This is a genomic window from Alteromonas sp. G5_S2_22_S1, from assembly GCF_054968525.1.
The window spans coordinates 115,343-173,013 of the sequence record NZ_JBQKUJ010000007.1; the positions used below are offsets into that span (position 1 = coordinate 115,343).

At 45.1% G+C, this 57,671-nt stretch carries 53 protein-coding genes and 2 pseudogenes (2 of these 55 running past the window's edge); 26 read left to right on the forward strand and 29 right to left on the reverse strand.

From position 1 onward, the window contains the following. Together ACTRWF_RS09795 and ACTRWF_RS09800 are read left to right on the forward strand one after the other, a co-directional pair. Positions 1-36, forward strand: partial view of a BamA/TamA family outer membrane protein gene (locus tag ACTRWF_RS09795; RefSeq protein WP_462835479.1) — the end only. Its footprint begins 1,803 nt before the window's first position; only the last 36 of its 1,839 coding nucleotides appear in the window; its start codon lies off the left edge, out of view; its stop codon occupies positions 34-36. After that, positions 33-3,932: a translocation/assembly module TamB domain-containing protein gene (locus ACTRWF_RS09800; RefSeq protein ID WP_462835480.1), complete on the forward strand. Its 3,900-nt coding sequence runs from the start codon at positions 33-35 to the stop codon at positions 3,930-3,932. The genes ACTRWF_RS09795 and ACTRWF_RS09800 overlap by 4 nt, the downstream gene beginning before the upstream one ends. A 26-nt stretch (positions 3,933-3,958) precedes the next feature. Here ACTRWF_RS09800 and ACTRWF_RS09805 read toward each other — a convergent pair whose 3' ends face one another. Both ACTRWF_RS09805 and ACTRWF_RS09810 read right to left on the reverse strand, forming a co-directional pair. Beyond that, entirely contained in the window at positions 3,959-4,579 is a 621-nt protein-coding gene (locus ACTRWF_RS09805; RefSeq protein WP_462835481.1) for a hypothetical protein, read from the reverse strand. Next, the gene (locus tag ACTRWF_RS09810; RefSeq protein ID WP_015068501.1) at positions 4,572-5,078 is read right to left on the reverse strand and encodes an RNA polymerase sigma factor; all 507 of its coding nucleotides are present in this window, start codon (positions 5,076-5,078) and stop codon (positions 4,572-4,574) included. The genes ACTRWF_RS09805 and ACTRWF_RS09810 overlap by 8 nt, the downstream gene beginning before the upstream one ends. 266 nt (positions 5,079-5,344) lie before the next feature. Here ACTRWF_RS09810 and ACTRWF_RS09815 point away from each other — a divergent pair, with 266 nt between their 5' ends. Further along, a complete protein-coding gene (locus ACTRWF_RS09815) occupies positions 5,345-5,620 on the forward strand; it encodes a hypothetical protein (protein ID WP_462835482.1) in 276 nt (91 codons plus the stop codon). A gap of 46 nt (positions 5,621-5,666) precedes the next feature. Here ACTRWF_RS09815 and ACTRWF_RS09820 read toward each other — a convergent pair whose 3' ends face one another. The 4 genes from ACTRWF_RS09820 to proB all read right to left on the reverse strand — a co-directional run bounded on the left by ACTRWF_RS09820 (position 5,667) and on the right by proB (position 9,286). Then, positions 5,667-6,569, reverse strand: a complete 903-nt coding sequence (locus ACTRWF_RS09820) for a DMT family transporter (protein ID WP_012518715.1) — start codon at positions 6,567-6,569, stop codon at positions 5,667-5,669. A 7-nt stretch (positions 6,570-6,576) separates the two neighbouring features. Further along, a complete protein-coding gene (locus ACTRWF_RS09825) occupies positions 6,577-7,509 on the reverse strand; it encodes an NAD(P)-dependent oxidoreductase (protein ID WP_462835483.1) in 933 nt (310 codons plus the stop codon). A gap of 108 nt (positions 7,510-7,617) precedes the next feature. Continuing rightward, entirely contained in the window at positions 7,618-8,055 is a 438-nt protein-coding gene (locus tag ACTRWF_RS09830) for an acyl-CoA thioesterase (protein ID WP_012520190.1), read from the reverse strand. 133 nt (positions 8,056-8,188) lie between these two features. After that, entirely contained in the window at positions 8,189-9,286 is a 1,098-nt protein-coding gene (gene proB / locus ACTRWF_RS09835) for a glutamate 5-kinase (RefSeq protein ID WP_020744556.1), read from the reverse strand. 194 nt (positions 9,287-9,480) lie between these two features. Here proB and ACTRWF_RS09840 point away from each other — a divergent pair, with 194 nt between their 5' ends. The 4 genes from ACTRWF_RS09840 to ACTRWF_RS09855 all read left to right on the forward strand — a co-directional run bounded on the left by ACTRWF_RS09840 (position 9,481) and on the right by ACTRWF_RS09855 (position 14,743). After that, positions 9,481-11,946, forward strand: a complete 2,466-nt coding sequence (locus ACTRWF_RS09840; protein ID WP_462835484.1) for a M1 family aminopeptidase — start codon at positions 9,481-9,483, stop codon at positions 11,944-11,946. After that, a complete protein-coding gene (locus ACTRWF_RS09845) occupies positions 11,936-12,520 on the forward strand; it encodes a DUF6702 family protein (RefSeq protein WP_020744558.1) in 585 nt (194 codons plus the stop codon). The genes ACTRWF_RS09840 and ACTRWF_RS09845 overlap by 11 nt, the downstream gene beginning before the upstream one ends. 189 nt (positions 12,521-12,709) lie before the next feature. Beyond that, complete coding sequence (locus ACTRWF_RS09850) at positions 12,710-13,117, forward strand: hypothetical protein (protein ID WP_020744559.1); 408 nt, start codon at positions 12,710-12,712, stop codon at positions 13,115-13,117. 258 nt (positions 13,118-13,375) lie between these two features. Then, complete coding sequence (locus ACTRWF_RS09855) at positions 13,376-14,743, forward strand: AarF/UbiB family protein (RefSeq protein ID WP_462835485.1); 1,368 nt, start codon at positions 13,376-13,378, stop codon at positions 14,741-14,743. 14 nt (positions 14,744-14,757) lie between these two features. Here the strand turns inward: ACTRWF_RS09855 and ACTRWF_RS09860 are convergent, their stop codons facing one another. Together ACTRWF_RS09860 and ACTRWF_RS09865 are read right to left on the reverse strand one after the other, a co-directional pair. Then, positions 14,758-15,066, reverse strand: a complete 309-nt coding sequence (locus ACTRWF_RS09860) for a DUF6482 family protein (protein ID WP_020744561.1) — start codon at positions 15,064-15,066, stop codon at positions 14,758-14,760. A gap of 122 nt (positions 15,067-15,188) precedes the next feature. Further along, positions 15,189-15,581, reverse strand: a complete 393-nt coding sequence (locus tag ACTRWF_RS09865) for a hypothetical protein (protein ID WP_024017262.1) — start codon at positions 15,579-15,581, stop codon at positions 15,189-15,191. A gap of 384 nt (positions 15,582-15,965) precedes the next feature. Between ACTRWF_RS09865 and ACTRWF_RS09870 the strand changes: the two genes are divergently transcribed. From ACTRWF_RS09870 to ACTRWF_RS09900, 7 genes are all read left to right on the forward strand, one after another. Further along, a complete protein-coding gene (locus tag ACTRWF_RS09870; RefSeq protein ID WP_024017263.1) occupies positions 15,966-16,826 on the forward strand; it encodes a DUF3014 domain-containing protein in 861 nt (286 codons plus the stop codon). Then, complete coding sequence (locus tag ACTRWF_RS09875) at positions 16,813-17,397, forward strand: DUF1285 domain-containing protein (protein ID WP_024017264.1); 585 nt, start codon at positions 16,813-16,815, stop codon at positions 17,395-17,397. The genes ACTRWF_RS09870 and ACTRWF_RS09875 overlap by 14 nt, the downstream gene beginning before the upstream one ends. A 153-nt stretch (positions 17,398-17,550) precedes the next feature. Further along, positions 17,551-18,843, forward strand: a complete 1,293-nt coding sequence (locus ACTRWF_RS09880; protein ID WP_024017265.1) for an amidohydrolase family protein — start codon at positions 17,551-17,553, stop codon at positions 18,841-18,843. Positions 18,844-18,869: 26 nt separating this feature from the next. Continuing rightward, positions 18,870-19,457 carry a YqaA family protein gene (locus ACTRWF_RS09885; RefSeq protein WP_012518702.1) on the forward strand — a complete coding sequence of 196 codons (588 nt, stop codon included), beginning with the start codon at positions 18,870-18,872 and terminating at the stop codon, positions 19,455-19,457. Between the two features lie 155 nt (positions 19,458-19,612). Continuing rightward, positions 19,613-20,074 carry a hypothetical protein gene (locus tag ACTRWF_RS09890; RefSeq protein WP_462835486.1) on the forward strand — a complete coding sequence of 154 codons (462 nt, stop codon included), beginning with the start codon at positions 19,613-19,615 and terminating at the stop codon, positions 20,072-20,074. Between the two features lie 24 nt (positions 20,075-20,098). Then, positions 20,099-20,284 (forward strand): hypothetical protein, encoded by a 186-nt coding sequence (locus ACTRWF_RS09895; protein ID WP_020744567.1) that lies wholly within the window; start codon positions 20,099-20,101, stop codon positions 20,282-20,284. 111 nt (positions 20,285-20,395) lie between these two features. Then, entirely contained in the window at positions 20,396-21,199 is an 804-nt protein-coding gene (locus ACTRWF_RS09900; protein ID WP_020746906.1) for a DUF1206 domain-containing protein, read from the forward strand. 21 nt (positions 21,200-21,220) lie between these two features. On the opposite strand, the gene tusA is transcribed toward ACTRWF_RS09900, so the two are convergent. From tusA to rph, 3 genes are read right to left on the reverse strand one after another with little or no spacing between them, the layout of a single operon-like run. Further along, positions 21,221-21,481 carry a sulfurtransferase TusA gene (gene tusA / locus ACTRWF_RS09905; RefSeq protein WP_020744569.1) on the reverse strand — a complete coding sequence of 87 codons (261 nt, stop codon included), beginning with the start codon at positions 21,479-21,481 and terminating at the stop codon, positions 21,221-21,223. Then, positions 21,471-22,112 (reverse strand): orotate phosphoribosyltransferase, encoded by a 642-nt coding sequence (gene pyrE / locus ACTRWF_RS09910; protein WP_462835487.1) that lies wholly within the window; start codon positions 22,110-22,112, stop codon positions 21,471-21,473. Before pyrE ends, tusA begins: the two co-directional genes overlap by 11 nt. A gap of 21 nt (positions 22,113-22,133) precedes the next feature. Then, positions 22,134-22,847, reverse strand: coding sequence for a ribonuclease PH (rph, locus tag ACTRWF_RS09915; RefSeq protein WP_012518696.1), 714 nt, complete (start codon positions 22,845-22,847; stop codon positions 22,134-22,136). A 300-nt stretch (positions 22,848-23,147) separates the two neighbouring features. Between rph and ACTRWF_RS09920 the strand changes: the two genes are divergently transcribed. After that, positions 23,148-24,011 (forward strand): YicC/YloC family endoribonuclease, encoded by an 864-nt coding sequence (locus tag ACTRWF_RS09920; RefSeq protein WP_012518694.1) that lies wholly within the window; start codon positions 23,148-23,150, stop codon positions 24,009-24,011. Between the two features lie 215 nt (positions 24,012-24,226). Beyond that, a complete protein-coding gene (locus ACTRWF_RS09925; protein ID WP_462835488.1) occupies positions 24,227-24,910 on the forward strand; it encodes a tyrosine-type recombinase/integrase in 684 nt (227 codons plus the stop codon). A 131-nt stretch (positions 24,911-25,041) separates the two neighbouring features. Here the strand turns inward: ACTRWF_RS09925 and ACTRWF_RS09930 are convergent, their stop codons facing one another. Together ACTRWF_RS09930 and ACTRWF_RS09935 are read right to left on the reverse strand one after the other, a co-directional pair. Then, positions 25,042-26,271 carry a HipA domain-containing protein gene (locus ACTRWF_RS09930; protein WP_462835489.1) on the reverse strand — a complete coding sequence of 410 codons (1,230 nt, stop codon included), beginning with the start codon at positions 26,269-26,271 and terminating at the stop codon, positions 25,042-25,044. Beyond that, complete coding sequence (locus ACTRWF_RS09935) at positions 26,264-26,584, reverse strand: helix-turn-helix domain-containing protein (RefSeq protein ID WP_092593979.1); 321 nt, start codon at positions 26,582-26,584, stop codon at positions 26,264-26,266. The genes ACTRWF_RS09930 and ACTRWF_RS09935 overlap by 8 nt, the downstream gene beginning before the upstream one ends. Positions 26,585-26,908: 324 nt before the next feature. Here ACTRWF_RS09935 and ACTRWF_RS09940 point away from each other — a divergent pair, with 324 nt between their 5' ends. From ACTRWF_RS09940 to ACTRWF_RS09950, 3 genes and pseudogenes are all read left to right on the forward strand, one after another. Beyond that, positions 26,909-27,211 carry a type II toxin-antitoxin system HigB family toxin gene (locus tag ACTRWF_RS09940; protein WP_001926661.1) on the forward strand — a complete coding sequence of 101 codons (303 nt, stop codon included), beginning with the start codon at positions 26,909-26,911 and terminating at the stop codon, positions 27,209-27,211. Between the two features lie 31 nt (positions 27,212-27,242). Next, positions 27,243-27,614 carry a helix-turn-helix domain-containing protein gene (locus ACTRWF_RS09945; protein WP_000354815.1) on the forward strand — a complete coding sequence of 124 codons (372 nt, stop codon included), beginning with the start codon at positions 27,243-27,245 and terminating at the stop codon, positions 27,612-27,614. 25 nt (positions 27,615-27,639) lie between these two features. Then, positions 27,640-30,053, forward strand: a pseudogene (locus ACTRWF_RS09950) (TOTE conflict system archaeo-eukaryotic primase domain-containing protein). A gap of 306 nt (positions 30,054-30,359) precedes the next feature. Here ACTRWF_RS09950 and ACTRWF_RS09955 read toward each other — a convergent pair. Beyond that, a complete protein-coding gene (locus ACTRWF_RS09955; protein WP_462835490.1) occupies positions 30,360-31,610 on the reverse strand; it encodes a HipA domain-containing protein in 1,251 nt (416 codons plus the stop codon). Beyond that, positions 31,607-31,912: a helix-turn-helix domain-containing protein gene (locus ACTRWF_RS09960; RefSeq protein WP_041453222.1), complete on the reverse strand. Its 306-nt coding sequence runs from the start codon at positions 31,910-31,912 to the stop codon at positions 31,607-31,609. The genes ACTRWF_RS09955 and ACTRWF_RS09960 overlap by 4 nt, the downstream gene beginning before the upstream one ends. A gap of 317 nt (positions 31,913-32,229) precedes the next feature. On the opposite strand from ACTRWF_RS09960, the gene ACTRWF_RS09965 reads away from it, so the two are divergent. Further along, positions 32,230-33,543, forward strand: coding sequence for an ATP-binding protein (locus ACTRWF_RS09965; protein ID WP_086585839.1), 1,314 nt, complete (start codon positions 32,230-32,232; stop codon positions 33,541-33,543). A 143-nt stretch (positions 33,544-33,686) separates the two neighbouring features. Here the strand turns inward: ACTRWF_RS09965 and ACTRWF_RS09970 are convergent, their stop codons facing one another. The 3 genes from ACTRWF_RS09970 to ACTRWF_RS09980 are packed head-to-tail and all read right to left on the reverse strand — an operon-like array spanning position 33,687 to position 36,489. Beyond that, positions 33,687-34,805 (reverse strand): hypothetical protein, encoded by a 1,119-nt coding sequence (locus tag ACTRWF_RS09970; RefSeq protein ID WP_462835491.1) that lies wholly within the window; start codon positions 34,803-34,805, stop codon positions 33,687-33,689. A gap of 54 nt (positions 34,806-34,859) precedes the next feature. Continuing rightward, on the reverse strand, positions 34,860-36,209 hold the full coding sequence (locus ACTRWF_RS09975) for a HipA domain-containing protein (protein WP_462835492.1): 1,350 nt from the start codon (positions 36,207-36,209) through the stop codon (positions 34,860-34,862). Then, the gene (locus ACTRWF_RS09980; protein ID WP_012520203.1) at positions 36,199-36,489 is read right to left on the reverse strand and encodes a helix-turn-helix domain-containing protein; all 291 of its coding nucleotides are present in this window, start codon (positions 36,487-36,489) and stop codon (positions 36,199-36,201) included. The genes ACTRWF_RS09975 and ACTRWF_RS09980 overlap by 11 nt, the downstream gene beginning before the upstream one ends. Positions 36,490-37,391: 902 nt before the next feature. On the opposite strand from ACTRWF_RS09980, the gene fic reads away from it, so the two are divergent. Continuing rightward, the gene (gene fic, locus ACTRWF_RS09985; protein ID WP_141153042.1) at positions 37,392-38,483 is read left to right on the forward strand and encodes a protein adenylyltransferase Fic; all 1,092 of its coding nucleotides are present in this window, start codon (positions 37,392-37,394) and stop codon (positions 38,481-38,483) included. Between the two features lie 25 nt (positions 38,484-38,508). Here the strand turns inward: fic and ACTRWF_RS09990 are convergent, their stop codons facing one another. From ACTRWF_RS09990 to ACTRWF_RS10000, 3 genes are all read right to left on the reverse strand, one after another. Then, complete coding sequence (locus tag ACTRWF_RS09990) at positions 38,509-40,014, reverse strand: tryptophan halogenase family protein (protein WP_278382955.1); 1,506 nt, start codon at positions 40,012-40,014, stop codon at positions 38,509-38,511. Next, positions 39,992-41,701 carry a tryptophan halogenase family protein gene (locus ACTRWF_RS09995; protein ID WP_278382957.1) on the reverse strand — a complete coding sequence of 570 codons (1,710 nt, stop codon included), beginning with the start codon at positions 41,699-41,701 and terminating at the stop codon, positions 39,992-39,994. Before ACTRWF_RS09995 ends, ACTRWF_RS09990 begins: the two co-directional genes overlap by 23 nt. Positions 41,702-41,838: 137 nt before the next feature. Beyond that, the gene (locus tag ACTRWF_RS10000) at positions 41,839-44,772 is read right to left on the reverse strand and encodes a TonB-dependent receptor (RefSeq protein WP_231129280.1); all 2,934 of its coding nucleotides are present in this window, start codon (positions 44,770-44,772) and stop codon (positions 41,839-41,841) included. A gap of 522 nt (positions 44,773-45,294) precedes the next feature. Here ACTRWF_RS10000 and ACTRWF_RS10005 point away from each other — a divergent pair. From ACTRWF_RS10005 to ACTRWF_RS10020, 4 genes and pseudogenes are all read left to right on the forward strand, one after another. After that, positions 45,295-46,632, forward strand: coding sequence for a GH1 family beta-glucosidase (locus tag ACTRWF_RS10005; protein WP_141154869.1), 1,338 nt, complete (start codon positions 45,295-45,297; stop codon positions 46,630-46,632). Positions 46,633-46,656: 24 nt separating this feature from the next. Further along, a pseudogene (locus tag ACTRWF_RS10010) lies at positions 46,657-48,234 on the forward strand (MFS transporter). A 43-nt stretch (positions 48,235-48,277) separates the two neighbouring features. Further along, positions 48,278-49,279, forward strand: coding sequence for a LacI family DNA-binding transcriptional regulator (locus tag ACTRWF_RS10015; RefSeq protein WP_287151063.1), 1,002 nt, complete (start codon positions 48,278-48,280; stop codon positions 49,277-49,279). A 398-nt stretch (positions 49,280-49,677) separates the two neighbouring features. Further along, complete coding sequence (locus ACTRWF_RS10020) at positions 49,678-50,145, forward strand: nuclear transport factor 2 family protein (RefSeq protein WP_462835493.1); 468 nt, start codon at positions 49,678-49,680, stop codon at positions 50,143-50,145. 56 nt (positions 50,146-50,201) lie between these two features. On the opposite strand, the gene ACTRWF_RS10025 is transcribed toward ACTRWF_RS10020, so the two are convergent. The 3 genes from ACTRWF_RS10025 to ACTRWF_RS10035 form a co-directional block, all read right to left on the reverse strand. Further along, a complete protein-coding gene (locus ACTRWF_RS10025; protein ID WP_020746930.1) occupies positions 50,202-50,843 on the reverse strand; it encodes a YiaD family glycine zipper/OmpA-like lipoprotein in 642 nt (213 codons plus the stop codon). Between the two features lie 365 nt (positions 50,844-51,208). After that, a complete protein-coding gene (locus ACTRWF_RS10030; RefSeq protein ID WP_462835494.1) occupies positions 51,209-52,405 on the reverse strand; it encodes an HD domain-containing phosphohydrolase in 1,197 nt (398 codons plus the stop codon). Between the two features lie 52 nt (positions 52,406-52,457). Continuing rightward, positions 52,458-52,796 (reverse strand): MGMT family protein, encoded by a 339-nt coding sequence (locus ACTRWF_RS10035; RefSeq protein ID WP_462835495.1) that lies wholly within the window; start codon positions 52,794-52,796, stop codon positions 52,458-52,460. A gap of 78 nt (positions 52,797-52,874) precedes the next feature. On the opposite strand from ACTRWF_RS10035, the gene ACTRWF_RS10040 reads away from it, so the two are divergent. Then, positions 52,875-53,459: a DTW domain-containing protein gene (locus ACTRWF_RS10040; RefSeq protein ID WP_462835496.1), complete on the forward strand. Its 585-nt coding sequence runs from the start codon at positions 52,875-52,877 to the stop codon at positions 53,457-53,459. Positions 53,460-53,477: 18 nt separating this feature from the next. On the opposite strand, the gene ACTRWF_RS10045 is transcribed toward ACTRWF_RS10040, so the two are convergent. From ACTRWF_RS10045 to atpG, 5 genes are all read right to left on the reverse strand, one after another. Then, complete coding sequence (locus ACTRWF_RS10045) at positions 53,478-54,077, reverse strand: glutathione S-transferase family protein (protein ID WP_020746933.1); 600 nt, start codon at positions 54,075-54,077, stop codon at positions 53,478-53,480. Between the two features lie 92 nt (positions 54,078-54,169). Continuing rightward, positions 54,170-55,156, reverse strand: a complete 987-nt coding sequence (locus ACTRWF_RS10050; protein ID WP_012520214.1) for a hypothetical protein — start codon at positions 55,154-55,156, stop codon at positions 54,170-54,172. A gap of 200 nt (positions 55,157-55,356) precedes the next feature. Continuing rightward, entirely contained in the window at positions 55,357-55,770 is a 414-nt protein-coding gene (locus tag ACTRWF_RS10055; RefSeq protein WP_012520215.1) for a F0F1 ATP synthase subunit epsilon, read from the reverse strand. Between the two features lie 60 nt (positions 55,771-55,830). After that, positions 55,831-57,216, reverse strand: a complete 1,386-nt coding sequence (gene atpD, locus ACTRWF_RS10060; RefSeq protein ID WP_012520216.1) for a F0F1 ATP synthase subunit beta — start codon at positions 57,214-57,216, stop codon at positions 55,831-55,833. Between the two features lie 33 nt (positions 57,217-57,249). Further along, positions 57,250-57,671: the end of a F0F1 ATP synthase subunit gamma gene (gene atpG, locus ACTRWF_RS10065; RefSeq protein WP_012520217.1), read on the reverse strand. The gene runs 439 nt beyond the window's last position; only the last 422 of its 861 coding nucleotides appear in the window; its start codon lies off the right edge, out of view — the gene reads right to left on this strand; its stop codon occupies positions 57,250-57,252.

A 57,671-nucleotide genomic window follows, 5' to 3' on the forward strand; every position in this document is an offset into this window, starting at 1 on the left:
TGGCAGTTACATATCATGCTGGGGCCTGAGCTATGAGAAAACGCACTATTTCGGCCATTTTACTCTCACCTATTCTTTTGCTGGTAGCTGTATATGCGCTGCTAATTAGCCCATTAGGCGGACCAACCGTTAAGCTTGTAGCCAACACTTTTGTAGATAACTTGTCTATCGATGCGATAGACGGCGGCTTTGCCGACACGCTTGAAGTACACAACGTACAGTGGGAGAACCCGCAATGGAAAGTGTCAGCCCAATACGCCTATATCGATATAACATGGCGCTGCCTGTTTGAACCTAAAGTGTGCGTTAATGAACTCACGCTTGAAAATGCGACGTTAACCCAACTTGCCTTAGCTCCAGAAGCGCCAGACGAAACCGATGCTAACGATGAGTTTGCTTTGCCACTTCCCATCGAAGTCGAGTACTTAGCGTTAAGCAATATTAAGCTTGCGCTACTCACCACTATCGTCGAAATTGATGAACTAGAACTCGTCGACTTTAACGGTAATGAGGCACTTTCACTTGATAGTTTAGCGACGAAAGGGGTAAAGGTAGCGCTTGTTGAGCAAGGCACAGATTCACCATCGACATCACCGGCTAACGCCCCTAATACGCCACCTAAGAATCAGAAAAACGCAGAGCCAGAAAAGGTAAAAGACAGCCCTTTGCCTACGTCGTACTCATTGACCTACGATGTACCACAGTTACCTACAATTACATCACCGATTCCTTTTTCCCTCGGCACCTTATTAGTTGAAGACTTACAAGTTATACAGGGTGAAAGTATCGAACGAGTGGCGCTTATCTCGCTTTTGCAAACCCGTTTTAAAGGCAGCGAAATAGCGGTTGAAGAAATGACAGTGGTGCATGAAAAAGGGGAGCTTAGAGGGAGCGCAAGTGCCACACTTGAAGACAATTTCCCGCTCAATGCCAAAATTAAGGTTAACACTCAATTTGACGATGCGCCGCAAACACTCGTTATGGATGCATCCGGTGCTGCAGACGACCTCACGCTATCGGTTAGTGCCACAGGAGCGATTAGCGCTGATGCCAATTTAAAAATCAATATTCTCGACGAAAATTTACCTATTGAGTTCACCGCAAATTGGCAAGAGCAGGCTATACCAACCATGGAAAATGCCCTGTTAAAAGAGGGGCAATTATCCCTTTTTGGCACCATGGGTGATTACCAGCTTCAAGGTGATGGCGCGGCAACGCTGCCCGACCTTGGCAATATCCCCGTATCGTTAGATGTGGTACTTAAAAAGAATAATATTTATGTTAACCAGGCCAATATCAGCGCACTGGAAGGAAGCTTAGCGAATACGGGAACGCTGTATTTAAATGAGACTATCGCCTGGGAAGGCAAAACCACCTTAACTGATGTGTCAGCGCAACAATTCAGCACTTATGCCCCTCAACAGCTAAACGGCGAAATTGACAGTATTTTGCAATATTCCGAGCGCGGCGGCCTGCACATGAGCTTAAGAGACTTGAACATTTCAGGTGTACTGCAGGGTAAGCCGCTTCAAGTAAAAGGCAATGCAGTATATGCAGGCCCGAGCGACTTATTCGTTACCAACGTCAATATCATCCAAGAAAACGAGCAAGAAAAAAATACCATTCGTGCTATCGCTCAGGTTTTAAATAAGCGTCATTTAAATGCAGATATTGATATTAGCGTTAATGCCATCAATAGCCTTTACCCTGAAGTAACCGGGGCCGTGAATGGCAATATCAAAGCATCGGGGCCTTGGCAAAACCCTCGCGCAAACGGCGCGTTAGCGCTTTCTGATATCACCGTATCTCCTAACTTAAATGCTTCAGCCGCTCAGCAAGGGCCGTTAAACGGGAACGTTGCCATAGACGGCACCTATAAAGATCATCACGCTGAAATTGACCTTGCCGTACCTGATAACAACATAGCCCTTAGCCTCAAAGGGGCGTGGAGTAATAACCACTGGATTGGCGAAATTAGTGATACCACGTTAAAGCTTGCCAATATGCAGTGGACATTATCAAGCCCGTTCAGTCTAGATATCGGCACAGCCCCCGTCACGGCAAAGATAGGCAAGCACTGCTGGACCTCCCGCAGAGAAGGCGAATTGTGCGTATCAAACGTTAACTATCAAGAAAGTAAGGCCAACTGGGACATTAGTGCCTCATCCTTACCAGTAGGTCTCTGGGCCAATGAGCTGGCACCCACCATGGTTTCAAGCCCCTCCAAAGCTACCCTTAGTATAAAAACAAAAGGGAGTTACTCACAGCAAGACCCTATAGACGCCACGTTTACGGCGTCAATGAGTAAAGCCCCTTGGCAGCTGGGTGAAACCAGACCGCTAACCCTTACCATTAACTCAATCGAGACAACCGGTAAGATTAAACAAGGGCAATTAGCGTCAACCTCACTGATTTCGAGTCAAGACATTGGTGATGCTACGCTAACCCTAAATACGCGACCATTCGACGAGCAAATCCCCCTTGATGGAAAGCTGGTCATGGAAGGGCTAAATGTAGCACCGTTTAAGCCACTTTCTCCTGCTATCAGGACGCTTACAGGCCTACTCAACGGCAACATTACACTTAGTGGCTATGTTGACGACCCATCGCTGAACGGTGAGCTTACTGTTTCAAACGGCGCTATCGATATACAAGATACCCCAGTCACCCTCGCTGACTGGAACCAAAAAGTGGTGCTTAACGACCAAACCGCCTCGCTAGACGGAACCTTTGTATTGGGCGGCGGAAAAGGTACGCTAAAAGGGGAACTGGATTGGTCGTCTACCCCTAGCGCCACCTTCAATTTAAAAGGCAACGGCTTTGAAATTAGACAGCCCGACATTCGTCTTAAAGTGTCGCCAAATATTGACATTGCCGCGACGCAAGAAAAGGTCGATGTGAACGGCGAGGTCAACATACCGTGGGCGCGAATTGAAATTGAGTCGCTTCCAGAAAGCGCAGTGTCGCCGTCTAAAGATGTCCACCTGCGGGGGGAACCGGATAGAGAAGAACCGCTAGATATCGTACATGCGTCGGTGCTTGTAAACATCGATAAAAACAAAACCGAACAAGTAAAACTTGAGGCCTTTGGTCTTACCGCCAGCTTATTCGGCGGCATACGAGTGAATACGCAACCAGCGTTAGTTGGCTATGGCGACCTGCAAATAATAAACGGTCGCTATAGCGCCTATGGTCAGCAGTTGATTATTCAAACCGGCGAAGTTCAGTTTAACGGCCCTATCGACCAACCGTTGCTACTGGTAGAGGCCATACGCGACCCAGCTAAAACTGACGACGATGTCATAGCCGGTATTCGTATAGACGGCGCGGCTGACGCCCCCAGTATAAATTTGTTTTCTGAGCCCGCAATGGACCAGCAGGGCGTATTGTCATACTTATTGACCGGCTCGGGCCCTAATTCGGGCACCCAAGACCCTAACTATGCTGCACTGCTATTGGGCTTTGGGCTTTCTAATACAGAAACTCTGACAGGGCAGGTAGGAAGTGCGTTGGGCATTGATGAATTCAGCTTAAGTACCAATGAGAATATGCTCTCGGTCACAGGGCAAATTAACGACCGTTTATCAGTAGAATATAACGTAGATGTAGGCTTAAGTAATAATGATGCTAACAGCACCCTACGACGCAGGCAGTTACCGCCAGACTTAGCGCTTAAATACCAGCTGCTTCCAAGCCTTTACTTAGAGGCGATTCAAACCACATTAGAAGATCAGTCGGAGTTTGCTTTAGATCTCTACTATGAGTTCTTCTTAGGCGATAACAGAACCGATAGCTCCCGTAATGACGATGAAGACGACAATGGCGCTGATGAGGCTGATAAGGAGAATGAGCCCGTAGAGCAAAGCCAAAAGAGCAACGCTACCTCGGATGGCAACACCCCTAACGCAAGCCCAAAAGACTCATTGTTTTAAGCTGAAACAGCGCCTCGGCGCTGCCTTTAGTGCTGCTGCGCCATAGCTTCCAGCGTTTTGAGTTGTCGCTCAAAGCGTTTTTGTCTTTTGTGTGCCCATACATACCAAATTAGCATACCAATACTCATTGATGATATTACGATGATTAGTTTGATCACCTTTTCTGGCGCAAGGTCTCCCAAAAAGTAGCGTTCCAATATGAAAGCGAACCCAAAAACTACAGCTACCCATGTTGAATGTTTGGTCATGAACGCTATCTTTACATTGTTCTTAACTTGCTTTGTTAGCTGCATTAAATGATCAGCAGTTTGGCTATCTTTGTAAAACGCTGCCACTCTTCTTAACCATAATTGATAAACAAGCAATGGAAGCGATGTAGCCAGCATAAAGACAAACATCAGTTGTGCTACCAGCGACATATTGCCCCAATATTTCGCAAGGATATAAATAGCCGGAAAAACCATCAATGAATCCATCACCATATAACAACGCTGTTTTTTTCTTTCGCTGCTAAGGTTGGCTTTTACTTTCTCTAGGTTAATAGCGGTAACTGGCTGAGCTTGCCAAAGGGCTGAAAGACTATCGTCTTGCTTTTCGTCGGTTCTATCTGACGGTGTCTTTTGGTTCTCTTTATCTGGGTTATGCATGAGGTTGCTCCTGCATGATACTTTGTTTGGCGCGCTTTAAAATAACGCCAACATGGTTTTTGGTAAGGCCGCACACGTCTGCAATTTCATCGTAACTTAAGCCCTCAAGGGAAAGCGTAAGCACTTGCCGTGGCTGCAAAGGTAACGCCCGTACAGCACGGAGTAAGCGCTCTAATGACTGGTGCTGGCTCGATACTTCCTCGGGAGAGCGAACCTGGCTTACAAACCCATCCGAGCCCTTATCGTCTTGATCGTATTGATGGGTATCGAGGCGCTTCACCTGATTTGCCACGTGGGTTACCGCGCGGTTGTGCGCTATCTTTAATATGTAGGTTTTTACGCTGCTGTCGCCCTTAAAGCGAGACAAGCCTTGCCATACGGCAATCGCAATTTCTTGCAAGAGCTCTTGCTGCATTGCCTCGTTTGCCTCATAGCTATTGGCTACGCGACTTAGCAGTGCGCCGTGCTTTGCAAAAATATCGTCAAAACCCTGCCCCAACGTCATATCCCTAATCAAAAAAACTGTTGTTATTTTATTATGTTACTTCTATCAGTCTGCGTTCTCTGGCTTTTATTACAAACTTTTTTCTTAAACGCTGTAATTTTTTTGCGCACCTCATGACTACGGGTAATAGAGCGTGCTTTAACGTGAAGCTATAGAAAGTGGTAAAATAGCAAGAAACACAACGCATGCTCTTTACGTTAAACCGTTTGGCACTAGCGGGCCTTTACAAAGGGCCTTAAAAATTCGATGGGAAAAACACTATGTCTACATTAAGTTTAGTTTTGATAATTGGCAGCATCACGTCACTTGTACTCTTGGCCAGCTACCTAGATGCAAAATTTCAGTGGCGATTAAACGATTGGATGAATGGAGAGTGTAGTAACCCGTTCGTAAAAAGCATGACCGACAAACAGCAACAGCGTTTAGAAGAGAAAGACGCACAAATTGAAGCCCTCATGGCACGGATTGAAACCCTTGAAACCATAGTGACCGAGCCCGCGTACGAGTTAAATAAAAAAATAAATGCGTTAAAGTAAGCCGAGTTAAATGCCGCTTTACGGCTTTATCATTGCGGACGTCGCGCTAACTGGTCACAGGAGGGCGACGCATAAAGCGTGGTACTTTTCCCATGGCAATCGCATTACCTATAAGCACGATAATCACGCCGGTAACAGACAACACGCTCCACGTGTAACCTTCAAAGAACGTTGAAATAACCAGCGCAACCATAGGGTATACCAATACCACATAGGCCGCCTTGTCCGCGCCCATTTGCTTTAAAAGCTTCATATACGCACCGAAGGCGAACACAGAGCCAAATACAGCTAAGTAAAAAAGCGATAAATAAAACTCTACGCTGCTGGGAATAATCAGCTCCCCTGGCATGGCCAAAGACGTCACAAATAGCAACACCATGGCGTAACTCATGGCATAGAAGTTCATTTGAATAACGGGTGTACCGGATGTCAGTATGCGTTCCGAAATAACATTGCCCGTCGAGGCACAAAAGAAACTGACAAAGGCAATAGCGAGACCGGTAACAAGAGCAGCATCCATCGACACCTTGGAAAACTCAGGCACAAATAAACACACAATGCCGAGCAAGCCAAAAGTAGCACCAATCACTACTTCCTTTCTAATCGGCTCTTTTAACCACCAGCGACGAAGCACAACGTTTATATATATTATGCAAGAACTCATCAGCGCTAAAAGAGCGCTAATAATGTGCGCCTGCGCCATGTACAGTAACGTGTAATTGAGGCTGTAGAGAAATAGTCCGACGGCGGCCATTTTTATGTGAACATGCAGCGGTAGCTTCAAAGGTAAGCGTTTTATTACGCAATAAGCGCCCAAACACGCCGACGCCAATAAGTACCTCAGGGCAATAGCAAAGGTTTCAGAGGTGTGGCCGATTTGGTAAGTAATAGCAATCCAGGTAGAACCCCAAATTAAGCAACACAATGCAAACAGCGTAGCGTTATTCATATCGCCATTACTGCCCTAAAAATGTCGCTAAATGTGCAAGGGCTTTATCAAGCAGTTTTTGTCTTGCTCCGTTGCCAATCCACGCGTTGTGAGGGGTTACCAGCAAGTTTGGTAACGATTCGTTAAGCAACACATGGTCAGCTGGCGGTGGCTCCACACTTAATACATCAAGCCCAGCGCCACCTAATTTGTTGTGTTTAAGCGCATGGTATAGCGCCTGTTCATCAATAAGCCCACCCCGGGCGGTATTGATAAGAAAAGCCGTTGGCTGCATTAGCGATAAGGTATCGGCGTTAATGAGTTTGTCGGTATCTTCTGTAAGTGGACAGTGAAGACTTACTACGTCTGCGTGAGGCAAAAGAGAAGCGAGGCTAGGGCGGGGATCATCTTTTTTGCCGGGACGAGCAGCAATGCTCACCTGCATTCCTATAGCCTTAAATAAGGTTTCAACACGCTTGCCCAGCTCGCCATGCCCAACAATCACCGCATGCTTACCCGCAAGCTCCACCACGGGGTGGTTTAGCAAACAAAAGTGTGAGGATGCAGACCACGCCTGATTGCGCACATCGTGCTGATACGCCACAAAGTTTGTGGCCAAATTAAGCGCCAAGGTCAACGTGTGCTGGGCAACACTGTCAGTGCCATAGCCTTCAACGATTTGCACAATAATACCGGCTTGTTGGCAGTAGTCATGGTCAATGTTATTCATACCTGTGGCGGTGACGCCAATATAGCGCAGCTTCCTAGCCCGCTGTAAGTCATCTGCGCTTAATACCACTTTGTTGACAAGCACTGCGTCGGCATTGTGTATGCGCTCAGCTACGTCTTTATGTTGGGTTTGTTGGTATAAAGTGACGTCTGCGTTAAGGCTATCTAAGGCTGTCGTATCAAGACTGGGTAAGTCCATGGTTTCAGCGTCTAGAAATACCACTTTTTTCATCGTGCTTGCCTCGTCTCTTTTATTGTTTCTTTCGCTATGCCGATCACTTGTTAGTGCTGTGCTGCTATAAGCCTTTTTATTGAAATTTTTTTTGAAATAAAAAAGGAATCACATTGCCTCGCAAATTGATTCTAGGGCCGCTTTAACGTCTACCGGAATAGGGATGGCTTTGTCGGTTTTTCTATCAACAAATACATGCACAAATTGGCCGTGTGCTACGCGGCGCTCATTTTCGCCAGCATAAACCGATAAGCCATAGGTCACAGAACTTCTGCCAATTTTAACTACGCGCAGCGCAACAAAAATATCTTCAGGATAGGCGGCGGGCGCAACGTACTGGCACTGACTGCTTACCACATACGCCACCGTTTGCCCGTGGTGAATGTCTAACCCGCCTTCTTCAATTAAAAAGCGGTTAACGGCGGTATCAAAAAAGCCATAATAAACCACATTATTAATGTGCCCATATGCGTCGTTGTCTTGCCACCGCGTAGCAATAGTCACCTTATAAGGATAATCGGCAAGTGTTGGCGTGATATCAGTCATGGTTGTCCCTTTGCTTGAATCTTTGTGATGTTTAACGGTAGGGCACGTTACATCCGTGCCTCAGGCTTATGCCGCTGAAGTTAAGCAAAACGTATCCCACCGGCTAGACTAGGGCAAGAATACAGCCTTGATGTTAATACAGCACCATGTCGTCGCGATGAACAGCGACATCGGTTGTCTCATAACCTAACACACTGGCAATGTCTTTCGACTTTTTCCCTTTTATGAGGCCCAAGTCTTTTGCGTTATACAAACAAAGTCCCTTAGCGACAACGGCACCTTGACAGATGACTTCAACCGCATCACCTTGCTCAAATTGGCCGACGACGTCGATTATTCCTGAAGGTAACAAAGATGCACCTTTTTGTATCAATGCTTCTTTAGCGCCGCTATCTACTTCTATTCTGCCAGCGGTTTTAAGGGTGTGAGTAAGCCACAGCCTGCGTGCATTGGCCGGTGTGCTGCTTGCTTCAAACAGCGTACCCGGCACTTCGCCTTCAAGCAGTGCATCAAAGGTTTCGCCTTTTCTACCGTTAACGATAAGCGTTTGAATACCGCTACTGGTACATTTGTCTGCGGCTTCTATTTTCGTGCGCATACCACCCGTGCCGACCGCAGTACCAGCACCACCAGCCAGTCCATAAATGGTGCTATCAATTTTCCCAACATGAGGAATAAGCGTTGCGGTGTTGTCTTTTCGAGGGTCAGCGGTAAACAAACCATCAATATCAGAGCAAATAATTAAGGTGTCGGCTTGGGCTACCAATGCGGTGTAGGCGCCTAAATTGTCGTTATCTCCAACCTTTAGCTCGTTAGCGGCCACCGTATCGTTTTCATTCACGATAGGCAGGGCGTTATGCTTTAAAATTTCTCGCAAGGTGTTTTTGATGTTGACGTAACGGGTTCTATCCCGCAAGTCATCCGCTGTAAGTAACACTTGCGCACAAGGAAAGTCGAAAAAGCGCTGCCAGTTAGCCATCATAAGGTTTTGACCGATTGCTGCCATCGCCTGCTTCTCGGCAATAGAAGCATTGTGCCTTACCTTCACTTTGCTGCGGCCAGCGGCCACACTACCAGAAGAGACCAGAATAACTTCTTTGCCCGCCTCTCGGCTTGCGGTAATAAAACGCGCTAAAGAAAGTAAGTAGCGACCACTGCATTCATTTCCCTCTGGCGCAATGAGGGCACTGCCAACTTTAATAACGGCACGTTGCCAAGTAAAACGGTTCATAATGGGAAGAAAAGAAGAAAACAAGGGCTTAAGAATACGACAGTTAAAGCTTGAAACAAAACGTTCTGTTACAGTTTTTTTGCGTTAAAACATGGTTAGTTTACGGCCAAAAAATTAGATTGTGACCGGCATGCTTATATACTAGAAGCTGTTATCTTATAACAATACTAACTTACAAGTTGCAAGGAAACTGCATGAGCACCGCAAAACGACACTTTTTCTGGCTAGCGCCAGTGTTGTCTATGCTGATTTCTCTTCCAAGTACCGCCGCTATAAAACAAACTAAAGGCGATTTCGAAGATAAATTCCGTCAGCTAGACGAAGTTCTCCCTACTCCAAACGTATACCGTAACGCCGCTGGCGAGCCGGGTCATCAATACTGGCAGCAACAAGTAGATTACGATATTGACGTAAAACTACTTGAAGACGAGCGCCGCATTGAAGCAAGTGAAACCATCACGTATCACAACAACTCGCCAGATACGCTTAAGTATTTATGGATTCAGCTTGATCAAAACAAATTCCGCGATGACTCTATGTCAGCCCTTACCACAACCTTTGGTGGCATAGGTAACCGTGGGCCAGGCACACAGGCAGCGAGCGACGATAAGCCCGCCAAGCTGAGCATGGGTGCGCTACGTCGCCAGCAGTTTGTTGACGATAACGAATTGGGTTACACCATCTCTCGTGTAGAAGACAAATCGGGTAATGATTTACGTCATACCATTGTTGGTACACTGATGCGTGTTGACCTTGCAAAGCCACTTAAACCTGGCAGCGAAGTCACTTTTGATATCGATTTTGCGTTCAACATTGTAGAAGAGGATGCGGTTTCAGCCCGTGCAGGTTACGAGCATTTCCCAGATGACGAGCGCGAAGGCGGCAACGACATCTTCTTGCTAGCGCAGTGGTTCCCCCGCTTAGCGGCTTATACCGACTACGAGGCATGGACTAATAAAGAGTTCATTGGTCGCGGTGAATTCACGCTAGAATTTGGTAACTATGAAGTAGATATCACAGTTCCAGCGGATCATATTGTGTCTTCTACAGGTGTGCTTCAAAACCCGAAAGACGTGCTGACTAAAACGCAGCGCGATCGTTTGAAAAAAGCAGAAAAAGCTGACCGCATCGTATTTATCGTTTCTCCTGAAGAAGCGATTGAAAATGAAAAAGAAGGCACATCTAAGCTTAAAACTTGGACCTTTAAAGCCGATAACGTACGTGACTTCGCCTGGGCATCTTCGCGTAAGTTCGCGTGGGATGCACGCGGTTATCAACAAGGTGGCGACACGCAACCATTAGTTATGGCGATGTCTTTCTACCCGAAAGAAGGTGGCGAGCTATGGCAGAAGTATTCAACAGAATCCATCATCCACACTATGGATGTTTACAGCCGCTTTAGCTTTGATTACCCATACCCTGTTGCTCAGTCGGTAAATGGCCCGGTGGGCGGCATGGAATACCCCATGATTACCTTCAATGGCCCGCGTACAGAGCTACGCGATGACGGTTCACGCACTTATTCGCTTGCTGAAAAGCGCTTCCTTATTGGCGTGGTTATTCACGAAGTGGGTCACATTTATTTCCCTATGACGGTGAACTCTGATGAGCGTCAATGGACGTGGATGGATGAAGGGCTAAACAGCTTCCTAGATGGCGTTGCCGGTCGTGAATGGGATCCAACGATTCCATGGGGTGTTGAGCCTCGCGATATTACAGGCTACATGAAGTCTCAAACCCAAGTGCCAATTATGACACAGTCTGATTCAGTACTTCGTTTAGGCCCTAATGCTTATACTAAGCCAGCGGTAGCACTTAACATTCTTCGTGAAACCATTCTTGGCCGCGAGCTTTTTGACTTTGCGTTTAAAGAATATGCGCAGCGTTGGATGTTCAAGCGTCCTACACCATCTGATTTCTTCCGCACCATGGAAGAAGCGTCAGGTGTAGATCTTGATTGGTTCTGGCGCGGATGGTTCTATACTACCGACCACGTAGATATCAGCCTAGACAGCGTTTACAAGCTGCGTTTGGACACTGAAGATCCAGATATTGATTTTGCTCGCGAACGCGAAGCAGAAATGGAAAAACCTAAGTCACTTACCGATATTCGTAACAAAGAAGAAGGTAGAAAGCTTTGGGTAGATCGTTTTGAAGATATCAGCGATTTTTACGACGAAAACGACCGCTACACGGTAACCAACAAAGAGCGCAATAAGTACAAGAAGTTTCTTGATAAGCTTGAGCCTTGGGAACGTAAAGCGTTTGAACGTGCAGTAAAAGAAGACAAAAACTACTACGTGCTAGATTTTAGCAACAAAGGGGGTTTGGTCATGCCGATTATCCTTGAGCTAAGTTTTGAAGACGGCACAAAAGAAGAAATGCGCATTCCAGCAGAAATCTGGCGTCGTACACCTAAGGCAGTAAGCAAGCTTATCGTGACTGACAAAGATAAAGAGCTGATAAGCGTAACGGTTGACCCACACTGGGAAACGGCAGATGTAAATGTGGAAAACAATCACTATCCACGCCGCATCATTCCGTCGCGTATTGAAGCGTATAAGAATAAACCGCGTAATACCTATGAGTATCGCGACCTTATGCACGATTCAAAAACCGAGCTGAAAACCGATGACGACGAGGACAAAGATGACGAGTAAGTTGTCTTTACCCCGATTGCAGCAGAGCCCTCGTGCTCTGCTTGCAAGCGTGTGTATGTTCATGCTTACCGCGACTGTGTTGTTAGGTGCTGCCTCGTACAGTACTGCCTTGCAGGCTCACCAAATTAAAGCGGCTATCACAACAGTGTTATTCAACCCACGAACTGAAAATATTGAAGTGATGCACCGGTTTAATCTTCACGACGCTGAGCATGCGGTGAAAGCCTTGTTTGATAAACACGCTGACATTATGGATGACGTGGAAACTCAGCAACACTTTGCTGATTATGTGGCACGTCACTTCGCTATTTTGAACGCCGCAGGCGAGCCTTTAACGCTAGCAGACGTAGGGTTTGAAGTGGAAGGTAAGCACTTTTGGGTTTATCAAGAAACGGCTGAGCCCCCCGTGCTCGAAGGCGTAAAAATTCGCCACGATGCATTGCGTGACTTATGGCCTAAACAAGTAAACACGCTAAATGTAGAAGGAAAGGGCGATATTAAAACCCTTACCTTTGCAGATAGTGTAAACCTGTTAGAAGTAAGCTTTAGCAGCCAAATTAGCGATCATCACTAATATCTAGCGGCATTACGCCATGTGAAAGCCCGTATTACAGACATCCTTTGCGGTAAATGTAAGCGGGCTTTCTCTTTTCTTGCACCTTCATGTCAATGTGAGACCGAAGTCTTATAGTCTTTTTCTTACGCCTGCTCTACCTTATCTATGGATCAAGCACGTTACTAAAACCCGTTAGTGAGGTAAACCATGGCTAATAGTACTGCTGCACCAATACCTTCTCAGGTCAAAAAGAATGCATCGCGAAGCGAGCGAAGTGAACGCAAAAAGCGTTTAGCAAAAGCGGCTCAACTTGCCGAACACGCTGAAAGTGCAGAGCAGAAAGACACTATTAAGTCACCGAGTAATGCCTTTTCTGACAAAAAGAACATTATGTGGGTGGTGTTGAGTGGGGCCATGGCATTAACGTTTGTTGTTATGCTGTTTTTACCTGATACGGGCATGGGCGGTGGACTTATTTCCGCCTATGCAGCCATGTTATGGTGCGGTTTCTTTGGAGCAGCACTATTTCGCTACAGAAGCGCCAGTGGTTGGTCTGGCTTTGCTTACGGAAGCGTTATTGGTTTGGCTATTCAGTTTACATCTCAAATTATCTAACGCGTGGCACTTATATGTCATTCCCACGGTTAACGGGATAAAAAGCTAACATCAAATGCAACCATTGCGTCTACTGCGCTTATAAAGCCTCAATAGACGTCGTTGTGAATTTTAATTAATTATCTTGTGCCTGCGGGATCCGTAACGCCCGGTCGTAAGTAAAACTATATATTAGTTCAGCAGTGCTCATACGATACTTCTCTTACTTGCTTTCACACGTGCTGTTGTCTCGCTTCTTAACAAAATTTGAGTGAGTGTATGGCAGATAAATCAGATACCAAAGATGAATTAACACCGCGCTCCAGCAAAGCGATCCCCTCATCGCGACTTTCTCGTATAGGACGTCTTGGTTCATTGGCAGGAAAAATTGCAGGCAATGTGGTGACCCAAGGTGCAGGTCAGCTTTTGAAAGGCGAAAAGCCAGTGTTATCTTCATTGCTTTTAACGCCCAAAAACATTGCTAACATCGCAGATCAGCTAGCCAGCATGCGCGGGGCCGCCATGAAGCTGGGTCAGCTCATCTCTATGGATGCCGGTGACTTTTTACCTGAAGAGTTAGCCGTGATTTTGGGTCGATTGCGCGAAGACGCCGACCCCATGCCTAAAAGCCAGCTAATAGAGACTCTGAATAACGCCTGGGGCGAGAAATGGCAAGATGGCTTACTCTACTTTTCCTTTGCGCCAATTGCAGCCGCTTCCATAGGTCAAGTACATAAAGTGATTACGATGGAAGGTGAGATGCTTGCGGTTAAGGTACAGTACCCTGGCGTTAAACAAAGCATCGATAGTGATATTGATAATGTAGCAACGCTTATAAAGCTGACCGGGTTGGTCCCAAAATCTTTAGACATTGGCCCCCTATTACAAGACGCCAAAACGCAGCTGCATCAAGAGGCAGATTATGAGCGCGAAGCAAAAATGCTCAACCGCTATCGCGCACTGGTTGAAGCGAGTGACTTTTCTCGTCATTGCTCTACCGCGTTTATTATCCCTAAAACTTACGCACCACTTACCACCAGCACCGTATTAGCGATGGACTTTATAGAAGGCCAACCTTTAGATGTATTGCTAGACGAGCCCCAAAAAATAAGAGATGCCGTGATGACCGCGTTGATGACTTTATTTTTTAATGAAGTCTTCAATTTCAAACTTCTACAAAGCGACCCCAATTTAGCAAACTATAGATTTAAACCAGATTCTAAAGAAATTGTACTATTGGACTTCGGTGCCACGCGAGTAGTCCCTGACCACATTGCCGCGCAATACCAAATTTTACTGAACAGCGCGTCGAACAACGATGAAAAGATGATGCAACAGGCGGCCTTTGCCATAGGGCTAATTGATGAAACTCATAGTCAAACGCAAATAGACGCCGTGATTAACATTGGGATGGAAGCCTGTGAGGCAATAAGGCATGAAGGACCGTATGATTTTGGCCAAAGCGACCTCATTACGCGCCTTCATGAAAAGGGAATGACACTCACCATGGGGCATAACTTCTGGCACACACCGCCGGTAGATGCCCTTTTTATACATCGAAAGCTGGGTGGGCTGTTTCTGCTTGCTAAGCGACTAAGCGCAAACGTTGATATGCGAGAAGCCGCTAGCACCTGGCTTACAGCGTAAACACCACACGTAAATTAATAAGGCAGTTGCATACTAAACGGTAGCGCCATTTGCTCTTCGCTTTTTGGCGGGTTGCCTATCATTTCATCGTAAGGCGTGTCGTGCTTCATTACGGCTTTGTGCACGTGGCAATGGGCAAAAGCCTCACGGATATGCCCGGCGCTAAAAAAGCGCATAGGTTTGTCTTTATTGTCATAAAGCATACCGCTTTGCTTTCCAATTGATAAATAAACGAGATAGACATTCATCTCGTAAGACTGAACCTCTAAATAATCGATGACTGTTGGCGTATCTTCGATATCCCGAAAGTAAAATTTTTGCATACCTACCTCATGAACATAGCGAGCGCGTCTAACGCTTTCTACCTCCCTTTACGGTAAGTCATTCTCTACGTGATAAAATGCCAACCGCACTATCAAGGGCAATATAAAACAACGCTTATACGCTAAGCGAGGTTTTCAGGTTCATTAGGCATGTTAAGTGGGCGGCGGTGGTTGCGATGGCGCACGGCATTAGCCAAAACCAACAGCGAAGCAATAGACGATGCGCTATATATCAGCGCCGCATAGCCCATCCCCGAGGCAACCCACATTAAAGGAAATACAAGTAGCCTTGGCCCCTCGACAGCAAGTGCCACCTTAGCTTTTGAGAGAATAAACGCATTTTGAATACTCATAACCACGACTGTCGCTACAGCAATCAGCTGATGCTCAATCGGTAAGCTGTTAATATTCAAAAATAGGTATAGCGTTACCCCAAGCATAATTAAAAGCTGCATATGACTGTAGCGCATTACTGGGGTATGAAGTTTCGGGTGATACTGTCTAAATCTACTCACGCTAGTTTTCCTATCAAATGCCTATAACGTTACAGCCTCCTTACACCTCACGAGAATTTCGCTAAAAAGCGTATGTTTTCGTGTGGTTTCCAGTACTTTATCTCGTTGAATCAACACATTAGTACATAAAACAAAAAAATGTTAAACAAATGTTTTGAATTTCATTATTCTATTTACACATTAACGCCATTTTTTCTCCCTAAAAATAAGGGTTTCCCCTTAATTGATGAATAAAACCAATCGAAAACCGGTCTTTTTACGTTAAAAAAGTGTCTTAAATAAGGAATTTACGATAAAGGGGAACAATTCTCTTGATTGATTTTCTAATTTTGGGTGTTATCTCTGATAGTATTACCGAAAGGATATTTTTGTAGTGGAGTCATTATGAGCGAATCGTCAGAAAAGAAATCGTTAGGCCCTCATTTTATAATTGTTGGCATTCTTCTTATCGTTATTCTGGCCATAGTCTTTTGGCCCAGCGAAGATGAGCCCGAGCCAGCAGTTACACCTGAGACTGAAGTTACTGAGCCGGAAATCACTGAGCCTCAAGAACCCGAAGTTTTTGAGCCTGCCCAACCAGCGCCAACGGTTGAGCTGGAAGAAAAAGACGAAGTTGAACCTCTTCCAGAATCTGTCGAGTCAGCCCCTGAGCCTCTCGATACTAGCGACCCTGCGGTGAAAGCATCGTTAATTGAAAGCTCATCAGCAGATGAAGCAACGGTTAATCGCATGCTGGTGAACGAAGGGCTTATTCAACGCTTTGTGGTATCGGTTACCAACTTAGCGAACGATGAAATGGCACCTAATCATCAGCTACTTACGCCTCCAGAGCAAAACTTTCGCGTTTACTCACAGGCAGGTAAGCAGTGGATTGATGCGGCAAGCTACAAGCGTTACACGCCTTATGTAGATATGCTCGAGTCGTTTGATAATGACGCATTACTTAATATCTACGGTATTTATAAAGGCGATATTCAAGCGAAATTCTCAGAGATTGGAAACCCTGACGAGGACTTTAATCAAGTGCTATTAGAAGCTATTGATCAGCTTTTAGACACCCCTGAAGTACCAGTTCCAGTTGAGGTCTATACCGACTCAGTAGCCTATAAATATGCGGATGAGCGCTTGGAAAATTTAAATGAACCGCAAAAACAATTACTTCGCACCGGGCCAGATAACATGCGCCGTATCAAGGCAAAGCTACGCGAGCTGAAAGTATTGGTTGAAGAACGTGGATCTAACTAGATTTCAACAACAGCTTAAGGGCACGTCGTCAAAAGCGCGCCCTTTACCGCCTGTTGAGAAATGGGATCCCGATTTTTGCGGAGACATTAACCTTACGATTGCCCTGGATGGCAGGTGGTTTTACGAAGGAAGCCCGATTGGGCGAGCGAGTCTGGTCCAACTTTTTGCCTCGGTCTTAAAGCGGGAAGATGAAAACTACTTCCTGGTAACCCCCGTGGAAAAAGTAGGTATTACCGTAGAGGACACGCCTTTTCTTGTTACTCAATGGCAAAAAGAAAAAGGCGAACGCACCGATGACGACGTGTTCACCTTTACCACGCAAACCGGTGACGAAATACGTTTAGAACATGCAGAACAACTTGAACTACGGGTTCCCCCCAAAGCCATCCAAGACCCCCAAGCTACGCCCATTCCCTATGTGAATGTGCGTAGGAACTTATGGGCTAGACTACACCAAAATGTTTACTATCAACTACTTGAGCATGCCGACGAACACGCAAACGAGTCTGTAACATCGTTTTCGATTCGCTCAAGTGGGAAACGTTTTATATTAGGTGAAGTTGCTAGGTAGCATTAATAGCGCCTTAATAAAGACGCAAGTGCGAGCACGTTAGGTCACTTATCACTGAAAAGACGCCATTGATAGCGCTTTACTTTGCGTTATATCAACAGGTGCATTACATTCGATATAGTCTACAAAACAATCAACAAGAAGACCTATATCATGAATAAGCCTCTCATTACGCTGACGGTAGCCGCAGCCCTGTTGTCGTCCTCTTTTTCAACCTCAGCAGCAACCCTTATCCACGCTGGAAAAGCCTTTACTGGTACGTCAAAAAAGCTGTTGAGCAATGTAACTATTGTTGTTGAAGATAACAAAATAGCTTCCGTGCAAAAAGGGTTTACGCGAGCGCAGGAAGGCGACACGGTTATTGATTTAAAAGCCGCGACGGTTATGCCTGGGTTAATGGATATGCATGTGCACTTGTCGTCACAGCATGGCGGGCCACAAACGTACCTTGAGCGCTTTTCATTGAATGAAGCCGACTATGCGTTGCGCGCAGCTAAATACGCCGAAGTAACGCTAAACGCTGGCTTTACTACGGTAAGAAATCTGGGTGACGGCTATAATGAAACCGTCGCATTACGCAATGCTATTGCAAAAGGGTACGCTTCAGGGCCACGTATATACACGGCAGCTAAATCTATCGCTACGACCGGGGGGCATGCCGACCCAAGCAACGGCATGTCACACCTATTGCGCCCTGATGTAGGCCCCAAACAAGGCGTGGCGAACGGAGAAGTTGAAGCCCGAGAAGCCGTTCGCGCTCGCTATCAGGACGGCGCAGACCTCATTAAAATTACGGCAACCGGGGGCGTGTTGAGCGTAGCTAAAAGCGGCCAAAACCCACAATTTATGACGGATGAACTGGAAGCTATAGTCGCTACAGCAAAAGATTATGGCATGACAGTAGCCGTACACGCCCACGGCAAGGAAGGGATGATGCGAGCCATTGAAGCAGGTGTGGATTCTATCGAGCACGGTACTTTCATGGATGATGAAATTCGCAACCTTATGAAAAAACACGGTACCTACTATGTGCCTACCATACTGGCGGGTAAGTTCGTAGCCGATAAAGCTAAAATAGACGGCTTCTTCCCAGAACTCGTTCGCCCTAAAGCGGCAGCCATTGGTCCGCTCATTCAAAATACTTTCGCCGAAGCGCACAAAGCGGGCGTAAAAATTGCTTATGGTACAGACAGCGGTGTGTCGGCCCATGGCGATAATGCCCAAGAGTTTTCGCTTATGGTCGATGCCGGTATGAAGCCGATTGATGCACTGCTTAGCGCCACCGTTAACAGCGCGGAATTACTGGGTATAGACGATATTTTGGGCACACTGGAACAAGGCAAGTTAGCCGATATTGTAGCCATACCGGGTAACCCGCTAGAGGACATCTCGCTTATGGAGCGCGTGTCATTTGTGATGAAAGACGGTGTTGTATACAGGCAGTAAAAAATAATTTAAGTAGTAGAGATTACATGGCACTGGGTAAAAAGGTTAAACATAAAACTAAAAAGCTGATCGACTCTAAACATATGCTAAAAGGCATCACCTTAGCGTCGTTTTTAGAATCCACGATAGTGCCTATTCCCCTTGAAGCGGTAATGGTTCCGCTAATGCAGGCAAGACGCGAGTCGCTGTGGAAAATCGCGTTCATGGCAACATTAGGCTGTGTTATTGGTGCTGTTTTTGGCTATGCACTTGGATATTACTTATTTGATATGGTAGGGGAGTGGTTGATTAACACTTTTTTCAGCCAAGACCAGTTCGATAATGTTAAGCAGCAAATGCAAAACCAAGGCTTTTGGTTTGTTATGACCTTAGGTATCGCGCCTATTCCCTTCCAAGTTGCCATGCTCGCAGCAGGGGCGACGAAATTTTCGCTACCTCTGTTTCTTTTAGCGACCGTCATAGCACGGGCTATCCGATACTTCGGGCTTGCGATTGTCGTGTATTACGCAGGAGATAAAGCCGAACAGCTTATCAAACGTTATAAAATGAAAGCCGTTGTCGCCATTACCCTTGCTGTGATCTTTTTGTGGTGGCTGTCTAACGCACTCGGATAGCCTACACAAAGTTTGACGTGTTAATCGCTGCAACAAATTAAAGACCTCATGACCCCAATTTCCTGAACACCGATTGCTGCAATAGATTTTTTGAACCTTACATTTGATAATGATTCTTATTTGCACTAATGTTATAAAAAACAGGAGGTGCTTATATGAATGTTCAGCGTTTGTGTCCCGTGTATAAAAAGTGGCTACAGCTAAATCCTTTAAATGCCCGACAACATCGCCTTGCTATGCAAGCGCAAACCCAGCAAGCACATCAGCAGGGCAAGCGTGAGCGGGCCAGGGAACTGGGTTATCAAACCTTTGAAGCAGCCAAAGTCATTCTTAATGCACTACAGTACACCTCATCGAATAAAGAAAAAGCCATACAAGAAGATGTGCTCGCGTTTGGCACCATGGGCATGTATTTGTCCTCTCTTCTCGCACAAGAGCAAAAAAAGCGTGAGGCCCACGCCATATTGCAAGAATGCCAACAGCAACTTATTGCAATATTACCGCTTCACGCCACTAGCCCTTCTATTTGTAGATTGATTGCATCATTACAGCAAACGCTTGAACACATTCACTTGCCTGAATGCACAAATCGATTGGCCAGTGAAACGCTGCATTAAACTATTCTCAAAGGGGAAATAATCATGACACCAGAACAAATTTCAAATCAAGAAGGCTTCGTTTCGTTAAACGTAAAAGCGTCGGTATTGCAAAAGATGTTAAGCGTGGAAGTCTTGCATATGACCGACATCCACTGCACCTGTGCGCACAGCAAGCGTGTATTACAAAAGCTGCTATTGCAAGTAGCGGCAAATGGCGCAGAAAGCTGATGCCCCTGCTCGCTAGATGAAGTTTAAACGAAAATAAAAAGCGGAATGCAACTTGATAGGTAACGTAGAAGTAGATGAATTAATGTTGCCATTAGGTTATGAGAGGAACTCGTGAAATCTTCGTCGAAATGGAAAAAAGCTACGGCTAAAGCGGGCTACAGCGCGAAAACCGTTATGTATATCATGCTGGGGGCATTCATTCTTACCTCAGTGTTAAATACGATGGGTCGTGAAAAAGCCTCCCAGTCCCATGTCTTTATTACACTTAAACAACAACCCCTTGGACAGGTATTCTTAGGTATTCTTGTTCTCGGTCTCGCCTGTTACGCCTCTTGGCGCTGGCTGCAAATTTTTATCACTGATAAATCTACTGACGACAGTTTCTTTATCTACATGATCAATAAAGTCTTCTTCTTTGTGTCTGGCGCTTTCTATTTTATTGCCGCTTATGCGGGTGGAAAAACCCTTTTAGCACTAAAAAGTAGTTCCTCTTCTCAAGGAAGTGGAAAAAAGGTCAGCGAGTTTTTAATGCAGTACGAATGGGGTTTAGTATTAGTGACCGCTATTGGTTTGTGTATACTCATATTTGCTATTGTGCAGTTCAAGCATGCCTATACCACCGACTTTTTAGAAAAGTTTTCTTTACCCGCGTTAAGTCAACGTATCGAAAAGAGTGTGACCGTAACTGGCCGGCTAGGGTATACCGCTAGGGGCGTTGTTTACTCGCTAGTAGGAAGCTTTTTTATTCTCGCCGCTTTTTTGAGTAATCCTTCAGAAGCAGGTGGCTTACAAAAAGCGCTTGAAACCTTAATGCAGCAACCCTTCGGCCCCTATCTTATCGCGGCCGTAGGAGCTGGATTCATTATGTTTGGACTTTATTGTGCACTTGAAGCCAAGTATAGAAAAATCGACTAACGGTTTAAAAAAGAAGGGCGCCTATTCGCGCCCTTTCTTTATAACGTATTGATACGGTAAGGTCTCAGTTTGGGATGCCACTAAGGTATGGTCCATAAAGCGGCAAAAACTGGGAATATCTCTGGCCGTTGATGGATCGTCAGCCGTGACCGAAAGAGTTTCCCCATCGGCCAACTTTCGAATATTCAAACGCACCATCATCACCGGCTCAGGGCAGCGAAGTCCCAAAGCATCTAGGTGCTGACTGGCGGCGTTAAACACGTTGTCAAACTCAGATGCCATAGTTTTCACGATAGGTGTTTATTCCAGCGATCTCGTTATCAAAACCGCCTTTTTCACCAAGGTATGACACCACATCGGCAAGGGAAACAATCGAGATAACCTGCGTGTTGAAGTCGCGCTCTACTTCTTGAATCGCAGAGAGCTCGCCTTTACCGCGCTCTTGTCTATCTAACGCGATAAGTACGCCTGACAGGCTTGCTTGCTGCTGCTCTATGAGTGTCATAGACTCACGAATAGCAGTGCCGGCTGTGATCACATCATCCACCAGCATAACCTTGCCCTCTAGCGGGCTTCCCACTAGATTGCCGCCTTCACCGTGTGTTTTGGCTTCTTTGCGGTTAAAGCAATAAGGCACATCAAGGTTATGGTTATCCGCCAACGCCACGGCAGTCGTAGTGGCAATAGGAATGCCTTTGTAGGCCGGGCCAAACAGTACGTTAAACTCAACGCCGGCATCCATTAGTGCATTGGCGTAAAAGCGGCCCAGTTTGGCCAAATCACCGCCGCGGTTAAACAAACCAGCATTAAAGAAGTAGGGGCTCACGCGGCCCGATTTTAGCGTAAATTCGCCAAACTTCAGTACGCCACGTTCAATAGCAAACTCGATAAAATCTCGCTGAAACGCTTTCATGATGACCTCTTTATTACTCGCTTACGCCAAGGCTGCTTTTTGAATATCGAATAGTTCACGCAGCCCGTGCTTACCAATTTTCAACAGCTCATCAAGTTCTTCAAACGAGAAAGGTTCGCCCTCAGCAGTGCCTTGCACTTCGATAAGTTTACCTGTCTCTGTCATTACAATGTTCATATCGGTTTCAGCTTCAGAATCTTCGGTATACTCAAGGTCAGCAATGGGTGTACCTTCGTAAATACCGACTGATAGCGCAGCAATCATGTGCTTAAGTGGGTTTGTTTTAATAATACCTTTGCTGCGCATGTATGTAAGCGCATCAACTAAGGCAACACATGCGCCGGTAATTGAGGCTGTGCGGGTGCCGCCATCTGCCTGGATAACATCGCAATCAAGCGTGATGGTGTTTTCACCCAGTAATTTTAGGTCAAGTGCAGCGCGAAGTGAGCGAGCGATGAGACGCTGAATTTCTAACGTACGGCCACCTTGCTTACCGCGTGCGGCTTCACGACCACTGCGAGTATGAGTTGCGCGCGGAAGCATACTGTATTCCGCCGTCACCCAACCTTTGCCTTGGCCTTTCATAAAGCGTGGTACACCTTCTTCCACCGTCGCATTACACAACACCTTGGTGTTACCAAACTCTACAAGAACAGAGCCTTCTGCATGACAAGTGTATTGGCGAGTAATAGTAACGGGGCGAATTTGACTGGCGGTTCTGCCGCTTGGACGCATAGTGTTCTCCACAACGTAAATGCTTAAAAATGAATTGCGATTTACAGTTCTGCCCTGCGTTAAAAATACGAGAAAGTTAACGCGCGGCCAAACGCTGCAAATACAAAATAGCTACGAAATTGCGCTTAAGTATAACGCAATACCCGCAAGCGTTAAAAACGAACTTTGCATGTTTGCTTATTGAAAATCGTAAATGTGGGGTAATATACAAAACACAAGAAAACCTGCCTTCGATTTTCACGTATACAACACGACGTTCGGGTTGTTTTTGCAGGCTTTTATAAAAATTAAAGGATATTTATGATTTACAGCATGACAGCGTTTGCGCGCGTAGAAACGAAAAAAGAGTGGGGCTCAGCGGTTTGGGAAATACGCTCAGTTAACCAACGCTTTTTAGAAACCTACTTCCGCCTACCAGAGCAGTTTCGCTCACTAGAGCCTGTTTTACGCGAGCGTTTCCGCAAAAAGTTGGCGCGAGGAAAAGTAGAATGTGCCTTGCGTTTTACCGCAAACGATGCAGCTGTAACCAAACTTAGCTTAAATGAAGAGCTAGCAAAGCAAGTTCTACACGCGGCCGACTGGGTGCAGTCGCACGGTCAATCTACTGGCGTTAATCCGCTAGACGTATTGCGCTGGCCTGGCGTAATTGCCGCCGAAGAGGCCGATATGGATGCCATTCACGCCGATGTAATGACCGCGTTCGACCAAGCGTTAAATGACTTCATTAGTGCCCGTGCTACAGAAGGCGAAGCGCTTAAAGGCATGATTACGCAGCGTCTCGATGCCATTGAAGCAGAAGCGGAAAAAGTGGCGGCGCGCATGCCTGAAATTATGGTGTGGCAGCGCGAAAGAGTACAGGCGCGCTTTGAAGAGGCAAAAGTAGAGCTAGACGCTGGCCGTTTCGAGCAAGAGATGATCATGCTTGCGCAAAAAGTGGATGTGGCAGAAGAGCTAGACCGCTTAAACGCACACGTTAAAGAAACCCGCAATATCCTTAAGAAGGGCGGGGCAGTAGGCCGCAGACTCGACTTTATGATGCAGGAATTTAATCGTGAATCGAACACCTTAGGTTCAAAATCTATTAGCACTGACATAACGCAATCAGCTGTAGAGCTTAAAGTATTAATTGAGCAGATGCGCGAACAGATTCAAAATATCGAATAGGTTTTTTACCCGTCCAAGAATGTCTTAGAAGCCCTGTCATTGGCATAAAGTGTATTGCTGAGGTGACCGCACGTGACGTACGCGAAGTATTAGAGCGTATTCGAGAAAGTAACCGCCCTACCATTGCCAACGATACCTTGATGTACATGAAGTAGCTGTTTCGGCATGCGATAAAGCTCGACTTAACGCTGAACAACCCAGCCGCAGCCTTTACCGTGGACGATGCCGGTGGCGTGGAGTCCAGTAAAGACAGGATGCTCAGCAAAGAGGAAATTCACTACGCCTTTAGCGTGTTTCATACCCATATCAATAGCTTTGGCCGCGACAACTACCTCGCTTGCTGTCTTTTTTTGGTATTGGGCGTACGCAAAAGCGAACTTTGCGAAGCCATGTGGCGTGAAATGGATTTAACCATGGGCGTATGGGACCTACCCAAAGAACGCAGCAAAACCGGCGTCCCAATCAGCATTTCCTTACCACGCCAAGCCATTGCTTGGTTTAACGAGTTGCAAATCCGCGCTTGTGGCTCGCCTTATGTTTTCCCAGCCAGACGAGCAAGCCATCGTCCACATATGGGGCCAGATACGCTTAACCGCGCCATTTCTAAACTCTTTGGTCGCGAGCCTGGGCGCAAAAAACAGCCACTCAATAAAATGGGTAAACTTGAATACTTCACCGTACACGATTTACGCCGCACCTTTCGCAGCCTTGCCGCCTCTTTGGGCATTGCAGGAAATGTGGCCGAACGCTGTCTTAGCCATAAGCTAAAAGGCGTTGAGGGTATCTACGACCGGCCCGAGCTTTTTGAAAACAGTACTTTGAAGAGCGCCGAATTGCCCATCAAACCGTGGCTGATGTGGTTGAACCATTGGTGGTACTCGCCCCTTGGCTTTCGCTAAAACTCACGTTCTACGTGATTGTCAGCCTAGGACGCAAACTGGGGCTTTGATTGACAAAACAAGTCACTAAACATAATCTTCAAGCCAATATGACCGACGCCTCTGCATTTCTGTACGCGTCGGTTCTCATTTTAGCGTAGCGGTATGCTTCGCAAATGTGTTTCGATTGCTTCAATCATCGACTTGGTAAGTGGTAAATGCGCTTTTTCTTTCGCCCAGATTTCATGAAAGCCTGCCACGGTTTGCTTGGCAGTATCTAATACCAATTTTTCTGGCAGCATGGCTTTAGCCGCTAAGTGTGACAGCTCATCCAGCGTGAAATCACTGAATTTCTTGCTACGGCTCACCTTCAGCGACGCACTATCATCGGGGATATAAGGAATAGTCGAGACAAAGTCATAGGCAGGCGCAATCGATGCGGTGCGCTTGTCTTTGTAAATCACAGACCAATTCTTCAGATGCATATCCGCATTGCCAATTAGGGTATTGAACACCAATCGACGCGTAAATTCTGCAATGTCTTCGTCTTGACCTTCGATGCCGATAACCTGAGCAATATTGCGCATACTGGCTTTTTTGTATTTATCTTGAGGATAGACGCCAAACACTTGCGCAAAATCTTCAATATGTACGGCTTGATCACCTGCACGATCAAAGCGCTTGATCACAAACGCCTGAGCATTTTTAAAAGCATCGCCAAATTTACCAATACCATCTGGGATATTAGCAATCTGGTTAATCGGGAGTAGCTGCGTTTCTGGCACATTCATTCCCAACATTCGAGCCAGTTCCATCATCGAATATTCATTTTCTGGCACAGCGTCAAAGCGAGACGATGGCAATTTCACAATCCAAGAGCCACCTTTACCGGTTGCTGGAATAGTCAAACCACCGTTTGCCTGTTGTACAGCTGAAAACTTCAACTGTACACCCGCTAATGAAAAATGCATTGGAACATCTATTTTCGTTTCTTCGTCAATGTCTTGATGCACATTAGGCGGCAGCGCTTCACCATCAGCAGGTTCAACCGTGATCGCACCTGCTAAATCTTGTCCTAACACCCACAATAGAAAAAACTCCCGCGCTGGATTCACTCCGGCACGCTCTGCCAGGTAATGACGCATGGTTTCTTCTGGCAAAAGGTTAGAGAAAAACGGAGTTAATTTGGTTTGGGTCGGTTTAAAATTAGTCAGTAAGCCACCCAGTGCATCTTTAAAACCCAGCCCTAACACGGGCCGTGATTCATCATGAATGTACGAATCCATAAAGGCAAAAAGCGTTCTGTCATTGCCCACGTTGGTGATCGTTGCTATGGATTCGCCATAGAGCAACACGTTGAGCGTAGAAACATGATTAGTCATCGTCGTCTTCCCCTAACTGATATGCCGGTGACATCTGCTCAGCTTCATCGCTGATACCGTTAATACCTTGGCTGCTTCGAATGATCGACTTGATGGCAGGAACTGACTTTTTAGGCGCAACCAATAGCTCTAGGTCGAGTACACGGGCAAGTGCAATTAAACTGGATATTCTTAAATCAACACCTCCAGACTCGATTTTCGATATATGGCTTTGCGGCACCCCCGAACGCGCGCTCAGCTCTCTTTGGCTAAACCCCTTGCGTACCCGAGCTTCTCGAAGACTTTCTAGTATCTGCTCTGTTACATAGCTCATTTCGATACGCCTTAATGCATCAATTAGGAATAATTATATACAAAAACATATCACCGTAATCCCACAAACACAAGAATGATTAGCTATTATGTATCACCAAGGACTTTTTGATATACAATTATAGATAAACCGCAACGCGCGCGCTCACTTACTGTGAGCAGATGGGACAATGGGGCAACACCAGATATGCCAAGCTTTAGAGGGTGAATAAGAGGAATTTGAGCCGCCCCAAAGAATGGGGCAATTGGGGATGCGGTAAGAACTCCTAACCTCATCAAAAATGCCAAACTTGCAAAAGTCCCAAATTGGGACTAACATCTGTTTATGAGAATTATCGCACTATCAACCTTAAAAACATTTTGGGAAGACAGCCCAGAATACATTGACGCGAAAGAGCCAACTTTAGCGTGGTATAGGCATGCATTAAACGCTGATTGGGGATCACCGGCGGATGTGAAACAGGACTTTAGAAATGCCAGCATCCTCAAAGATGGGCGTGTCGTGTTTAACATTGCCGGTAATAAATACCGGTTAGTTGTTTGGATCAATTATGCCTACAAGGTGGTTTACATACGGTTTATCGGCAGCCATGCGCAATACGATAAAATTGATGTGCAAACGATTTGAAGCCAAAAGGTAGTAACAAGAGGTAAATATAATGGACATCAGACCTATTAAAACAGATGCCGACTACCGCGCGGCATTAAACGACATCGAAAACCTAATGATGGCGGAGCCTGATACCGTCGAAGGCGAAAAACTGGACATTTTGGTTACGTTAGTTGAAGCCTACGAAGCAAAGCATTTCCCAATGGATTTGCCAGACCCTGTTGAGGCAATAAAGTTTGAGATGGAGCGCAAAGGCTTAACGGTTAAAGATCTTGAACCCATGATAGGTAAAAGCAATCGTGTTTATGAAATCCTAAACCATAAGCGGTCACTCACGCTAAAAATGATTTGGAAACTTCATGAAGGGCTAGGTATTCCAGCAGAGTCGCTGATCAAACCGCCGCAAGTTCGCGCGTCATAGTGCTGCACATAATAATTATGTTGTCATGAATGACGCTCGCTACCCAAATATTTCTGCTATTGATAACAGGCTAGCTGAGCTTGAAAACGAAAAGCAGCGGCTTCTCGCATTAAGAGAGGCTTTGCGTAGCGCTCAAAACGAACGTTCAGTACAGACATTCACGCCAGAACAAAAGGTCGCCCTATTCAGACAACGATTTCGTGGACGAGAGGATATCTTTGCCAATCGTTGGCAAAATCAACAGGGCCGCAGTGGCTATTCCGTAGCCTGTGATAATGAATGGGTAAACGGGGTTTGCAACAAACCCCGCATTAAATGCCAAGACTGTTCACACCGCAAGTTTAGCGAACTAAACGAGCGCATTATTTACAGGCACCTTGCCGGTCATCAAGTGGTGGGGCTGTATCCCTTACTGAAAGATAATTCGTGCTATTTGTTAGCCGCCGATTTTGACAAAGGCTGTTGGCAAGAAGAAGTCAAAGCAATGTCTAAAGCGTGCCAAGAGTTTGATATTCCGCACGCGATAGAAATCTCGCGTTCTGGCAACGGAGCGCACTTATGGATCTTTTTTGACACCAATATCCCAGCTAACCAAGCTCGGGCACTGGGTTTCGCTTTGCTTGATAAGGCCATGGAAATATTTCCAAATCTATCGTTTGACTCCTATGACAGGCTATTTCCTAACCAAGATGTCCTTCCTGAAGGAGGGTTTGGCAATCTCATTGCGCTACCACTTCAAAAGGAGGCTCGCCTTTCAGGCCGTAGCTGCTTTGTTGACAATGACCTGAATGCGATTGACGATCAATGGCAGTACCTTGCTGGGCTTAAAACGCTCACTCAGGCGAGTATTGATCAACTCATAACAACCATTTCACCCAATACCCTATTGCTGTCCGAACAAGGGCTAACAGACAACCGCCCTCCTTGGGAAATCACAGCCAAAGCCGCACCAATAAAATTAGAGTCTTTGCCGAAAACCGTGACCATTACCTTGGCCAACCATATCTACTTTTTGATGAGCGAGTTACCAGGGCCACTACTGGCAGGACTAAAGCGATTAGCGAGTTTTTCTAATCCTGTGTTTTTTAAAACACAAGCGTTGCGCTTTTCAACCCATGGCATTCCGAGGTTTATTTCCTGTGCTCGTATTGAAAACGGTTATCTAGCACTACCGCGAGGCTGTCTCGATGACGCGATTGCTTTGCTACAAGAGCACAATATTTCGCCACTGTTTGACGATAAGCGTGAAACCGGCAAACCATTATTAAAACTTACCCCTGAGTTCACTTTGCGAAAGAACCAGCGAGACGCAGTGGCCGCAATATCTAAACATGACTTCGGTATTTTGCATGCGCCGACCGCATTTGGAAAAACGGTTACTGCCATTGGCATGATCGTAAAACGCAAAGTAAATACCCTCATACTGGTTCATAGCCGACAACTGCTTGAACAATGGCAAGAGCGCTTGCGCACGTTCCTACCGGAAGTAAACATTGGCAGTATAGGCGGTGGCAAGAGAAAGCCGAGTGGCATTATCGACATTGCCACCTACCAAAGCTTGGTTAATAAAAAAGACAACTCCATCACGCCTCTCATCCAAGACTACGACCACATTATTGTTGATGAATGCCACCATCTGTCTGCGCCAAGGTTTGAAATGGTACTCAACGAGGTAAGAGCAAAATATGTATTGGGCCTAACAGCAACGCCAGAACGACAAGATGGCCATCAGAAGATCATTTTTATGGCGGCAGGGCCCATTCGCTACAAAGTGAAACAAAGCCCTGATGAGCAATTTACTCAAACCGTGATGATTCATCAGCTCTACGATATACCGCCAGCTGAGCTAATAAAAACAGATGAGCGCCCAAAAATAAACGATGCCTACCGCTGGCTCGCCGATAATGAGCAGCGCACGTCAAAAATCGTCTCTGACGCCTATCAGTGTGTTCAAAATGGCGGACACCCGTTAGTCCTTACAGAGCGTAGAGAGCACGCAGAGTACATACACTCACGACTTACCGAGATGGGTATAAGCACTGTCGTACTCAAAGGCGCCATGAAAGCTGCGGAACGCAAGAACGCTGACAATCATCTACAATCGGCTCAAGTTGTCGTCGCAACAGGAAAATATGTGGGTGAAGGGTTTGACCTACCAAGACTGGATACGTTGTTTTTGGCCATGCCCATCGCATGGAAAGGTACATTGGCTCAATATGCCGGTCGTATTCATCGTGAATCGGAAGGCAAAACACAAGTCACTATTCACGACTATGTGGACTGCGCTCTCCCTATGCTGCAACGCATGTTTAAAAACGCGAGAAAAGCTACAAGGCTATGGGGTACGCCCTTGAGTACATTGATGACAACAGTAACAAGCAACCTTCATTGAAGTTAGAATGCATATTCCGGCTAATCCGGACACTGGCACCGGTTTAATCCGGACGCCTGTTTTCCTCGCTTTTCTCTAATCCTATTTTTATCCTATCTGTCCGGATTGTGCCAGCTTTCTGAGGGTGCAGGTAGCGAGCTGCCCCAGAATTTACATAAAGCCCCAGGTGATAAATACCCTGTGGGCAGGGTTGGTGTGTGGCTAAATAGCGTGAATTAAGGCTTTGCCCAAACCGCCCCAGAAGCCCAAGGGATGAGCGAAGTGTTAAAACACATGGAGTATGAGGCAAAGCATAAAGTGAAACTAAAACTTCTTTATCTGCTGAAAAATGAAAATATAGTTTCACTGACTCATTAAACGTTAAACGCTGATTGTTTCATGGCTTGCTCCGCTCGGCTGATCCCTAGCCGCTTAGCAACGGTTTGCCATTGCTTAACCGCCATTAATACTTCATCGTAAATTTGCGTGGCTTGGGTTTGCGAAAGTCTGAAGAAGTCTTTCACATCAAAGGCTAGCTGGTAGTCTAAAGCGTTGTCTGCATCGGTAATGTTCAGATGCAGACCATGCTTACCCACTATCGGGTTTAAATCATAAGCGGGTGATAACTTCCAGCCATTCTTTGTTAATAAAAACCCATGGTTACGCAGGTGATCATCCGTGTTGGACACCGCAATATTAAACACGATACGTCGCCATAACTGCGCTAAATCAGCTTCGGTTTGTGCACCAGAATTGGAAATAAATTCAGCAATTTCTAAATAGCTGGCACCTTGAGATTGTTCACCATCATAGTATTGCAGTTGAGTCATGGCCGATGAAAAATGCAGCCGCTGATCGCCGTCGCGGTCAAACCGTTTTGTTAAAAAGGTATGATGCCCAGAGGAAAACTGCCTAATCTCACTTGGAAACATGTCAACACCTGCCGCCAAAGCCAATTCATAACAGACCATCTCCCACGCCCCCACATCAAAGGTATCATTTAAGTTGGGAAACTTGGCTATCCACAAGTGGCCTTGTTCATCTGCCACACAAGCCTTGGGTCTTGCACCACCTAATGATGAGCCTGGAGAAATCAGCATCTTCAACCAGCGATAATACTCGTCACTGTCGATGTTATCGTCTTTTTCAATCTGCATTGCTGCGTGCTCTAGCTCTCGCAAAGAAGCCATTGGCGGCGCAGCAAACTCAGAGTTGTCATCTAAGAAAGCATCCGAGCCTGCTTGCTTAAATCGAATACCACCCATCCGGTAAGAGTCATGTACGCCCAACAGGTAATCCAACTCGTTTAATCGACTTGTTGCTCGAATGCCTTTGCGCGCCTCAATCGCCGCACGCCGCTGCATTAAAATACGCCCCCATCTGTCAGGTGACGAATCAAGAAATGCGCGAAAGTTTTTATCGGCTTCATCGTTATAGAGTTCACCGGAGTGAAGCGTTAGGATTGGATCAATTTGCAAGCGATAGGCTGAGGTTAAAAATGCTTTATCGTAGGCAAAACTAAATACGCCACCTCGGCTTGAATCACTGTGAGCAAGCAGCCCAATTAGCAAAGGCGCTTCAATTGGCTGCCAGTCGGCATAGACTTCGACGATTTCACGGCTCATTTTGAACCTTCCAGCAATTTTATGTTTTGCAGCTTGATACCCACTTCATCATGAGCGGCCATTTCTGCAAAGTTGCTTTCCATGCCAAGAACAGCCATCACTTTTAAGTAAGTGCCTATGGCAACGCCCGGATCACCGGCGAAGACTTTATTCACGGTTTTATGATCAAAACCAGTACGTTCACACAGTAGCTTTTTTGTAAAACCACGTCGTTTCATCGCCAACAGCAAGTCTTCACCAAAATGCCTCAGGATTTTGCGCTGCTTTGGAAACAGTACATTGTGTAAGTCACGCTTAGCCATATCACCAACCAAAGGGACTATATTCCCACTATTTAACCGTTAATGGGAATATAGTCCAACTTTGAATCCCAAGCAACTCCAACAATTTATATGTAGGACTATATTCCTACTTTACTCAATATAATTGGATTTATATCCCACCTTTAGGTTTAGCTTGCGCGTTGGCCAAGGCGATGAAATGGATCCCTGAATGCCAAAGGTTGCGGATTACACTTTTATGCGCATAAAAATGTATAATTCCACACTTTTCTGCGCGTAAAAGTGTAGACTGAGTTATACTACAGGCAGTTAACAGTCTTAATTGGCGGGAAATGACAATGCAGCGCAACTTACTAAACGCCCTAATAGCATGGAAAAATCAACCGGTGCGCAAGCCATTATTGATCGATGGTGCAAGACAAACAGGTAAAACCTATCTGCTACAGGAGTTATTTGGGAACACCTTTGCCAACATCCTTCGTATCGACTTCCTTGAAAACCCTGCCTACAAAGAAGCGTTCGATGGCTCTCTGTCACCTGACGAGCTAGTAATGAACATTGAGTTGTTAACCAACCAAGCGTTCAACCCAGAAACCGACTTGCTGATATTAGATGAAATTGGCGAATGTGAACGTGCCGTTACCTCACTAAAGTACTTTGCTGAAAAAGCACCGTCCTATTTTGTCGCTGCCAGCGGCTCGAATATTGGTTTGCTCAACACCTTCCCTGTGGGCAAGGTAGAACAATACAATTTACGACCACTGACCTTCCAAGAATTTATTTACGCATCCAACGAGCAAGCGCTGATCAAAGCGTTTGATAGTCAAGCAAGCACACCGGCAGTACACACCAAATTGATGGACAAACTCACTGACTACTTTTTTACTGGTGGTATGCCGGAAGCCGTTTCTGCTTGGTATCAGTATAAGGATTCAAGCATTCTAGAGCGTGTTGAAAAAGTCACAAAAATTCATGCCGATTTAGTGGAAGGTTATCGCCGCGATTTTGGTAAGTACGCGGGCAAGGTCGACGCCACACTGATTGAATCGGTATTTAATAGCATTCCAGCCCAGCTATCACTTGTCAGCGATGAGTCGGTTAAACGCTTTAAATTTAAGCATGTGCATGAGCGTAAATCTCGTTATAGCGATTTTGAAACCGCGATCCATTGGCTTAACTGCTGCCGCTTAGCTTTGCCAAACTACCCTATTGAAGGATTGCCGAAATCTCCGTTAGCGGCCTATAAAAAAGAAAATATGGTGAAACTGTTTCTGTTTGATGTGGGCCTGCTTAATCATATGCTCGGCAGCAGTTATAAAGAAATTAAGCAACAAAACTATGAATACAAAGGTTATGTGGCTGAAAACTTTGTGCAACAAGAGCTCACTGCCATTGGCGTTGACCCAAGCTATTCATGGAATGACGCCCGCGCCGAAATCGAATTTATTTTGGCGACCGATGAAGGCGATATCGTCCCTGTGGAGGTCAAAAGTGGTAAACGTACAAGAGCAAAATCGTTGGCATCCTACGTTGAAAAATGTACTCCAAGTAAAACCTTTAAGTTAACGGGTACACAAGGCTCATCCGCATTAGAGCAAACCAATATCGTGATGCCTTTGTATTTCACGCAGTATTTACCACAGAGATGGTAAAAGCGCGTTGCTTAGACCCCGAGGTATACACAAAGTGACTTCATAGGTAACAATTTGTAGACCTTTGGTGGGCTTACAACCTTTCAACCAACCCTCAATCGGTTTTTTGCTAACGTCATTTGGCCAGCCTATCGCCTCATCGTTTAAAGCAAATCACTCAAGCGATTTAACAGTGCTTTACGGCTATTATTCGCCACAACAAAGCGCTTAAAGCGTTGTTCAAACGCCGCTTCATCAGCTTTGAACTGATAGGCCTCAAACAGCTGATGCAGATAGCGTGATGCCGCATCGTAACCACTGGCGCAAGTTCGATCCGCTTGCTCTTGTGATTGCTGCCAGTAGTGCTCATGTTGATTGTAGATATCCGTCAACGCTTTTTCTTTTTCCGCTTTTTCGATAGCTAATTTTTTTGCGAGTGCTGCGGCTTGCTCTTGCTGTAATTGACTTTGCGCTTGCTCAATGAAAGGAGAAATGACGGCGGAGGTTAACCAGTATTGATAGATCTCGTCTGTGTTGACAGGTTCTTTTCGCGTCAGCGCTAAGGCTTGGTGACGGGTTAGCTGGCCTTGCTCAAACAACGTGCGTAATAGCGTGTCTTTCTCTGCTTGCGAGAGATTATGGATCCACGCATCAAGCGTAAGCTGAGTTTGTTTGGCTTGGTGACTGGGTTGTTCGCTCAGCACCATGGCGAGCGCCTTAACCAATGCTAAGGGAATATTATACAGCGCAGCAAACGCCTGCTCCTCTTCGCTGAGGTGCTCAAAATCGAATTGAATTAACGGCACTCGCTCAACGTCATCATTAAAATCAAACATTTTGAGCCACATAAAGTACACAAGGCGCCAATCCCCTTGCATTAACCCGCTGCGTAACCCAGCTAAATGCTGGAAAAATTGGTCGGCATGCTCATCGTCAAAATATTCGTCATACTCCTCAAGGGAAAAAATCAGCAACTGCCACTCATCGTTTTCGTGAATATGAAGCCCATCACTTGAAAAGCAAAGTAAAGCTTCAGGGAGCGTTCCTGCTGGTAGCTTGATGTAGGCATCGATTGAGCCCCAATCGGCATAGTAAAAACCGATATCAAAGTATTTTAACATCAGCTCAAAAGGCTCTGCCTTTAAGTCACTGTAGGTGTAATACACCTGAAAGGACGTAGCGCTGATCTCGGCACGGCTTGAAATGGCCCTGAGTGCTTGACGTGCTTTAGCATCTAAATACCCATCCAGACGCTCAAATTTATAGTATTGATATTCGCTCACGATGACCTTGCTATTTATTTATTGTGAATTGAAAAGTTTGTTTTAACAAAATTGTTATAGAAAAAGCGCTGCATTTTCTTGTTTACGCTGCTCCAATGTCTTAGCAATCACGGACATTGTTGTTTTACTGATCCCTTGTTGCTTGGCAAGATACGTAAATTGGCTGATGGCTTCTGCGACTTCTTCAATAACTTGCTTTGCATCATTCCAATTCGCAAAGCCAGCACTAGTAGCAAGTTTTTGCATCACCTTAAGCGATGGCGCTTTGCCATAACCGCCGAAAGCAGTGGCGTGTTCGTTGAATGGATGTGGGCTGTAAGTCACATCGTAAAAAGGTGCAGGATTCCATTGACCGTCATCCGCTTGCAAAAACGCCCAGTTTTTACTGTGGTCGTCTTGATTAGACGACAGCAGATTAAAAATGGCGCGGCGAAATTGCAGCTGTCCAGCCGCTGGCGATTTACACAACTGACGGCTGGCTTTAATTAAATCAATGTAATCTAAACTTGGCGTTCGAAAGTCTGCATCCAGCAGCCCGCAAGCGCTGTGCATATGCAATCGACCTGAACTGCGCTTTCTGCCTAAGTCGGCCTGTTCAGTGACATAATCAAAACGCTTAAGCGCCAACCAAGCAGACGCACCGCTTGTAGGTGGTGCTTCAATGAGTTGCCATTGCGGCGGTTGACACTTAGCAAGTTCTGCCATTTGTAAATAAACCGCCTCACACAAACCTTCTTCATGGCCAAGTGCGAGATTTTTAGAGGTAAACTTCACCAGCCAAGCCTCATCTCCAGGCTGAGCGAAGGTTCGACAATGCTGAGTTTCCCCAGCAGGCATATAAATTTGTGCCTTAGGTCTTGCCCCACCCGAACTACCTCCGGCGACTAATGCGGCCAATACCTGTTGCGTATGCCCATCTAACTCATCGTGATTGTCGTCTATATAATCTGACATTGAAGCATCGAACAGCGTTTGCGCTGCTAAGCCTAACGTCGCTAAATCAATATCCGTGTTCGTCGTGGTTGAAAACTCAGACACCGGAGAAAAAGACAATGCTCCCATGCCTTTATCACCGACAAAGGCCAGTCTATCCATCGCCGTTAATTGATTAGGCAGGATGCCCTGTTGCCGGAAAATACGATCTTGTAACAGCATGCCCCAGCCATCGGGCAAACAATCTCCAAATACGCCATGTACACCTTGGTGTGGCTGCTTAGGTGCGACTTGAACTTGCGCGTTCGCATGCAAGGTAAAAGGAGATAAGTTGCCAAACTGCTGCAAATAGCTGTCTGCATACTGAAAAAAAACGCCTTGCCGATTCTGCGCCAAGACTCCAACAGATATCTGCTCACCTGAGCTTAGCGTACGAGTAACATTAAGCTTCTGAATCGGTTTAAAACTCATCTTTTAGCACCTCATCAATACTCGTGGGTATAGCAGCGCGTTCTTTGCTAGGTTGCGTGAGCTCGTACAAACGCCCAAGCGAGTCGAGGGTCTGCCATAGCAACAGCAATTGGCGAAATGAAATTTGCCCGGTCAGCTCAAATTTCTTAATGGTGGCCGCAGGTACGCAGCTTCGCTCAGCAAGCGCCGCTCGTGACAGCTTTGCCTGCTTTCGTAACTCACGTAAATAAGCCGCATAGGCGTGGCTTACATCGGTATCATCAAGTAAGGTAAATTTCATCCGCAAAGGCCAAATGGATACAGTCATATCCATTATAGCGAAATAAAACAGAAAGTGGATATTATTGTATCCATTATTAAATAAAGTGTTGAAAAAATTACTCGATAAAGCCCTTCAAAACTGCTATGTTTTAGCTCTAACAGCAGCATAAAAACGACACTGTTTTTCCATTGCTAACCACTAAGATTTAGTAAAAGCCATAGGCAAGTGGTGGGCAGTTTGGTGGGCAAACAGGCATTTTTGAACGGTTTCTTTTCGGTAACTTATTGATTTTTTGAGGGTCTATACCGCTACTCAATGAGCAGATCCAGAATATTAAGTAGGTTCTTGGGTTGAAATTTACCGGTCCAAGAATGTCTTAAAAGCCCTGTATTACCTTGTGAAGAGCATCGAAATTACAGGGCTTTTTTATTTTTCCCGTCCAATTCGGTTGGTAGATTTCCATTATCAACTACTTGTTTAGTGGGGGCAGAATGGTGGGCAGCCCCCTCATTTTGGCTTAAAGAATCACTCTATTGATTCAGAGTATTGGCCTTCTTCGATGGCAAACGCAGCCGTATGCCGAAAAAGCCAACCAGGCGAAACTAACTAGCCACCCATTTGCTTACTTACCGTGGGCAGTTGGGACAATGGGACAACACTTGATATGCCAAGCTTTAAAGGGTGAATAAGAGGAAATTAAACAGCCCTAAGGGATGGCGTACTGCTTTGAAGTTTCCTACTCAAAACTCGATTTTGGTAAATCGTTTGGATTGAGTGTTGATATGTCGAGTGTATCGACACACAAGAAAGTCATGTCGAAAAAACAGAAAAAAATCGACACATGAAATTGATATGTCGATCTAATCGACATAAACTGACCCAATAGTTCATGTATGTCGATATAAACCGGAAATTTAAACATGATTTGGCAAGCAGAGCTGCCTTACAACCAATTACCCACATTACCGCCAAATCTACATTCCATAGAAACGAAGGCCGTTCTGAAAGCCTGTATTTCTGCGCGCGCCGCTGTAGCAGAATTAAAAAAGGCAGGGGAACTCATACCTAACCAAAGCATGCTAATTAACTTGTTACCTTTGCTGGAAGCAAAAGACAGTTCAGAAATTGAAAATATTGTCACCACTACCGATAAGCTTTTTCAGTATGCGCTAGAAGACAAGGGCGCTGATCATGCAACAAAGGAAGCTTTACGCTACAGAACAGCGTTGTATCAAGGTTATATACAACTTGAAAGAAAGCCGCTTTGCACAGCGACAGCCATTGAAGTATGCAGTACGTTAAAGCACTCTGAAATGGATATTCGTAAAGTACCGGGGACTTTTATAGGCAACCAGACGACTGGAGAAATTATCTATACCCCGCCTGCGGGAGAGAACGTTATCCGCGACTTGTTAACTAACTGGGAGCGATTTCTTCATAATGACGATGATATAGATCCATTAATAAAGATGGCTGTTAGCCATTATCAATTTGAAGCTATACATCCATTTTATGATGGGAATGGTCGAACAGGACGTATTTTAAATGTTTTGTACCTTATTGAATGCGGTCTTTTAACGCTACCTATTTTGTATTTAAGCCGTTTCATCGTTCATAACAAACAAGACTATTATCGCCTATTGAACCAAGTGACCAAAGATCAGAATTGGGAAGGTTGGCTGTTATTTATACTAAAAGGTGTCGAGCAAACTGCCATATGGACTAGTGATAAGATCACAGCGATTAGGGCACTTATGGAAAGTACAACCGATTACATAAAAGCACAGCTACCTAAAATATATAGCTATGAGCTCGTTCAGCTTATTTTTGAACAACCCTACTGCCGTATCAATAATTTAGTTGAACGTGACATTGCAAAACGCCAAACTGCTTCAACGTATTTAAAGCAGTTAGCGGGTATTGGTGTGCTGCAAGAAATGAATTCCGGTAAGGAAAAATTATTTGTACACCCGCGATTGATGACGTTAATGACAAAAGATAGTAATAAATAGCTTCCAAAAATACACTTCTTATAACTCACCTCAAATACTGCGCTAAAAACGCATTATGAGAGGGCAGTTTGGCAACATGGTTATCCACCTGCAGCTTTAGTCCTGCCATAAACTGTTTCAAAGATTGCTCGCTCATCTCATCGACCACACGGTGATACTGCTGTGGCTTCATACCTTGGCCCATCAATACTTGCGTCCAAGAATCGACGCGGAAGATATCTCCATCATCTAAAAATACACGGCCGCTCTGGGCGAATAGATCTAATTTGTGAGTGAGAGAAGCAGGGATCTCCATACGCTGACACTGTTGCCAAAAAGGGCTGTCTTCGCGCTGTGTAACCTTGTAATGCATAACAATGAAATCGAGTATAGCCGACATTTCGCTATCGAACTTATTGTTATATTCATCGACAGCGCTTTGCGTTATGCCATCAAAGGGGAATAAACGCATTAAGCGAATGAGACCTGTCATTATTAAATGAATACTTGTCGACTCTAATGGCTCGATAAAGCCACTGGATAACCCTAACGCTACGCAGTTTTTGTTCCATCCTCGCCTACGTTTGCCTGGAGTAAAGCGAATCACTCGGGGTTCATTGATGGGTGTGCTCGATACCTGTGACTTAAGGGTATCTATTGCTTCTTGATCACTCATAAATCGGCTGCAATACACCAAACCATTACCCATACGCTCTTGAAGCGGTATTTGCCAGCGCCAGCCTGCTTTATGCGCCACGCTTTTGGTGTAGGGCACCGGCGGCGAAGTTAATTCAGTTTGCATCGCCACAGCCCGGTCGCAGAATAAGTAGTGGCTCCAATCGTCGTAACCTGTGTGAAGGGCTTGTTCAATCAGTAAGCCTTTGAAGCCGGTGCAATCAATGAAGAAATCACCGCCGATACTTTCTCCATTAGTTAAATGAAGCGCCTGAATATTACCTGTGTTTGGGCAAACCGTTACCTTCTCGATATCACCTTCTCTATGCGTTACCCCCGCGTCACATGCTAATGACTTTAAAAAGCGCCCATAGGCAACAGCATCAAAATGGTAAGCAAAATTTAGTGGCATGGCGTCTGAAGTTGCAAACTTGTTTTGCTTCGCGGCAATTAATTCTGGGCAATAGTCACCAAAATCGCCGCCAAAGCCATAGTCTTGAGCTCTCAACCAAAAGTGGTGAAACTCACCTGCCCAACATTCTCTTCCCGTGATCCCAAAAGAGTGAATATAGCTATGGTTAACCTCTCGCCAGTTCTCAAACTCGATTCCTAGTTTAAAGGTGGCTTGTGTGGCGCGCATAAATGCTTTTTCATCTATTCCCAATAATTTATGAAAGGTTCTAATAGGCGGAATGGTGGCTTCGCCCACACCGACAATACCAATATCTTTCGACTCGACTAAGGTCACAGACACTGACTTTCCCAATAGACGAGATAGTGCTGTAGCCGCCATCCACCCGGCTGTACCGCCACCCGCTATAACCACGTTTTTAACCGGTGTTTGATTATTACTGCTATCTAAACCCAATGCGGTCATACTGTGTGTCCTTTTTATTCGGTGTGCCGTCTCTGTAACTTTCTACGTTGTTGTTTATATTGCCATTGTCTTTAGAAGCGTCGTTAGCGCTAGATGCTTTGTCAGTTTGGCCGCTAGGGCACTGACTATTCACTAAGTCTGACGTGGCGTAACGCTCGGCGAGACTTTTCAACAGCGCGTTATTTGAAGGTAAGGCCTGAAAATAAGACGGCTTGGTTTTCTGCAGTTTTTCGCGAATATTACTCGCTTTTTGCCTGTCTTCTTCACTCAAACGAAGTGAATTAGGTAAAGTTCTATACCCCATGCCGTACAGCACGTATTGATAGCTGGCTGAAGGAAATATTTCTTCGTTTTCAATTAAATCTAGCCGAGAAGGGCTTTGGTATTTCCACAGCGTAAGTAATTCACGTAGCGACTCTGGCACTGTGGCCATGTCCCGCTGCGCACGCCAATATGGCTCATCTCTATCACTTAACACATAATGTAATTTTAAGAAGTCGATCACGCGCCGCCAGCGATATCTGAAGCGTTGATTGTAGCGCTTACTTACTATGGTCATATGCTCTTGTGTTTGCGGAAATCCTTCGCAAAGCATCCTTAGGCCAAGCTCAACCATGGCAATAGCCGACGCTTCAAGTGGTTCAACGAAGCCCGATGACATCCCTAAACTTAAACAGTTTTTTACCCAAAAATGTTCACGGTGGCCAGGCTCAAACGCTAAAGTGCGAGGCGTCAGTGCTTCGGCCAGTGCTTTAGGATATCGCCGGCTAACATAGTTAATAAGCGTCTTATAAGCTTGCTCATCACTTGCTAATTGTGATGAATAAACTAAGCCAACACCGCGACGATGCTGTAATGCGATATCCCATGTCCAACCACACGGGTGTGCTGTTGCTAGCGTTGTACTTTCTATTGCACTATCGTTATCAGAATAGGGCACTTGAAGCGCCACGGCACGATTGTTTAGCATGATGTGTTCCACCGACACCCAAGGCACCTTGAAGTGCTTATCGATAAGCAGCCCATTGCTGCCAGAACAATCAATAAATAAGTCCCCTTCTGTAACGTGGCCGTTATCGCCTACAACACTTTTTATATACCCATTTTGATGAGAGTTAACCGACGCTATATGTCCAACGACATGCGTAACGTTTAACTTATTTATACAATGCTTTTTCAATAGCGTAGCGAGTGCCGTTGCGTCGAAGTGATAGCCATAATTAAGCACATGGGCATAATCGGGGGTAGTGGCTTGTTTGGGTGCTTTACCCGCTTCACACATAGCCGCTTGTATGGAAAAAGCATTTTCATAAGCTTCTGTTGGCGCAATCGCTTGCCAACAGGCATGAATATCTATTTCACGATAGCCTGCGGGTTCGGTAAAGGGGTGATAATATTTATGCTCGCCCTTTCGCCAATTCGCAAAACTCGAGCCTTGTTTATACGAACCATGACACACACTAAGGAATTCTAGTTCACTGATACCTATATCGAGAAGGGTGTCCTTCAAAGAGGGCCACGACCCTTCGCCAACGCCAATAGTGGGAATGGCTGGAGATTCAATAAGCGTAACCGAATTCTCGGCACTCAACTTGGCAGCAAGTACGCCAGCAGCAAGCCATCCTGCGGTACCGCCGCCTATAACAACGACGCGATTAATATTATTGTGGCTTTCATTATCACGCATAAGCAAAAAACCAAGTTTTTAAAAGGATAAACCTGTAAAGGCCGTGCAGGCTGACTATTTTTTCACCCAGCACTATGACAAAAAAACCCGCTAAAGTGCAACCCTGAGCACTTTAGCGGGTAAGCACACCCTAATCGTTAAAACGTATATCGGGCACTTAGCGCATAGCGCGCGCCAAATTCATCTAAATTCCAGAGCATTGCACTCGTTCTTCCGTGTCTTCGAATATTTTCTTCAGTAATGTTTATGCCTTCAAAGGCCACTGTAAGATCCTCAGTTACATCGTAAGAGATACTCAAATCAATTTGAGAGTAGTCTTCTGTGTAACCGGGCTCATTGATGTATTGTGAAGTGGTATCAAGAAACTTATCACGCCAGTTATAAGCGATTCGCGCTTGCAAGGCATCTTTTTCGTACATTAAGACAAGGTTGGCAGTATCACTTAAGCCTACCAGCGCAAATTGCGTGATAGAGGGGTTCGCCTCGTTGTCAAAGCCAATATCGCCTTTTACCGTAGTGTAGTTTGCTAGCACGCCAAAACCGCTATCGCCGAAGAAATGTTGAGCGGCAAACTCGAAACCGTATATGTTTGCAGCTTTATTGTTTACTGGCTTAGAATTGATGAAGGTAATGAGTGGGTCATCGCTATTTGGCAAAATATCGAACTGCTGTTCGAACTGCTCGTCAGTGAGTGAATCGTATTCGATGCCGTTTTCCATCGCGGCTACCATGTTAAACAATGATGTATCGTTAACCGGTATACCACGCGCCTCTAGCTCATCTCGCGCTGCTTGCGCTCGCGGCCCAGCGGTTACATCACGAAGGCCAAACACATTTTCTTCAACTTGCTCGTTTCCAATAAAGTTTTTCACGCGCTTGTCGTAAAAACCCACGGATACATAGCTTGTTTCATCAAAATAGTATTCAAAAGACAAATCAAGGTTGTCAGATTCGAGAGGAACCAATGCTGGGTTACCAGAACTTGCCGTTGCCGTAATGCTATCTGTTAATAGCGTCGGGCCACTTTGCGGTGAGACTGACGCAGCTGCACTTAAGTTATTATAAGTTGGCCTTGCGATAGTCTTGCTGTAAGAAAACCGTGCAATCATGTTTTCGACAACTTCAATATCGAAATCTAGTGCAGGGAGTACATGATCATAACTCGCTTCAATATCGACATCTTCCATATCACTGCCAAACCGCACATTGAAGTCATTATTACCTTCCCAGGCAATTCCGCTAGGTAAACTAATGTTAGCGATAGAGGTAACATCCGTGTTTTCATAGCGAACACCGGCAAGAAGATTGTATTCCATGCCGTTCATTTCACCTGACAAGTCCAGTTCGAAATAGACGGCAGTTATATCTTCCTCTATGGTCCGGTTAGTCGCAAACGGGTTATTAGCCACTAAGTCAAAGCCGTATTTTTGCGCTGCAAATGCGCCTATCTGTGCAACGCTGCCCGTAAAGCCCTGCGAGAACATACCGTCTGTATTGAAGTCGTCAAATTCATTGGCTAAATCAAGCGGAGTTAAGGAGCCAGAAGGTAATTCCCCAGGGTTCTCTATTCCCCAGTTTCCCATAGTATGACGTGTAAGTGATTGAAGAGATGTGCTTTCCATCGAACGAGACTCAATTCCAAAATTGATACTTCCCGTGTCCATGTGGTACGTACCGTCAAGACGAGCCTGTGTAATCTCAGTATCTTGAGATGAGAAGTTCATGTCTAAGATTGAGGTGCCAACGTCATCTTGATCCAGTACACCATTGCCATTTAGATTGTCGCGGGCAGCGTCATCGAAATCAACGAACATGATGGGGAATTCGCCTCTAAAATCGACACCTTGCCCTTTCACTACATTGGCACCTAAGCCTAGGTTGGTCCATGTCCCATAAGGTGCATCCGGTTTGCCTTCAGCCGATGAATTATGCACATCAAAAACGAGTGTAAAATCGTCATTGACGAAGTATTCTAAGTTTAAACCAATCGACTTGTTTTCGTTGACCTGATTAAGCTCTTGAAGCGCTAAGCCTAAGTCTCGTGGTAGCAAATCGCGACGTTCTTGCGTAATGAGAACCGGCGTTTTTACTGTTTCGTCATCGAAAGTTAGCTCAGTAAAATATCTGTCATCCATCCAAATTGATTGCTCAGCGCGGGCTTCGTACAAATCTTGTTTAGAGTACGTATAATCCAGCGTAGCCGTCATCTTTTCCGATGGCGCGAACTGGAAAGTAAGCTGGGCGTTTGTTCTTTCACGTTCCCTGTCTGCCATGTAATAACGAAGGTCAGAAGGTATAGCAAACAGTTGCCCCATTGCTGGTGCATTGTTTAATACTATAGGATCACCGCTGTCTGGGTTCGCAGGGTCAGGCGACTGTGGGACGGTTCCGTCAAATGGGTTAACTCGCCACTGATTAACAAACGCACCTTGGGCGGCGCTATCACGCTGCTGGAAGGAGCCGGTAAAGGTCACGCCAAATGTATTATCATCGTTTAGGTAGTTAATAAAACCTGATACTTCCGGCGTAACATCGTCTCCTACGCGATTGGTTGTATCGTGTAATGCTTTTGCACCTACGCTGGCCGTTATACCGTTATCAGCTGCATCGAACGGGCGCGCAGTGCGAACATTTACCGTGGCTCCTATACCGCCGGTAGCAATACTGGCTTTACCTGTTTTATACACTTCCACCGCGCGCACACTTTCTGAGGCTAAGTCCGAAAAGTCGAAAGCGCGAGAGTTGGCTGTCCCACCGCCCCCAGGTAGTGCAGAGCCAGGCATGGTTCTACCATTCAATGTTACCATGTTGAAATCGGGACCAAATCCACGCGCAGTAACTTGGCTACCTTCACCATTGTTTCTGCTAATTGAAATACCTGTAATACGCTGAAGAGACTCGGCTAAGTTTGTATCAGGAAACTTACCAATATCTTCAGCAGAGATCGCATCAACAACACCTGCCGAATCTCGCTTAATGCCCATCGATTCTTGAACACTACTTCGGATACCCGATACCTGAATAACTTCTATATCTTTTTCCGTTTCTTGCGCCGCAACGGGCGACATCATGCTACTGCTCAGTGCTGTACCTAAAATTATCGACAAGCTTGTCGCTAGTTTACTTTTATGTGGTGTTGTCTGTGTCACGATGGTTCTCTCTTTAACAGTGTTTTTATGTGTGTTGTTCAGATTGAGCGCTTTCAAGAAAGGGCTTTCTCAAAGAGAAGCAGACAGCTCGCACAAAAGAAAGCGCTTTCTGAACACTAATCCAACAGAAGCCCAATATCAACACATTTTTTACAAATAATTCACAGAAAGAGGCGGCGAATTATTTTAAAAGAGAGAGAGAAACAAAATAATCGATATAAAACAATAATTAAACTTATTAAGCGAGTGAATTACTTATAAAAAAAGCCTCTACTGGGAGTTACTTACCACATCAAATCATTAACTAAATAATGACAACAAAAAGAGAAAGCGCTTTCTCTTTGTTTTTTAATTGTGCTATAAACTCACCTAGAAAATTCGTTTGATATAACTTTAGAACATTCTGCCAATCTATTCGCGCAGTGAGAAAAAGGTGACTTAACAATGAACAGCATTTCGCTACCTTCTGATAGCCCCTTATTAAGAAAGTCCTTTCTTTATGGGACTGCAACATCAAGCTTTCAGATAGAAGGGGACGTTGATAATCGCCTTGAGAGTATTTGGGATAGGTTTTGTGAGCGGCCTTCAGCTATTGCAGATAGCTCTAATGGCGATGTCGCTTGCGATCATATCAATCGGTGGAAAGAAGATTTCGAGATTTTGCTAGACCTTAATGTTGACGCATACCGTTTTTCGATATCGTGGCCGCGTGTTATGACTAAAGAAGGGGAGCTAAACCCAAAAGGTATTGCTTTTTATCAAACGCTAATCAACGCGCTAAATGATAAAGGCATAAAGCCCTTTGTCACACTTTATCACTGGGACCTACCTCAACACCTTGAAGACAAGGGCGGATGGCTAAATAGGCAGACGGCTTTCGAATTTGAAAATTACGCAGATAAAGTTTCTAAGGCCTTAGGCGAAGACGTATATTCTTATGCAACATTCAACGAACCCTTTTGTAGCGCCTATTTAGGATATGAAATAGGCGTTCACGCACCAGGTAGAACAGGAAGGAAATACGGAAGAGCCGCAGCGCACCATATATTACTGGCGCATGGCCTAGGTATGAAGATGCTAAGAAGAAACGTACCTCGAAGTAAAGCTGGCATCGTTCTAAACTTCACCCCTTGCTACCCCGCAACAGATAAGGAGGAAGATATCCACGCCACCCGCATCGCTGATGAATATATTAATCAGTGGTACATGCAGCCGGTAATGGAAGGGCAATACCCAGAGGTTATCAAAGACTTATCTGAAGAAGACCGCCCACCTGTAGAAGCGGGGGACATGGATACTATCTGCCAACCTTTAGACTTTTTAGGCGTTAATTTTTATACACGACTGCGATATTCAGCCGCGACCGAACAAGATGCGCTGTATTACGAGCACCCCCATCAAGGGCCTGTAACCGACATTGGTTGGGAAATTTACCCAAGAGCACTATTTGATTTACTTACAACGCTAAATGATCGATACACTTTACCTCCTCTTTTTATCACGGAGAATGGCGCGGCTATGGCTGACGAAATGCTAAACGGTGAAGTTAACGATGTGGATCGCGTTGCTTACTATGACGCGCACCTTAAAATGATTCACAAGGCCGTATCAAACGGCGTTGAAGTAAGTGGTTACTTTGCTTGGAGCTTATTAGATAACTTCGAGTGGGCTGAAGGTTATGAAAAGCGTTTCGGGTTGGTGTATGTTGATTTTGAAACACAAAAGCGCACCCCTAAACTAAGTGCTGCAGCCTATAAAGCGTTATTGAAAAGTCGAAAATAGTATTAGAAAACGGTGAATACAGTAATGGACCATAAACTGACATTAAAAGAAAAAGTAGGTTATGGCATGGGTGATGCCGCTGCTAACTTAGTATGACGCGGAGCACTTGCATATCTTGCCGTTTTTTATACAGACACCTTTGGCATTACCGCCGCAGCAGCGGCAATGCTATTTCTAGTCGTTCGTTTATCCGACGGAGTGACAGACATTATAATGGGTATGATTGCCGACAGAACGCAGACCAAAATGGGAAAATTCAGACCATGGATCCTTGGTTCTACGCCATTCCTTGGCCTTTTTATGGTGCTTTGTTTTACTACCCCTGACTTATCCTATACCGGAAAATTGGTTTACGCCTACATAACCTATATAGGACTGACGCTCGCGTATACAGTGAACAACGTGCCTTACTCGGCATTGATGGGTGTGATGACCAGTGACGACAGGGAGCGAACCAGCTTATCTGGATTTAGGTTTGCAGGGGCCTTCTTCGGGGGACTATTGGTCATGGGAGGATTACCCACATTGGTAGAAAGCTTAGGCCAAGGAAATAGTGCGCAAGGGTATCAGTACACCATATGGTTATTCGCCACGCTGCTCGTTATTCTAATGTGCATTACCGTGTTTACAACAAAAGAGCGTGTAACGTTAGAAGGAAGCTACACTTCACCGAGTAAAATCGAAGTACCACAAGGCGAACGCGCGCTATCCACTGAGCTTGTAGACCTCTGTAAACAGCTACCACTTATTTTAATCCCCTTATTTTCCATAACGGCATTTTTCTATTATCGAGATTTCTTCACAGGGGCAACATTTGTCGCCGTGATGGTTTTTACTGCTTTTGCTATAAGAAAGCTTATTCGCAGGCCCGAGGAGGAAAATAGTCGCTTGCAGCAAGATATTATTGACCTGCTGTCTAATAAACCTTGGTTAATACTCCTTGGAATGGGGTTTTTAACCATGATGTTCAATGGCATCAAATACGGCGTTATTGCCTATTACTTTAAATACTATATGGGCAATGCACTATTGACTGGATACTTTTTTATCGCTTTGTTAGTGGTCTCTATTTTTGGAGCATTTGCGACATCTAAGCTAGCAGAGCTGTTCGGTCGTAAACGTTTATTTATCATTGCAATGGTGGCCAGCAGTCTATTGACTTGTGGGATCTATTTTATTCCCCAGGGCAATGTGACCAGCATCTTTATTTTAGGCTGCACAGCCGAATTTTTCGCAGCGATATTACCGACCCTGTTTTTTTCGATGTTGGGAGACTCGGCTGATTACAGCGAGTATAAAACGGGTAGAAGAGCGACTGGGCTGGTATACTCTGCTGGTTCTTTTGTACAGAAAACGGGCGGTGGCTTTGCCGGCGCGCTAGTTTTATTAGTGCTAGGTAGTTACGGGTATGACGGGATGGATATGAATACTATTAGTCAAACACTACCCGGAATGAAGTCATTGATGAGCTGGATACCCGCTTTATTTGGCTTCGCGGGTGCAGCGTTAATATGCTTGTACCCCTTAAATGATGAAAAGCAAAGACAAGTTACTCAAGCATTACTGACTCGACGTAGCACAGAACCGCCGATGTCGGCATAATACAAGAAAGATTACGCATTGATTTATAAACGAGGTTGAATACGTGCCTACCATTTACCAAGTTGCTGAACGCGCGGGCGTTTCATTATCTACCGTATCCCGTGTTTTAAATGGTAAAACGTCAGTAAATAAAGTGCTGAAAGAACGGGTGGAAAAAGCGGTAAAGGAACTGAATTACCGACCAAACTCAGTTGCTCGCTCATTGGCGAACAGTAGAACCGACAGCATAGGTGTACTTGTCCCCGAGCTTAATGCACCTTTTTTCGGCGACTTAATGCAAGCGGTTGAATCTACATTACGCGCACAAGATAAACACGTCATTATCACGGTAGGGCGCAATTGTTTAGAAACGGAAAAGGATGCCGTAGAATTTCTGATAAGCCGAAACTGCGATGCGCTTATCATGCACGCAGAAGCGCTGTCTGATGCGTACCTCTTAGAACTAAATCAATCCAAGCTTCCCGTTGCGCTAGTCAACCGCAAGGTAGATGGCCTCCCCGATGCCTGTACAACTTTAGATAACGAAAAAGGTGGCTACCTAGCAACACGACATTTACTAGAGTTAGGCCATAAGCACATTGCTTACATCTCTGGCCCTACTGACAAAGCAGATGCCTGTTTACGCTTAAAAGGGCATAAGCGTGCGCTAAGTGAGGCAGGGTTAACCGTTAACCCTCAGCTGATATTCAATGGCGATTATTCAGAGGATGACGGAAAGGTAGGGTTACTTGAGTTGATGGCACAAGATCAACACTTTTCCTCTTTAGTGTGCGCGAACGACTGGATGGCGTCAGGTGCTATTAGTTGTGCAAGAGACTTAGGAATGAGCTTGCCACATGACTTATCCATTGTGGGTTTTGATGATGTCGTTTTTGCCCATCATGTTTTTCCTAGGTTAACCACAGTAAGTAACCCTGTGGCTGAAATGGCCGAAATGTCAGCAAAGTACATATTAAATAAGGTCTATGGCCAAGGCCATGAGATTAAGCAATGCTTCGAACCTACGTTGGTTGTAAGAGAGTCTGCGATTAAATACGAAGGTTGATGGTTGATGGTTGATGGTTAACATACCGTTAAATAGCGTGTCAGCCTTTCTTCTAAAAGCCTTAAATACTCAAAACAACTTTATTCGCCGTTACAAATTAGCTTCCCGTTGGCGTTAAATGCTTACTGCTGCTTGTCCAAATTTATACGCTTGAGCATGCTAGACGCCTCCCACCTTTACATTTGTTAATTCAGACTTTTTAAGGCAATCGGAGCATAAAATTTGTTCCATGTGAAACATCAACACACCTTTTCATATAGACATCGGGCATGTACGCCACGCTGTTTGTAGCGGTTTATCGCTTTAAATGTACTCGCAATAAGCTTCATAATTGTTTCCAAAATATTATGTGAGCTTTTAAGATAGGCGTTAAGTTAAGCTTTGAGGTAGATAAGAACGTGAAATATGTAACCCTACTAATGCTGTTGTTACTTTCTATGTCGGTAAGTGCTGATGACGATCGCGAGGCGGTGGGCAACGTGCTTGATGCTTTGCACACGAACGCCTCTAACGCAGACTTTGATAGCTATTTCGGCTTATATGATGACAACGCCGTTTTTATCGGGACCGACGCTTCAGAGGTATGGAGTCTGACAACGTTTATGGCATATGCAAAACCCCACTTCGATAAAGGCAGCGGCTGGACATATACTCCTAGAGACAGACACATTTATTTTTCGCCAGACAAGAAGGTAGCCTGGTTTGATGAACTTCTAGATAATGAAAAGTTAGGGGAAACCCGAGGAACAGGTGTATTAATTAAGCAAGATGGTAAATGGAAAGTCACTCAATATCATTTGACTATTCCCATACCTAACACCATAGCCGACGCAGTTGCTGAACAAATAAAGGCCATAGATAGATAAACAAAGCCCCGAACAAACGGGGCCTTTTATTATATTTAACCGTGCCTACAGTGAAATTAGGTATTAGACTGGGTTAACGGTTGAATTTCCATTTCAACACGGCGGTTCATAGAACGGTTAGCCGCGCTATTATTTGGTACTTTAGGCGAGTATTCACCCATGCCCACGGTAGTAATACGAGTAGGGTTTACCGAATAGTTAATCAGTAAATTCTTAACCGCACCCGCGCGTCTTTCCGACAGAGACTGGTTATATTGTTCAGAACCCGTGTCGTCGGTATGACCTTTAATCATTAATACTGTTTTTTCGTAGTTATTTACTACTTTTGCAACATCTTGCAGAACTGGGTTGAAGTTAGGGCTAATGCTAGCGCTGTCAGTAGCAAAAGTAATGTCGCCAGGCATAATTAGACGAAGGTTATCTCCCTCACGCACTACTTGAACACCAGTATCAGAAAGCTCTGTTCTTAACTCTTCTTCCTGTTTGTCCATATAGTTACCGATTGCTCCACCCGCAATGGCACCTACTGCAGCGCCCCACGCGTATCGGCTTTTGTCATTATCACCTGTTGCTTTACCGAGTAGTGCACCAACTACAGCACCAATTGCGGCACCTTTCTGCGTATTATTTGGATCAGTTGCACAACCTGCAACCGTTAACGACGCAGCGATCAAACTTACAGCGAGAGTCTTTTTCATAACTTCCTCTTATTTAAAGTATACAGCTCACTATTGATAGGTTTCATTTATCCATTGCTACCTTCAATAAGCTCAACATAAATGTTTCTATTAAAAATTAATAGAGCAAATACCGTTCCACCCTATTGAAAGCAGATACTTTGTCCCTTTTTCAAAGAGCCAGCCAGTTTTTATAGGGGATATTAACTATTACCTAAAATTCAACAACCTAAACCTAAAAATAGCTTCAGGCACGCCTTATTGGAACGTTAATTATAATGCGCCAAACCTGAACGCAAGCTAAATACGAAAGCAATAAACAGCGTATCGAAAGAAGCGAAACACACTGTAATTTGTACACGGTGTTGCTAAAAAGTAACGACAGATTAGGTCGCGACAGAACGTTCGAAAAAACTGTTCACATCAATTTTGTAGTCGGAGGCAATAACGGCTTTAGCGATACTCACTGTCTTATCGAGCGCAAGATCGATATCTCTGGGGGGCAGGTAATGGTTATTTCGCACAGAAAAGAACTCTTTTACCAGCGGCGTTAGCGGAGAGTCTCGCTGTTCCAACACCATGCCAAGCCTGTCATTTGATAGTAAAACAAGGCTACCAACAGGGTATACGCCAAGGCATTTGATAAACTGCTGTACAAGCGTTTGATCAAGGCGGGTAGGGGCATCGTTCATCAAAATCGAAAAGGCTTTTTGGCTAGACATACCTGATTTATAGACACGGTCAGCGGTAAGGGCATCGTACATATCGGCAATGGCCAACATTCGGCCTGCTTTACTTATTGCGTTCCCTTTAGTACCTGCAGGGTAACCAAGGCCATCTAGCCGTTCATGGTGCTCACTGATTGTCTTAATAAGAGGGGCCGCTATATCAGTGCTTTTTAGGTAATCAACACCGTGTTTTACATGCCCTTTCATGATCTCCATCTCACTATCGGTTAGCCGACCAGGTTTATGAAGAATCTCATCGGGGATTTTAATTTTTCCTAAATCATGAAGAAAGCCGGCATAAGAGAGATCTTGAACGTCCTCTTCAGACATTCCCAAAAACTTACCGAAGTTAGCCAATAAGATAGCGACATTAAGAGAATGTTCTAACAGGTAATCGTCTTTTTCGCGTATTTTAGTTAGGCAGAGTAACGCATCAGGATTCCTATCTACCGACTCAACCAACTTATTAGAAAACGCTTTTGGGATACTTGCATCAAAGGGGGTTTCTTTTTGAAGGTTTGCAAGCAAAAGCTTTTGGATCGCTTTGCCCTGGACATGAAGCTTAGATGCTCTATTGAGTTCGTTTGTAAGCGTTACCTTCTTTGGTTTAGCATTGTTCCTTATTTGGGCAGTTTGTGTTGTTTCTGGTACTGCCTCTTGCGCACTCTCACCTGCATCAAAATTCTTATCAGTGTCTATAGCGAGGGTTTTCACGCCTCGCTTTTTGAGGGTTTTCACAACATCGGCAGAAGTCACTCGACCTTGGCTTTTAACCGTCAATGCTCCGTCCTGTTCAAGTATTTGGTGAACAAACATACCGGGCGTTAACTGATCAATCTTAATTTTTTTTATCATTATTCTGCACGCAATATACGTTTATCTAACTACTCTGATATAAAACGAGATATTAATAATCTAATGCTACCAGTATAGTGTGTATATCTGGAGACCAAGCAAATTTTTTCATATTAACTCGACTGCGCTTTACCTCAACCCCTTCGGCTATTAATCGCTCCCGCTGTTCGCGTGCTTTGTCAGAGCCGCTAGGAAATGCGATTTTGCCGTCAGCACGAAGAACTCTATGCCAGTTACAGTCCGTTTCGATTTCCTGTAAACACTTTCCCATCATTCTCGCCCTACCTGGCAAGCCGCACAAATCTGCTAATAGACCATAGCTGATAACATTTCCATCTGGTACGAAAGAAAGGGTTTTCTCAACACGTAATTGTACTGCTTCATTTATCATGTTGTATATTATCCTAACAGTTAAGTTACTAAACTATTTGCTTTACCACTTCGAACGGAAGGATTAAATAACCACATTATGCGTCTTTATTGTGAAGGCTGTCAGTATCCACAAAACACTTGTATTTGCGATCATATAGATAAGGTGAAAACCGCGCTCGACATTATTATCGTTCAGCACGAGAAAGAAGCGCATCACGCAAAAAATACAGTGAGACTGCTAAGTCTGTGCATGCCAAGCACTCAGGTCGTTTGTGCAAGTGACAATAGCGCGATGGCGGCTTTGGAAATGCAGTGTAGTCACAAGCATTCAGCACTTATTTATCCCAGTGAAACGAGTACACCTCTAGAAAATGCATCTGCCACTATGTCGAACCAGATTTCAACCCTCATTCTAGTTGATGGAAGCTGGAAACAAGCGTTTGGTATTGTAAAGCGAAACCCTTGGCTAGGGGGGTTACCCGCGTTTCATTTTACTAACGCCCCTGACTCAAACTATTTGATTAGGCATACTTCTGTAGCCAGCGCGCTTTCAACGTTAGAAGCGACAGCTTATGCCATAAATTGTATCGAAAACACGAATGTATTGGCCCTTCATAGGGCACAGAGCGCACTTCAGAAAATGTGGCAGGGACCACAATCCCACCGACGAAAAGTGCAATAACGTTTTACACAGCGCTTGCTACGCTTTCATAGGGATAAATCCTTTTTGCTCTTTAATCAATTGTATCCAGTTGCGAATTGCAGGGTAGGCAGAAAGGTCAAACCCGCCTTCATTGGCAACATGGGTGTAAGCAAATAAAGAAATATCGGCAAGACTAATGCTATCGCCTAACAAATACGGCGTGAGATTAAGCTGATGCTCCATCACAGCAAGGGCGCGATAACCACCTGCTTGCTTAGATTCATACTCGGCTTTCTTATCTTCAGGGAGGCCTAAGTAGACGTTGATGTAACGTGCCACCGCAATATAAGGTTCATGGCTATACTGCTCGAAGAACTGCCATTGTAGTAACTGTGAGAAGTGATAAGGCGATGAGGGTACGTAGGGAGAGTTACACGCAATATAATGCATTATCGCATTTGACTCTGATAGCACCCTGCCGTCATCGAGTTCAAGTAGAGGAATTTTGCCATTAGGCGTCTTTTCAAGAAAAGAGGGCGCTCTTGTTTCTCCTTTCATTATATCAACGTCTACCCACTCACAGCTTTTACCTAACAGGGAAAGGAGCAGTTGAATTTTATAGCAGTTACCAGAACGCTTATCGCCGTATATTCGCACAGGGAAACCTCATTGACTTTGGTTATTTATACCATAGCAATGCTTAGTGTCGACGACAATTACTAACAAGGTTTAATTAAGTTAGTTGAGCACTAACCGTAGTAGGGCACCTGAATTAACCATTCAACAACGATTAATAACAACCAAGAAATAGGCACTAATGCGATACAGGCTGCTACCCTTGCCTTATCCCTAGGGGCAAAAACTCCCGCCCCCATCTTAAGAATACGCTCTTTTTCGCTTTCTAATTCTTCTATTGAAGTTGCCGTTAATGATTCTTGCTTTTCCGCACAGCGTTTTATCCCCTCTTCAATGCCAGCTTCAAGGTGAAGGACAGCAGCTTTTTGCTCTAACTCGAGCATGCTTTTAAGTTTTATAACTGGCCAAAATAGATAAAAACCAACGATCCCAGTGAAAAAAGTTACCCCTAATACGTCTATAGAGGGAATGTCTTTCTTCAACCAAAAGATAGGGAAAATGGCTAGCGCGCCTGTTGCAAAGATACTGTTCGCTGTGCCCAACTTCAATATGATCAAAATAGATTTGAGCCGGTCAATGTTGCCGCCAGCTTGAGGTAACACATTCGTCGTCAGATACTTAATATTGGAAGATATTTGAAATAAAAATAAAATGGCTAAGAACCAAAACGGAACAGCGGTAGCAGTGAGAAATAGTACATGTATTTCCTGTTTAACGGTTATCAGCCCCTCAAAAATACAGTAAACGATGGTAATCATTATAGATATGATTATAGCGTTGAAAATATGGTGCTTAAATTCATTGGCTAGCTCTCGTCTATGAGCTGAAAACTGGCTGAGCTGATTTGTCTTTACCAATAAGGAAATAAGTGTACTCGCTACGTTTTGATGCATAAGACGCAAAGCGAACCAAAAATAGCCAGTAATTAGCGACATGGCGATCGCAGAATTGAAATCCCGTTGAGCACGCACATTACCCACCTCAGGCCAGTCTAACGCACCCGTAAAGTAATGCACCGAAAGCAAAATCAGTGTGGCTAAAAGCGGAAAAAATCCAATTGACGCACCATTGTGTAAATTGGAGTAGGGGTTGAGCTTCATTTTTATAATTCGTTACAGGCAAAATCGGTATGTTTACTACCGTAAAACACGCTTACAGTAAGATTTGCTAAAACGCTTCAACGATAAGCTATTGTATAGCCAGTTAGCAATAGAAATAAACGTAAGAGAATGTGAACGTTTACTTTTCGTTCGACAATAAAAAACCCGCCATTTGGCGGGTTTTTTCAAAGCTGTGCTTTTTACTTGCGTAACTTCTGAATAAGGCGAAGTTGAGCAATTGCTTCAGCAAGCTCGTGAGCTGCTTCTGCGTAGTTAAAGTCAGCGCCTGGATTGGCGATGTGCTCTTCTGCACGTCGTTTGGCTTCTTGTGCTGCCTGCTCGTCAAGATCTTCAGCTCGAACCGCGGTATCAGCCAGTACGGTAATGTTGTTAGGCTGTACTTCTAGTACACCACCTGCAACATAAATAACTTCTTCTTCACCGTGCTGTTTAACCAAACGCACCATACCAGGTTTAATAGCAGAGATAAGTGGCGCGTGACCTGGGTTAATACCCAATTCACCTTCGCTACCTGTCACCTGAATCGATTCAACGCGTCCAGAGAAAATCGCTTTTTCCGCGCTTACTACGTCCAAATGTACTGTCATTGCCATGTGAACCTCCTGATTAGGTACGTTAGCATGATGCTAGGCTAGCTCACGCTAGCCTCACCATTATGCTTTCTTGGCTTTCTCTAGCGCTTCTTCGATAGAACCAACCATGTAGAAGGCCTGCTCTGGAAGGTGATCGTACTCACCGTCTAGAATGCCTTTAAATCCACTGATTGTGTCTTTTAGCGAAACATATTTACCAGGTGCACCGGTAAATACTTCTGCTACGAAGAACGGCTGAGATAGGAAACGCTGAATCTTACGAGCACGTGATACCACTTGCTTGTCTTCTTCAGACAGTTCGTCCATACCTAGGATCGCGATGATGTCTTTCAGCTCTTTATAACGCTGAAGAACAGTCTGTACGCCACGCGCTACGTCGTAGTGCTCTTGACCAATTACTAGCGGGTCTAGCTGACGAGACGTTGAATCTAGTGGGTCTACCGCAGGGTAGATACCAAGAGAGGCGATATCACGAGAAAGTACTACCGTTGCATCCAAGTGAGCAAAGGTTGTCGCAGGAGACGGGTCAGTCAAGTCATCCGCAGGTACGTATACCGCTTGGATTGACGTGATTGAGCCAGTCTTCGTTGACGTAATACGCTCCTGAAGTACACCCATCTCTTCTGCAAGTGTAGGCTGGTAACCTACCGCAGATGGCATACGACCTAGAAGTGCTGATACTTCAGTACCTGCTAGGGTATAACGATAGATGTTATCTACGAAGAATAGAACGTCACGGCCTTCGTCACGGAACTTCTCAGCCATAGTTAGACCGGTAAGTGCAACACGTAGACGGTTACCCGGTGGCTCGTTCATCTGACCGTATACAAGCGATACTTTATCAAGTACGTTTGAATCGTTCATTTCGTGATAGAAGTCGTTACCCTCACGCGTACGCTCACCAACACCAGCGAATACTGAGAAACCGCTGTGTTCTATTGCGATATTACGGATAAGCTCCATCATGTTTACGGTTTTACCTACACCCGCACCACCGAATAGACCAACTTTACCACCCTTAGCGAATGGACAAACCAAGTCGATTACTTTGATACCAGTTTCTAGTAGTTCTACCGAGCTAGACTGATCTTCGTAGCTAGGCGCTTCACGGTGAATAGACATACGCTCTTCTTCACCAATTGGGCCCGCTTCGTCGATTGGGTTACCCAATACGTCCATGATACGACCTAGTGTCTTCGTACCCACTGGAACCATGATTGGGTTACCGGTATTTTCTACTGTAAGACCACGTTTTAGTCCGTCAGTAGTACCTAGTGCGATGCCACGAACAACACCGCCACCTAATTGCTGTTGCACTTCCAGGGTTAGACCTGACAAGTCACCTTCGGTAACTCGTAGTGCGTCATAAACTCTTGGTACCGCATCTTGTGGAAACTCTATGTCCACAACGGCGCCAATGATTTGGACGACCTTACCTTGACTCATAATTTGTCCTCGTTATCTCTTTTAAACCTTTGCCTACACCGCTGCGGCACCGCTAACAATCTCACTGATTTCTTGTGTGATTGCAGCCTGACGCGCTTTGTTATATACCAGTTGTAACTCATCAATAAGGTTACCGGCGTTGTCGGTTGCTGCCTTCATGGCAACCATTCGCGCAGCTTGCTCTGACGCCGCGTTTTCTACAACACCCTGATACACCTGAGACTCAATGTAACGAACCATTAGTGCTTCCAAAATTTCTTTTGGATCTGGCTCGTAGATGTAGTCCCAACGATGTTGATATTCTTCATCTTCTGACTTTGGCAAAGGCAATAACTGATTGATCACAGGTTTCTGTGTCATGGTGTTAACGAAGTCATTGAATACCAAGAATACTCGGTCAATTTGTCCTTCGTCGTACGCTTTAAGCATAACGCGTACAACACCTACTACATCGC

Excerpts from the sequence above, each read along its gene's own strand:
- ACTRWF_RS09800 (WP_462835480.1), top strand. The coding sequence starts at position 33 with ATGAGAAAACGCACTATTTCGGCCATTTTACTCTCACCTATTCTTTTG.
- ACTRWF_RS09805 (WP_462835481.1), bottom strand. The coding sequence starts at position 4,579 with ATGCATAACCCAGATAAAGAGAACCAAAAGACACCGTCAGATAGAACC.
- ACTRWF_RS09815 (WP_462835482.1), top strand. The coding sequence starts at position 5,345 with ATGTCTACATTAAGTTTAGTTTTGATAATTGGCAGCATCACGTCACTT.
- ACTRWF_RS09820 (WP_012518715.1), bottom strand. The coding sequence starts at position 6,569 with ATGAATAACGCTACGCTGTTTGCATTGTGTTGCTTAATTTGGGGTTCT.
- ACTRWF_RS09825 (WP_462835483.1), bottom strand. The coding sequence starts at position 7,509 with ATGAAAAAAGTGGTATTTCTAGACGCTGAAACCATGGACTTACCCAGT.
- ACTRWF_RS09830 (WP_012520190.1), bottom strand. The coding sequence starts at position 8,055 with ATGACTGATATCACGCCAACACTTGCCGATTATCCTTATAAGGTGACT.
- proB (WP_020744556.1), bottom strand. The coding sequence starts at position 9,286 with ATGAACCGTTTTACTTGGCAACGTGCCGTTATTAAAGTTGGCAGTGCC.
- ACTRWF_RS09840 (WP_462835484.1), top strand. The coding sequence starts at position 9,481 with ATGAGCACCGCAAAACGACACTTTTTCTGGCTAGCGCCAGTGTTGTCT.
- ACTRWF_RS09845 (WP_020744558.1), top strand. The coding sequence starts at position 11,936 with ATGACGAGTAAGTTGTCTTTACCCCGATTGCAGCAGAGCCCTCGTGCT.
- ACTRWF_RS09850 (WP_020744559.1), top strand. The coding sequence starts at position 12,710 with ATGGCTAATAGTACTGCTGCACCAATACCTTCTCAGGTCAAAAAGAAT.
- ACTRWF_RS09855 (WP_462835485.1), top strand. The coding sequence starts at position 13,376 with ATGGCAGATAAATCAGATACCAAAGATGAATTAACACCGCGCTCCAGC.
- ACTRWF_RS09860 (WP_020744561.1), bottom strand. The coding sequence starts at position 15,066 with ATGCAAAAATTTTACTTTCGGGATATCGAAGATACGCCAACAGTCATC.
- ACTRWF_RS09870 (WP_024017263.1), top strand. The coding sequence starts at position 15,966 with ATGAGCGAATCGTCAGAAAAGAAATCGTTAGGCCCTCATTTTATAATT.
- ACTRWF_RS09880 (WP_024017265.1), top strand. The coding sequence starts at position 17,551 with ATGAATAAGCCTCTCATTACGCTGACGGTAGCCGCAGCCCTGTTGTCG.
- ACTRWF_RS09885 (WP_012518702.1), top strand. The coding sequence starts at position 18,870 with ATGGCACTGGGTAAAAAGGTTAAACATAAAACTAAAAAGCTGATCGAC.
- ACTRWF_RS09890 (WP_462835486.1), top strand. The coding sequence starts at position 19,613 with ATGAATGTTCAGCGTTTGTGTCCCGTGTATAAAAAGTGGCTACAGCTA.
- ACTRWF_RS09895 (WP_020744567.1), top strand. The coding sequence starts at position 20,099 with ATGACACCAGAACAAATTTCAAATCAAGAAGGCTTCGTTTCGTTAAAC.
- tusA (WP_020744569.1), bottom strand. The coding sequence starts at position 21,481 with ATGGCATCTGAGTTTGACAACGTGTTTAACGCCGCCAGTCAGCACCTA.
- pyrE (WP_462835487.1), bottom strand. The coding sequence starts at position 22,112 with ATGAAAGCGTTTCAGCGAGATTTTATCGAGTTTGCTATTGAACGTGGC.
- rph (WP_012518696.1), bottom strand. The coding sequence starts at position 22,847 with ATGCGTCCAAGCGGCAGAACCGCCAGTCAAATTCGCCCCGTTACTATT.
- ACTRWF_RS09920 (WP_012518694.1), top strand. The coding sequence starts at position 23,148 with ATGATTTACAGCATGACAGCGTTTGCGCGCGTAGAAACGAAAAAAGAG.
- ACTRWF_RS09930 (WP_462835489.1), bottom strand. The coding sequence starts at position 26,271 with ATGACTAATCATGTTTCTACGCTCAACGTGTTGCTCTATGGCGAATCC.
- ACTRWF_RS09935 (WP_092593979.1), bottom strand. The coding sequence starts at position 26,584 with ATGAGCTATGTAACAGAGCAGATACTAGAAAGTCTTCGAGAAGCTCGG.
- ACTRWF_RS09940 (WP_001926661.1), top strand. The coding sequence starts at position 26,909 with ATGAGAATTATCGCACTATCAACCTTAAAAACATTTTGGGAAGACAGC.
- ACTRWF_RS09945 (WP_000354815.1), top strand. The coding sequence starts at position 27,243 with ATGGACATCAGACCTATTAAAACAGATGCCGACTACCGCGCGGCATTA.
- ACTRWF_RS09955 (WP_462835490.1), bottom strand. The coding sequence starts at position 31,610 with ATGAGCCGTGAAATCGTCGAAGTCTATGCCGACTGGCAGCCAATTGAA.
- ACTRWF_RS09960 (WP_041453222.1), bottom strand. The coding sequence starts at position 31,912 with ATGGCTAAGCGTGACTTACACAATGTACTGTTTCCAAAGCAGCGCAAA.
- ACTRWF_RS09965 (WP_086585839.1), top strand. The coding sequence starts at position 32,230 with ATGCAGCGCAACTTACTAAACGCCCTAATAGCATGGAAAAATCAACCG.
- ACTRWF_RS09975 (WP_462835492.1), bottom strand. The coding sequence starts at position 36,209 with ATGAGTTTTAAACCGATTCAGAAGCTTAATGTTACTCGTACGCTAAGC.
- ACTRWF_RS09980 (WP_012520203.1), bottom strand. The coding sequence starts at position 36,489 with ATGAAATTTACCTTACTTGATGATACCGATGTAAGCCACGCCTATGCG.
- fic (WP_141153042.1), top strand. The coding sequence starts at position 37,392 with ATGATTTGGCAAGCAGAGCTGCCTTACAACCAATTACCCACATTACCG.
- ACTRWF_RS09990 (WP_278382955.1), bottom strand. The coding sequence starts at position 40,014 with ATGACCGCATTGGGTTTAGATAGCAGTAATAATCAAACACCGGTTAAA.
- ACTRWF_RS09995 (WP_278382957.1), bottom strand. The coding sequence starts at position 41,701 with ATGCGTGATAATGAAAGCCACAATAATATTAATCGCGTCGTTGTTATA.
- ACTRWF_RS10000 (WP_231129280.1), bottom strand. The coding sequence starts at position 44,772 with ATGATGTCGCCCGTTGCGGCGCAAGAAACGGAAAAAGATATAGAAGTT.
- ACTRWF_RS10005 (WP_141154869.1), top strand. The coding sequence starts at position 45,295 with ATGAACAGCATTTCGCTACCTTCTGATAGCCCCTTATTAAGAAAGTCC.
- ACTRWF_RS10025 (WP_020746930.1), bottom strand. The coding sequence starts at position 50,843 with ATGAAAAAGACTCTCGCTGTAAGTTTGATCGCTGCGTCGTTAACGGTT.
- ACTRWF_RS10030 (WP_462835494.1), bottom strand. The coding sequence starts at position 52,405 with ATGATAAAAAAAATTAAGATTGATCAGTTAACGCCCGGTATGTTTGTT.
- ACTRWF_RS10035 (WP_462835495.1), bottom strand. The coding sequence starts at position 52,796 with ATGATAAATGAAGCAGTACAATTACGTGTTGAGAAAACCCTTTCTTTC.
- ACTRWF_RS10040 (WP_462835496.1), top strand. The coding sequence starts at position 52,875 with ATGCGTCTTTATTGTGAAGGCTGTCAGTATCCACAAAACACTTGTATT.
- ACTRWF_RS10050 (WP_012520214.1), bottom strand. The coding sequence starts at position 55,156 with ATGAAGCTCAACCCCTACTCCAATTTACACAATGGTGCGTCAATTGGA.
- ACTRWF_RS10055 (WP_012520215.1), bottom strand. The coding sequence starts at position 55,770 with ATGGCAATGACAGTACATTTGGACGTAGTAAGCGCGGAAAAAGCGATT.
- atpD (WP_012520216.1), bottom strand. The coding sequence starts at position 57,216 with ATGAGTCAAGGTAAGGTCGTCCAAATCATTGGCGCCGTTGTGGACATA.